Genomic DNA, 56,944 nt, shown 5'->3' with positions numbered 1-56,944 from the left:
CACGGTCGCGGCCGAGGAGCTGGACACCACCGCGCTCGACGCCGAGTACTGGTACTCGAATCTGCGCAATCCGGTGCTGTTCGAGGAGACCGTGCGCGCGATGGCCGGTCAGGGCTACGGGGTCTTCATCGAGGTGAGCCCGCACACCGTACTGACGACGGCGCTCACCCAGTCGCTGGAGCCGCTCGGCGGCGACCCGGTGATCGCCGGTTCGCTCACCCGGGACCACGGCCGGCTGGAGGACTTCCTGACCTCCGCGGGCGAGGCCTGGGAAGCCGGTGTGCCGGTCGACTGGTCGGCGTCGTCGGCCGGGCGCCCCACCCGGCGAGTCGAGCTGCCCGGCTACGCCTTCACCCGGCAGCGGTTCTGGGTGGGCAGCGGCGGTGACGGCGACGGCCCCCGGGCCGCCGGTATGAAGTCGGCACGCCATCCGCTGCTGGCCGGTCAGCTGCCGCTGGCCGGTGGAAAGGGCCGGCTGTTCACCGGCCGGGTCTCGCCGGAAGAACTGCCCTGGCTGGCCGACCACACGGTCTTCGAGGAGGTCGTCGTCCCGGGGACGGCGGTCGTGGAGCTCGTCGCGAGCGCGGGTGACCGGCTCGGCGGCGCCGCGGTCGAGGAACTCACCCTGGAGGCGCCGCTTCTGCTGCGCGACGAGGCGGTGGGGCTCCAGCTCCATGTGCAGGAGCCCGACGCCGAGGGGCGGGCGGCCTTCACCGTGCACGCCGAGGACGGTGCCGGTGGCTGGACCCAGCACGCCTCCGGAGTGCTGGGCCCACGGGCCGCCGTCCGGGGAGGCGATCCGACGACCGGACCCTCCCGGCCGCCGCAGGAAGCCGACCCGTCCGAGCCGCAGGACGGCCCGCCGGCAGGAGCCGTCCCGCTCGCGCTGGACGGCCTCTACGACCGGCTTGCCGAGCGGGGCATGGGATACGGCCGTACCTTCCGAGGGCTGCGCGCGGCATGGCGGCTCGGTGACGACATCCACGCGGACGTGCAGCTCGACGACGGCGGCAACGAGGTGGACCCCCGTCATCTGCTCCACCCGGCACTGCTGGACGCCGCTTTCCACGCCGCCTTCGCCGAGTGGCACGAGAAGGAGTCCGCCACGGCACTGCTGCCCTTCGCGTGGTCCGGCGTCCGGCTGCACCGGAGTGAACGGACGACTCGGGCCCTACGGGTGCGTCTCACCCCGCTCGGACCCGACACCCTGCGCATGACCGGCTGGGACCAGGACGGGCGGACCGTGGTCACCGTCGACTCGGTGACGGCCCGTCCCGTCTCACCCGCGAAGCTGGCAGGTGCCCGTCCCGCCGCTGCCGACTGTCTGTTCGCGGTGGACTGGACACCGGCGGCCCCGCCCGCCGACCCGGTGGCAACGGACCGGATGGCGATACTCGGTCCCACCGGGCCGACCGTCGGTGACACACCGATCCGCTCCTGCCCCGACCTCACCGCGCTGCCGACACCCGGGGAGGAGGCCGAAGGGGCGGACACCGAGCCGCCTGTGTGGCTCCTCGTACCCGTCGAAACGCCCGAGGGGCTGCCGGCCGCGGAGGCCGCACGTACGACGACGCACCGGGTGCTGTCCCTGCTGCGGGAGTGGCTGGCGGCCGACCGCTCGCCGCGCACCCGGCTGGCCCTGCTCACCCGAGGCGCGGTGGCCGCGCTGCCCGACGAGGAGCCGGACCCCGCCTCGGCGGCGGTGTGGGGGCTGGTACGCAGCGCCCAGGCGGAGCATCCGGACACCTTCGCCCTGGTCGACCTCGGTGCCGAAGCCGACATGGCGCGGCTGGGTGCGGCGCTGGCAGCGGACGAGCCCCAAGTGGCACTCCGCGACGGCGCGCTGCTGGTTCCCCGAGTCGCCCGTCGGCGTGCCCAGGGTGCGGAGGCCGTGTTCGACCCGCGGACCACGGTGCTGGTCACCGGCGGCACCGGCGGCCTGGGCGCGCTGGTCGCCCGACATCTGGCCACCGGGCACGGCGTACGGAATCTGCTGCTGGCCAGTCGTCGGGGCATGTCCGCTCAGGGAGCGCCGGCCCTTGTCGAGGAGCTGACCGGGCTCGGGGTGCACGTCCGGGTCGCCGAGTGCGACGTCTCCGACCGGGCAGCGGTGGCCACGCTGCTCGCCTCGGTACCCGACGAGCACCCGCTGGGCGCGGTCGTCCACGCGGCCGGCGTCCTCGAGGACAGCCTGATCACCTCGCTGACCGACGACGCACTCGACCGGGTGCTGCGGGCCAAGGCCGACTCCGCCTGGCATCTGCACGAGTTGACAGCCGAGAACCGGCTCGGGGCCTTCGTCCTGTTCTCCTCGCTGGCGGGCGTGCTCGGCGGCCCCGGACAGGGCAACTACGCCGCGGCCAACGCCTTCCTCGACGCGCTCGCCCAGGCCCGGCGAGCGGCGGGGCGGCCCGCGACATCGATCGCCTGGGGGCTGTGGGAGCAGCCCGGCGACATGACCGGGCACCTAGCCGAGAGCGACACCTCGCGCCTGGCCGACAGCGGAGTGATCGCCCTGTCCGCCGAGGAAGGGCTCCACCTGCTGGACGCGACCCTCGACTCTCCCGACCCCGTCGTGCTGGCCGCCCGCCTCGATCTGGCCGCGGTGCGCGCACAGGCCGCCGCCGGGATGGCCCCACCGGTGCTGCACGGCCTGGTCCGCACGGCGTCGACCCAGCAGGCCGCCACCTCGGCGGCCACCGTCGAGACGCTGGCCGGGCTGTCCCCGAGCGACCGGGAGAACGAGGTGCTGCGCCTGGTGCGGGGCGAGGTCGCCGCAGTGCTGCGGTACCCGGGCGCGGACGCGGTTCCCCCCGACCGGCCCCTCAAGGACATCGGTCTGGACTCACTCGGTGCGGTGCAGCTGCGCAACCGCCTCAACACGATGGCGGGCCTGCACCTGCCGGCGACGGTGATCTTCGACCACCCCACGCCACGGGCGGTGGCCTCGGTCGTACTGCGGGAGCTGTTCGGCTCCCTGACTCCCGCCGCGCAGGACGGTACCGATCCGGACGGCCCCGAGGACGCCTTCGATCCGGCCGCCGGAGTCGATGACCTGGACGCCGAAGATCTCGTCCGACTGGCGCTGAGCGACAACCGAGACGACTCGTGAGATTGGACCCTCGATGGCTGTTGACAACGACGACGTCCTGACCGCGCTGCGCTCGGCGATGAAGGAGAACGCCCGGCTACGTCACCGGGAGGAGCGGAGCCGGGAGCCGATCGCGGTGGTGGGGATGGCCTGCCGCCTTCCGGGCGGGGTGAACTCGCCGGAGGAGTTGTGGCAGTTGGTGGCCGAGGGCCGGGATGCGATATCCGGCTTCCCCACCGACCGGGGCTGGGACATCGACGCGGTCTACCACCCGGACCCGAGCCATCCGGGGACGAGTTACGTGCGCTCGGGCGGCTTCCTGTCGACCGCGACGGAGTTCGATCCGCGCTTCTTCGGGATCAGCCGACGGGACGCGCTGGCGATGGATCCGCAGCAGCGGTTGCTGCTGGAGGGTGTGTGGGAGGCGTTCGAGAACGCCCACATCGACCCCGAGAGCATGCGCGGCAGCCGGACAGGCGTCTTCGCGGGCACCATGTTCCAGGACTACTCCTATCTCACGCGCGCCAACTCCGAGCAGGTCGCAGGACGCTGGGGGCTGGGGACCCTCGGCAGCTTCGTATCGGGTCGGGTGGCGTATACGTTCGGGTTCCAGGGACCCGCGCTGACGGTGGACACCGCCTGCTCCTCCTCCCTGGTCGCCACCCACCTGGCCATCCAATCCCTACGCCAGGGCGAAAGCACCCTCGCCATCGCCGCAGGCGTCACCGTCATGGCCACCCCCACCGTCTTCATCGAATTCTCCCGCCAACGCGCCCTGTCCCCCGACGGACGCTGCCGCAGCTTCGACACCACCGCCGACGGCACCGGCTTCTCCGACGGCCTCGCCATCCTCCTCCTCGAACGCCTCAGCGACGCCCAACACAACGGCCACCACATCCACGCCCTCATCCCCGGCAGCGCCATCAACCAAGACGGCGCCAGCAACGGCATGACCGCCCCCAACGGCCCAGCACAACAACGCACCATCACCCAAGCCCTCAAAAACGCCCACCTCACCCCCCACGACATCGACGCCATCGAAGCCCACGGCACCGCCACCACCCTCGGCGACCCCATCGAAGCCCAAGCACTCCACAACACCTACGCCCCCCACCGCCCCACCCACCAACCCCTCCACCTCGGCTCCCTCAAATCCAACATCGGCCACACCCAAGCCGCCGCCGGCATCGCCGGCACCATCAAAATGATCACCGCCCTCCACCACCACACCCTCCCCACAACCCTCCACATCACCCAACCCACCCCCAAAATCAACTGGAACAACACCCCCCTCACCCTCCTCACCACACCCCAACCCTGGCACCCCACACCCCACCGACCCCGCCGCGCCGCCATCTCCAGCTTCGGCGCCAGCGGCACCAACGCCCACCTCATCCTCCAAGAACCACCCAACGACACCCACGACAACACCAACACCGCCGCAACGAGCAGCGCCACCCGCACCAGCACAACCCTCCGCGCCAGCACCAGCACCAGCACCGAGCCCGAGACCGAAACCGAGACCGAGACCGACACCCCCATCGTCTGGCCCCTCTCCGCCAAAACACCCACCGCCCTGACCGCACAAGCCCAACGCCTCCACCACTGGCTCACCCAAAACCCCCACCACCACCCCACCCACATCGCCCACACCCTCACCACCCGCACCCAACACCCCCACCGCACCACCCTCATCGGCCACAACCACACCCAACTCACCACCGCCCTCACCCACCTCACCACCAAACAACCGAGCCCCCATGTGGTGCCGCCGGCCCGGGTGCGGCCCGGCAGGATCGCGTTCGTGGTTCCCGCTCCTCGGGCGCAGTCCCTGGAGTCGGTGCGCGGCCTTCTGCGGTCGGCCGGTTCGGCACCGGCCTTCGTCGAACAGCTGGAGCGGTGTGCCGAAGCCCTGGCGCCGCACACCGACTGGAACCTCCTCGAAGCGGTGACCGACCCCGCCCAGGCCCCCGCACTCGACCGGCCGGAAGTCTTCGCGCCGGTCCTGTTCGCGGTCCAGGTGTCGCTGGCCGCACTGTGGCGGGCGTTCGGTGTGCAGCCGGAGGCCGTACTGGCGGAACCCGGCGGCGAGCCGGCGGCGTCGGTGATCGACGGAAGCCGCTCCCTGGCGGAGGCGGCCCGCGCGGTGACCGGCCGTGTTCCGGAGGGCGACGGCGGCGGTGACGAGCCGCTGAAGGCTGCCGTCGGCGAGCGGGTGGCGCAGGGGTTCCGGGCCTTTGTCGAGATCAGTCCGCAGCCGTCGCTCAGCGGTACGGTCACCGCGGCGCTCGCCTCGACCGACTGCGAGCCGGACGAGGTGCACGTCACCCCGCCCCTCGCCGAAGGGGTCGAGGAGGCCGACGGGTTCTGGCGGACGCTGGCCGAGGCCAACGTGGGCGGTGTCCGTGTCGAGTGGTCGGTCCTGTACGCGGGTCGGGACACGCCGCGCGTGGAGTTGCCCACGTACGCCTTCCAGCGGCAGCGGTACTGGTTCACGGAGACGGACTCGAAGCCCGCCGCGCCCGCACCCCGCTCCGAGGACGAGCCCGATCGCAGGTCGGGGGCCTTCACCACGCTGCTGCGCCGCGCGCACATCGAGGGCACCATCTCCGACGCCGTGCCGGTGATCACGGGAGCCTCCCGGTTCCGGCCGTCCTTCAGCACGGTCGCGGAGCTGGGTGAGGCGGCGGGTTCGGTGCTGGTCGCGGACGGGGCGGCGGACCCCGCGGTGGTGTGCGTACCGTCGTTCCTGGCCGGCTCCGGGCCGCACCAGTTCGCCCTGCTGGCCTCGGAGTTCACGCCACGGCTGCCGGTCTCCGCGCTGGTGCTGCCGGGGTTCGGGAAGTCGCAGCCGCTGCCGGCCTCGTGGCAGGTGGCGGTCGAGGCGATGGCGCGGTCGGCGCTGCAGGCGGCGGCCGGCCGGCCCTTGGCGCTGGTCGGCCACTCGGTCGGCGGACTGGTCGCCCAGGCGATCACCGAGCAGCTGGAGAGCACGGGTCACCGGGTCGAAGGCGTCGTCATGATCGACACCTACGACATCGACAAGGCCGAGGAACGTGAGGCGCTGTTCGTCTGGGCGATGAGCGAGATCCTGCACCGCGACCCAACGGGCCTGGTCGTCAACGACGACAACCTGATGGCGATGGGCGCCTATCTGCGGCTGTACGAGGAGTGGGCGCCACGCGGCATCGAGGCACCGACGCTGGCCGTACGCGCCACGGACCCGGACGCGGAACTCAACGCCCCCATCGATCCCACGTGGAAGGCGGCGGACTTCGCCGAGTCGTTGCCGGCCGACCACTTCTCGGTCCTGGAGAGCAAGGCACCGCTGGCCGCGCGGGTGCTCGGCGACTGGTTCGCACGCCTCTCGGACGACAACGACAGCACCCGGGCCGCGGGCCCGGAACACCGATGACGGGAAGGCCATGACGCAGACAGGAACGGCAACGGCACAGCGGCTCGGTCGACGGTGGGCGACGGAACCGCGGTGGAAGGACGTGGCACGGACCTACAGTGCCGAGGACGTGGTGCGACTCTCCGGGAGTGTGCGGGAGGAGCACACGCTCGCACGGCGCGGTGCCGAGCGACTGTGGCGGCAGCTCCACGAGCGCGACTACATCCACGCGCTGGGAGCTATGACCGGCGGGCAGGCCGTCCAGCAGGTCAAGGCGGGCCTGCAGGCCGTCTATCTGTCGGGGTGGCAGGTCGCGGCCGACGCCAATCTGGCCGGGCACACCTACCCCGACCAGAGCCTCTACCCCGCCAACTCGGTGCCGCAGGTGGTGCGCCGCATCAACAACGCGCTGCTGCGCGCCGATCAGATCGCCACCGCCGAGGGCACGGACGGGTCCACCGACTGGCTGGTGCCCATCGTCGCCGACGCCGAGGCGGGGTTCGGCGGACCCCTCAACGCGTTCGAACTCACCAAGGCGCTGATCGCCGCCGGGGCGGCCGGCATCCACTACGAGGACCAGCTCGCCTCCGAGAAGAAGTGCGGGCACCTGGGCGGAAAGGTCCTCGTGCCCACGTCCCAGCACATCCGCACCCTCAACGCGGCCCGGCTGGCCGCCGACATCGCCGACGTGCCCACCCTCGTCGTCGCCCGCACCGACGCGCTGGCCGCCACCTTGCTCACCAGCGACGTCGATGAACGCGACGCGCGTTTTTGCACCGGCGAGCGTACCGGCGAGGGCTTCTACCGGGTTCGCAACGGCATGGAGGCGGCCATTGCCCGCGGTCTCGCCTACGCGCCGTACGCGGACCTGCTGTGGATGGAGACCGGCACCCCCGATCTGGCACAGGCCCGCGAGTTCGCCGAGGCCGTCCAGGCCCACCACCCCGACCAGTTGCTCGCCTACAACTGCTCGCCCTCCTTCAACTGGAAGGCGGCACTGGACGACGACCAGATCGCCAAGTTCCAGCGCGAGCTGGCGGCCATGGGCTACCGCTTCCAGTTCATCACCCTGGCCGGATTCCACTCCCTCAACCACGGCATGTTCGACCTCGCCCGCGGCTACGCCGAACACGGCATGACGGCCTACGTCGACCTGCAGGAGAAGGAGTTCGCCGCCCAGCAGCAGGGCTTCACCGCCGTCAAGCACCAGCGCGAGGTGGGCACCGGCTACTTCGACGCCGTCGCCAGTGCCCTCAATCCGGCCTCCGCCACCACCGCTCTGACCGGCTCCACCGAGGAGGAGCAGTTCCACTAGAGGCGCTCCGGCCGGTACCGCTCGTCCGGCCGGAGCGCACGGCTCCAGGACGGACCAGGCGGGTTCCGCCACGAGCGGGGCGCAGTGCGGGACCCGCCGCTCCGGCCGTCGGCGCGCCCGCGCACACGGCCGGGGTCGGGAGCCCGGCCGGGCGCACCGGGCCGGCCGGGCACACCCACGCGTCAGCCGAGGGAGAGGGACCTGCCGGCACGCTTGAGCAGGGTGGGCACGGTGAGCTGGTGGACCGGCTGGGCCATACGCCACACCACGCGGCCGGCCGGCTTGCGGAAGTGCACCGCGGTGGCCCATACGACGGCGGCGCTCTTGACCATCACGATGTTGTAGGTGGCCACGAGCCCGGAGTGGCCTTCGAGTACGAGCGAGTCGAAGTCGTCGTCCTGCGTGGAGACCGGCCCGGACAGGTGCCAGCCCAGGATGTGCTCACGCGAGGACCTGGGCCCCAACCGCAGCCTGAGCACCTGGGTCCAGCCCATCCCCAGGAAGCCGCGGACCGGGGCGGGAGCGCCTTCGAAGGTCGCCCGGCCCCACTGTTCGGGTGTCACGGACCGGGCGTCGGGGGCCGGCACCTCGTAGGCCGACATGTAGTGCGCGTCCGTGAACTCCTTGCTGTCCAGAAGGACTTTCGGCACGTCGACCCGTCGTGCTTGCGGAACGGTCATGAACAGGGGCTCCTTCGACTTCGGCAGTGGACGGAACAGCGCAAGTCACCAAAAAGCAGGAGACTTCGGAGTTTGGGGAGTCTACCCGCACCCTCCCCCGCGACACCGGCTCCCGCGACCGCGACAGCCGAAGACTGCCCGACCCACACACCCACCGCTGCCGCCGGTCGCGGCAGCCCCACACATTTCAGCCGCCCGTCCCCGCGGCGTTTGGGAGAACCCATGGTGAAATCGGTGATGCACAACGTCTCGGACACCGCGCGCTGGGTGGCCGAGTATCGGGCGCGGGAGTCCGCCCGGCCCGACGCCCTCTTCCGTGACCCGTTCGCCGCCGGGCTGGCCGGTGAACGCGGCCGGATCATCGCGGAGGAGGCCAAGCGCTCCTTCGGCAACGGCTGGTTCTTCATCGCCCGGACGAAGCTGATCGACGAGCTGATCGCGGCGTGTCTCGACGAGGGCTGTACCCGGGTGGTCAACCTCGCCGCCGGGCTGGACGCCAGACCGTACCGGCTGGACCTTCCGCCGGACCTGGAATGGATCGAGGTGGATCTGCCCCCGCTCATCGAGGAGAAGGACAAGGCGCTCGCCTCGGAGACCCCGCGGTGCCGGCTGGAGCGCGTACCGGTCGACCTGGCCGACACCGACGCGCGCGGCGCGTTCCTCGCCCGAACGCTCGGGCTGCCCGGCCGGACGCTGGTCATCACGGAAGGGCTGCTGCTGTATCTGGAGCACGCCCAGGTCCGGGAGCTGACGTCGCAACTGCGCTCCCACGGGGCGCGCTGGTGGATCACGGATGTCGTCAGCCCGGCCGTGGTGAAGCTGTCGGACAAGGCGAGCCGCAAGAACAACGCCCCGGTCACCTTCGGTCCGTCCGACGGCGTCGCCTTCTTCGAACGGGGCGGCTGGAGGGTCGAGTCCGTCTCCACCCAGCTGTCCGCCGCGGCGCGCTGGAAGCGCCTCTCCCCACTCATGCGGCTGCTGGCCCTGCTGCCCGAGCCCGACCCGAGGCGGCCGGGCCGCGCGCCCTGGGGCGCTGTGCTCCGCCTCCGGAACTGATGTGCCTGCCGCTGCCCGCCCCTGCCGACCCCGCCCACCCCGCGCCCGACTCCGCCGGCCGCTTCCCACCTCTTCGGAACGTCGCCCGACCACACTCATGAGGGAGTAACACATGTCCGAGTTGCCACCCATCAGCTCCACCCACCGCCTGGTGGTCGTGGTCACCGACCGTGACGCGGTGGGCCCTGCGGCGAGCCGTGCCCTGACCGATCTGGCCGGGAGGCGGGAGGCCGATGTGGGCGCTACCCCGGCTCCCGCACCGTCGCAGCAGGACTACCAGGAGGTCGTCCAGCGCGGTCTGCGCTTCCTCGATCTGGTGGCTCCCGAGGACCGCCTCACCCTGCTGACGGTCTCCTCGCTGGACGAGGTCGACAAGGCGGCGCTGGAGGCGGCCGGGGACCACAAGGCCGTGCTCAGCCTGCTGGTGATCGACCACGCCGAGCACCGCTACCGGATGACATCACCCGACGACCTGAACAGGCGGCTGGCCGAACTGGCGCGCTCGCTCGGTGACACGGTGGCCTTCGAGCCCGGCCCGTGCTCCGTCCAGGTCTACACCGATCCGGACGTCGAGAGCTTCTACTCCGTCGAGCAGTTCACCCCGCGCTGGTATCCCGACGAGGAGTGGGTGGTCACCGCCGACATCGCCTGCGCCTTCGTGGACTCGGTCCAGCTGCACAGCACCAGCCGGCTGCGGCCGGGGATGAAAGCCAGCACCATCGCGAACGCCATCGCCGACTTCCTGACCGCACAGGCCGGCTCCTCCTGGGGGCTGCACTACTACACGGGCTCCGGAGTCGCCACGTTCATCGACGACATCGAGCGGCGCGCGGTCGCGGGCGGGAACCCGATCGTGCGCGGACCCAGCGAGCACAGCCTCGCCTGCTCCGCGCTGGCACGCTGGACCCTGGACGCGGCGCCGTTCGCCATCGTCGCCACGAGCGGTATGCACGAGGAGTTCCGCGGCACCCTGGCCAACCACGTCGCTGTGCGCACGAAGGGCTTCATCATCTGCTGCGACTCCCGAGAGGACCAGTGGCACCCCTTCCAGGGCACGATCCACCGCACCGAGGACAGCCGCCCCTCGCTGCTGGCCCGCGGCTTCCCGGTGGTGCACATCGGCAAGTCCGACGACATCGCCCGTGGGCTCGCCGAGGCGTTCGAGGCGTACTCGGCCGACCGGGGGCCGGTCATGGTGATCGCACCGCGCGACGTGCTCCAGACGACTCTTCCGGCCGAGGAGGTGCCGCCGGCCGTCGCCACCCCCGCCCCGCGCGTCGAGGCGGTGCACTCCCCCGGGATCGAGGAACTGGCCACCTTGCTCAACACCGGGCGCCGGCGGATCCTGTGCCAGGTCGGACCGCTGCGCGAGAGCGCGAAGGAGCTGATGTACTCGCTGGCTCGCGAGGCGGGCATCGCACTCGCCGACTCGGTCGCACAGCCGGGCACCGTCAGCCGCTACCGCGACGGGCGGACGGTGGAGGAGTTCATCGGCACGCTCAGCATGTACGGCTACTCCGCCCGCGTCCACGAATACCTCTACCGGGACGGGGCCATGCGGCCCTCGGACGAGCAGACGGTGATGTTCCTCGGCACGCAGATCCCGCAGATCGACACGCCGTTCTCGGAGTCGGCACTGCGGAAACTGGCGCCGGTGCAGATCACCGACCGGGAGATCGACCAGGCGCCGTTCACCGGTCTGGGCGTGGTCGGGGATCCGGAGGCGGTGCTGCGCGCCCTCCACGAACGGCTGGACGTCGACCCGGAGGTACTGGCGTACCGGCGCGCGGCCATCGCCTCCACCACCGACTCGGACGGCGACGTGATCGGCCTGCTGCCGGTTCTTCCCATGACGACCAACCACTTCTTCCGCCGGCTGCGCGGTGTGCTGGACGGCATCATCCGGGAGGACGGCTACGAGTACGTCGGGGTCTACGACATCGGGCGCGCCGGGCTGTCGGCGGTCAACAGTCTGCCCCGCACCGGCCCCTGCGTCTCCGGCTGGTACGGGCGGGGGCTGATGGGCGACGGGGTGATGGCACTGCCGGGAATCGTGACCCGGCGCGACCGCAACGTCATCTCCTTCACCGGGGACGGCACGGTGGCCATGGTCCCGGACGTGATCCCCAGTCTGGTGCAGCAGATCGCGGTGGACGGCTCGGCGTTCGAGCACAACCTCACCGTCTTCCGGTTCGTCAACGGGAGCCACTCCGTCATCCGGACCTACCGCGAGTCGCTGGACCCCTCCGGGGTCAGCGGCCAGACCGGCGTGCTGACCTTCACCCCGCCGGACTACGAGCACACCTACGGGCCGCTGACGACCCGTCACCGCCGCATCGCCCGGTTCGACGATGTACCGCTCGCCGAGCAGTTGCAGGAGCCGGGGACGGTCAATCTGTACTCGGTGCTGGTGGGGCACAACAACGAGGGCGACGGGCTCAGCAGGTTCTCGTCCCTGGGCTGGCAGCGCGACGAGCTGTCCCCGAAGGCACTGGCCATGGCAGGACTTCCCATCTCGTCACAGGGGGTGACGCTGTGAACCTGAGCGCCGAGGAGAAGGCGGAGCGTGCGCGGATCGAGGACCGGGTGCTGACGCTCCTCTCCCAGGCCGCGGTGGTACCGCGGGAGGACATCGCCGATCCACGTACCAACCTCCGCGAGGAGATCGGTCTGGACTCGATGGACTTCGTGGAACTGGTGACGGTGCTGGAGCGGGAACTGGGCCGACGCGTGGAACGCGAGCAGCTGTCCTACGTCCGGACGGTCGGCGACGTCGTCGACCTGGTGTACACGCTCAGCAAGAACACCGACCCCGCCGGCGCCTGAACCACGGCCCCCGCCCCCGTCCCCGCCGCATACGACGGCCGGTGCGCGGGCGGGGGCCCTCATTTGCGCGCCGGTGTCGGCGACCGGCCGTCTGCGCCGGCGCTCTTCCTGCGGACCGCCCGGGACCCGCACCGCTTCGGGCCTGTCGGAATTCATTGTGGATGGCGCGCGGAGTGGTTCTACGGTGGCGCGATGACGACTCAGGTGATCGTGTTGAACGGTGGCTCCAGCTCGGGCAAGTCCGGGATCTCCCGGTGTCTGCAGGCGGTGCTGCCTCAGCCGTGGCTCGCCGTCGGAGTTGACACGCTGGTCGACGCGATGCCGCCGGCCCTGCAGGAGTCGGACGCCGGAATCGGAATCGCCGCCGACGGCGAGGTGAGCGTCGGGCCCGAGTTCCGGACGCTCGAAGTGGCGTGGATGGAGGGCGTCGCCGCAATGGCCCGTGCGGGTGCCCGCGTCATCGTCGACGAGGTCTTCCTGGGCACAGCAGCGTCCCAGCAGCGGTGGCGGAAGGCCCTCGACGGACTCGACGTGCTGTGGGTCGGTGTGCGATGCCCTGCCGGGGTTGCCGCAGGCCGCGAGATCGCGCGGGGAGACCGCGTCCGGGGGATGGCCGCAGCGCAGGCCGAGTCGGTGCACCACGGCGTGTCGTACGACCTGGAAGTGGACACCACACACACCGAGTCCCTGGAGTGTGCGCGGATCATCGCCGCTCAGGTCGGGTGAGCGACGACTCCCCCACGTCTGCCCCACCTCCGGAATCCGGAGCCGTACCGGGGACGAGGTCAGGCGGCACCCGTGGGCTTGTTGTCCGTCCGGAACACACGGAAGATGCTGACCGCCGACCAAAAGTCCCAACCTGAGCTCCCACGCCGGTCCGCGCGGTGCGTCGGATGCGACCGATCGTGGCTGTGGAGGTGGCTCGTGTCGTACGCGGTTCTCCGATCGCCCCAGGCACTGCGGTTCGTCGGACGCAAGGACGAGCTCGGCGCCCTGTGCCAAGCGCTCGCCGCGACGCCGTCCGTGGCCTTCGTGGCGGGAGAGGCGGGTATCGGCAAGACGCGTCTGATCCACGAGGCGCTGCAACAGATCTCGGGGACGAAGCGGCGGGTGCTGGCCGGAAGCTGTCTGCCGCTGCGCGAACCGTTTCCCTACGGGCCGGTCGTGGACCTGTTCCGGGATCTGCGCGAGGAGCTCCCGCCCGGGCTGAACCCCATCTGCGGAGCCCTGCGGGTCCACCTCCCGGAGCTGGCCGCCGGCCTGCCGCCCGCCCCCGAGCCGGTGGTCGATCAACGGGCCGCGCAGCACCGGCTGTTCCGCGCCGTGCGGGCACTGCTGGAAGCGCTCGGCGACACCGTCGTCGTCGTGGAGGACGTGCACTGGGCGGACGACGGCACCCGCGATCTGCTGCGGTTCCTCGCGGACGCACCACCGCCCCGGCTGTCGGTCGTACTCAGCCACCGCAGTGAGGACCTGCCGGACGGTGGCCTGCCGCTGGGGCGGGCCTACCGGTGCCCGCAGGGCACCACCGAGATCCGCATTCCGCTACGGCCGCTGGACCAGGCCGCGGTGAGCGACATGACGGCGGCCATGACCGGCGGTGCGCCCGTCTCCGCCGAGCTGGCGGCCGAACTGCACCGCCGGACCGCGGGGATCCCGTTCGTGCTGGAGGAGACCGTTCGCACCCTGCTGGCCGGTACGGGCAAGCGGCAGCTTCCCGACCTGGACGCCCTCGCCACGATGCGGGTGCCCGCGCTGTTGCTGGAGGCGACCGCCGACCGCATGGCGCAGCTGTCCCCGACCGCCGCCGACGCGGTGCGCGCCGCCGCCACGCTGCGGGTGCCCGCCGAGGAGGAGTTGATCGCCCAGGTGATGGACGGGCCGGGCGAGTCCGGCGGGCCGCCGTCGGCCGCGCCCGGCTCCCGTCCGGCCGACCACCACCGGCGCACCGCCGCCGGCGCCCTCCGCGAGGCGCTGTCGGCCGGCTTGCTGTGCGAGGAGCCCGGCGGACGCTACGGGTTCCGGCACACCCTCGCCCAGCAGGCGGTCTACTCGATGCTGCCGGGGCCCGACCGGCACCGGCTGCACCGGCGCGCCCTGACCGCCCTGGCCCGCACCGACCCGCCGCCGCTGGTGCGGCTCGCCTACCACGCCCGGCTCTCCGGCGACTGGACGGCCTGGCACCGGCACTGCGAGCAGGCCGTCGACGCGGCACACGCCATGGGCGACACCGCTTTGGTGGTGGAGCTGCTGGAAGAGCTGCTGTCCGACGACCGGCTGCCGACCCGGGAGCGGGGCCGGCTGGCGGCGCGGCTCAGCAGGGAGGCGGCGGTCGGCCTGGCACACCGGCGGGCCACCGGGCTGCTCAGACGCGTCCTGCGGGACACCAGCCTGCCCGAGGGGCTGCGCGGCGAGATCCGGCTCAACCTCGGACTGCTGCTGAACAACCAGGCGGGCCGCTACCAGGAAGGGCGGGCCGACACCGCGACGGCCGTGGCGGAACTGCGCGAACGGCCCGCCCTGGCCGCTCGGGGCATGGCCGCGCTGGCGATGCCCGGTTGGGGCGACCAGCCCCTGCACGTACACCAGAAGTGGATCGAGCGGGCCGAGGAACTGGTCGCCACCCAGCCGGACGGCGCACTGCGGATCGCGGTACGCGGCAACCATCTCGCACTGCTGATGTCCACGGGGGCGCCGTCGGTGTGGGCCCAGGCCGAGGAACTCCTGGGCCAGGGCCGGTCCGTCGCCGAGCGCCGGGAGGTCGCCCGGGCCTGCGGCAACCTGGCCGACGCGGCGACCTGTCTCGGCCACTACGAGGAGGCCCGCCGCTACCGGCTGGAGGGCAGACGGCTCGCCGCCGAGTGCGGCGCTCCCTACCTGGAGAGCATCCTGGAGGGCACCGCGCTGCGGCTGGCCTGGTACACCGGCCGCTGGGACGGGTTGGCGGAGCGGGCCCGCTGCGCGTCGGAACTGGTCGGTGGCGTCTCGGGGATCGCCGCCGACGCCCATCTGGTCCGGGGCCTGCTGGCTTCGGCGCGCGGCGAGTGGGAGGAGGCGCAGGACCGGCTGCGGGACGCGGGACTGGCGGATCCCGCCAACGCGCCGGCCAACATCCGGGCCGCCGCTTCCGCCGCCATGGCGCGGGTGCGGATGGCGTGCGGCGAGGTCGATACGGGCTGCGCCGAAGCCCTCCGCGCGGTGGAGTGGATCAGGAAGAAGGAGATCTGGACCTGGGCGGCGGACCTGGCGCCGATGGCGGTGGTGGCTCTGGTGCGCTGCGGGCGGTACGGCGAAGCCGCCGAGTTGACCGCCGAGTTCCACGCGCGGCTCGCCGGGCGGGACGCGCCGCTGGCCGCGGCAGCACAGCAGGCGTGCGAGGGGATACTCGCCACCGCCGCCACCCGCCACCGGGAGGCCGTCACCGCTTTCGGCGCCGCCCGCGCCGCCTACGCCGTACTGCCCCAGCCCTATTCGGCGGCCCGCGCCCAAGAGGCCGCGGCCCGCAACCTGCTCGCGCTCCGGGACACCTCGGGCGCCGCCCGACTGGCCGAGGCGGCCGAGGAGTTCGCCGCGCTGGGCGCGATACGGGACGCCTCGCGCTGCCGCCGGGAACTGCGGCGGAGCGGTACGACGGTGTCCTCCCGCCGTGGGCGGCGCGGCTACGGAAGCCGGCTGTCCCCACGTGAGACCGAGGTGGCCCGGCTGGTCGCTCTCGGCCGCACCAACCGGGAGATCGCCCAGGTGCTGTTCCTGTCCCCGCGCACCGTCGAACAGCACGTGGCCCGGGTGCTGCGGAAACTGAACGTGGCCTCGCGGTCCGAGGTCGCCTCGAATACGTACCCCTACCTATAACGTTCCGGATTGTTTTGCTCCACTGCGGGCCGGAGGGTGAGTGCCATCTGGCCGGGCGCGATCCGCCCGGTACCACCCCCACCACGAGGAGCAGTATCCATGGGTACTCGTACGCGCGGCAGACGCTTCACCGCCCTGGGCATAGGCGTGCTGACCGCGGCGGTCACGGGACTGGGCGGAGCCGCCACCGCGGGAGCGTCCACCCCCGAAGCGGAGCAGAACACCATCCGCAACGCCTCCGCACCGGGCGCCCTCCCGGACCGGTACATCGTGACGCTGGACGGCGGGACCTCGGCTTCGCTCGCCGCCCGCTCCCAGGTGCGCACCACGGCCGAGCGGCTCACCGACTCCTACGGCGGCACCGTCCGCCAGGTCTACTCCACCGCCCTCCGCGGGTTCTCCGTCCGCGCGACCGAGGCGCAGGCCAAGAAGCTGGCGGCGGCGCCCGGCGTGAAGTACGTCGAGGCCGACGGCACCATGCGCGTCTCCGGAACGCAGCCCAACCCGCCCTCCTGGGGCATCGACCGGGTGGACGGCTCGCTCAACCGCTCCTACAGCTACCCCAACGAGGGCTCGGGGGTGACCGCGTACATCGTGGACACCGGCGTCGACATGACGCACCCGGACTTCACCGGGCGCGCCCGCAGCGGCTACGACTTCATCGACAACGACACCAACGCCAGCGACTGCCAGGGCCACGGCACCCATGTGGCGGGCACGGTCGGCAGCCGCAGCTACGGCGTCGCCAAGAACGTCGACCTGGTGGCGGTGCGGGTGCTCAACTGCCAGGGCTCGGGCCAGTGGTCCCAGGTCATCGGCGGTATCGACTGGGTGGCCCGGAACGCCGACGGCCCGTCCGTGGCGAACATGAGCCTGGGCGGCGGCGCCAGTTCCTCGGTGGACCAGGCCGTGCAGGGCGCCATCGACAGCGGCGTCACCTTCGCGGTGGCGGCGGGCAACGACTCACGCAACGCCTGCAACACCAGCCCGGCGCGGGTGCCGGCCGCCATCACGCTCGGCTCCACCGACCGCGGCGACGGCCGTTCGTACTTCTCCAACTACGGCCGCTGCCTGGACCTGTTCGCCCCCGGTGGCAGCATCACCTCCACCCGCAACGGTGGCGGGTCCACCACCATGAGCGGCACGTCCATGGCGACTCCGCACGCAGCCGGTGCGGCGGCGCTCTATCTGTCCGCCCACCGTGGCGCCTCCCCCGGCCAGGTCCGTGACGCCCTCGTCAACAACGCCCAGAGCGGCGTGGTCGGCAACCCCGGTTCCGGCTCCCCCAACCGCCTCCTGAACGTCAGCAACCTGGGCTGACCGGCTGACCTACTCGGAGCCGCCGGCAGCCCGTGGGGTCCGTCCTCGGACGGACCCCACGGGCCTGTCACGCAACAGCGGACCCCGCCGTATCGACGCGGCCGACCGGAACCCCGGAGCCGGACTTGAACCGGCACGGCTCGCCCCAACGTGAGCGTGGCCGGACCGTCCGCACTCCGCCCAGGTGCTCGACGTTCCGCCTGGCCTGTGACAACCCGTCAGTCGGTCGGAGCCGGGGGTCGGTATGGTCCTGCCATGTCCCGATCAGCTGGGAGTGCGTGCTCCCCATCCGCCGTCACCGCGGACGACCTCGACCTCGCCGTGCAGCTCGCGGTGGAAGTCCTGCGCCGGGCGCCCCGGACGGCCTGGGAGAACAAGGCCGGTTCGCTGGAATGGGACTGCTGGGAGACCGCCGAACACCTCAGTGACGATCTCTTCGCCTACGCCGTGCAGCTGGGCCCCAAAAGGCCGCCCATGGACGGCGAGGTGCCCTTCGTGTGGGAGAGCCGGCGGCCCGGCGGCCCGGCGAACGCCGTGCACGCGGACCGCGCGGCAGGGCCCGGCGGTCTGCTGCAGGTACTGGAAGCGAGCGGCGCGCTGCTGGTCGCCATGGTGCGTACGACACCGCCCCAGACCCGGGCCCATCATGTCTTCGGCGCCTCGGACCCCGAGGGTTTCGCCGCGATGGGCATCGTGGAGACCCTGGTGCACACCCACGATCTGACACAGGGACTCGGAGGCCGACTCGTCTGGGAACCGCCTGCCGATCTGTGCACGCGGGTGCTGGCCCGGCTGTTTCCCGGCGCGCCGGAGACCACTGATCCCTGGCAGACCCTCTTGTGGGCCACCGGACGCGCCGAGCTGCCGGGACACCCTCGTCTCACCACCTGGCGCTGGGACGGCACACCGCGGTCCTAGCGGGGGTCTGCTGCCCGCCCCGGCGATGTCCCACCGCGAACCGGACTCCGAACCCCGGCGCGGGAACGGGATCGCCGCTGTACGGACCTCGATGTCCCCTACTCGCCGCCGCCCAGTTCGAAGAGGAGGAAGAGGAACGCCGCCAGCAGGTGACCGGCCACCACGTAGACGAACAGCCGCAGCGCCAGGCCACGCGGGAAGCGCCCGTCACCCCGCTCCACGCCCGTCTCGTCCTTGCGCTTGCGTTGCGGCTGCGGTGGCTGGGTGGTGGTCATGGCTGGGGCCTTTCTGTACGGGCACGGGGCCGCGAGGGGAGGGAGGGGCGGAGATCAGTGCTGTGCGGCCGGACCGGGCGCGGGGTGCCCCGACAGACCGCTCACGCACAGATCGGCGGTGGGCGACTGGAGCAGCGTGTGGACGAAGAGCAGATCCGCGCCCTGGGCCGAGACGGCTTGGAGCCGGTGCGGGGTGAGCGAGTCGAAGTGCGCCGAGTCGCCGGGGCCCATCGTCTCGGTGATCTGATCGAGCGACAGCCGCAGCTCGCCGCGCTGCACATGGATCCACTCCTCGCCGGGGTGGACGCGTACGAGATCGCCCTGCGGACCGCGCGGCACATGGACGCGGAGCGCCTGCATGGCCCGCCCGGCCTGGCCCGCCTGTCGGTAGCGCCAGCCACCGGCGTCGACGGGCTCCATCTCGTCGCCGCGGACGATGGAGTCGGCAGCGGTCGTCGTCTCGCCCAGCAGTTCGCCGACGGTCGTGCCGTAGACACGGGCGAGGGTGAGGAGGAGCGGCAGCGACGGCTGCCGCTTGCCGGTCTCCAGGCGGGAGAGGTGGGCGGGCGAGAGCCCGGCCCTGCGTGCCGACGCCTCCAGGCTCAGCCCGCTGCGTCGTCGCAGCAGACGCATCCGGGGAGCGAACGCGGGGATGTCCCCCGCCTCCGGCCCCGTTGCCTCATCATGGGGAGGGTTCGGGCGCATGCCCTGATTAAGACACAGCCTTCCCTCCCGGGCAAAAGTTTTGCCTGTGGGGCAAAAAGCGGAGGCCGGCCCGGTCCCCATCGCGTCGGCGAGGGCTCACATCTCGGCCGACCGCCCGGTGAGGGGGCCTCAGGTGGCAGGGCGGGACCGGATGCGCATACCGGGGCGGCGGCAGTGGACGGTCAGATAGGACAGCCCGTCCTGGCCCGCGGTGAGACTGCGACTGCTCTCGCGCGGAAGCCAGGTCAGGCTGCCGGGGGTGAGCGGTTCCGGGCCCCGCGTCGTACCGAGGGTGCCGTGACCGGTGACCACGAGCAGGAGGACGTCCAGGTCGGGTTCGACGTGGGTGTCGACCCGGGTCCGCGGCGGGACACGGACGAGGTTGGCGTCGAGTTGCCTGCCGGATTCGGCCAGCCGCCACAGCGCCCCGGCTGGTGCGGCCTCGGCGGCGGCCAGTGCCGCCACATCGCACAGGACGTGCGGGATCGGCTCGTCGGCGGAGCCGGAGGCGCCGGTTTGTGCATCAGGCATGAAGTTCCCACCTGTTCGACAAGACGCCTGTCCTCCGCTTCGGCCGGCCGCCGATCTCACGCCGACCGCCGTCCGTACACCTGCACAAGAGGGCGGACGACCCGTGGCGGAAACCGCACAGCCCCAGGTCAGGCCATATAGGAATCTAACATGCGCATTTGCTAGCGTCCTCGCGTGCGGTTGACGAAGTTCACCGACCTGGCGCTGCGTGCGGTGATGCGCCTGGCGGTCTCCGAGCTCAGCGGTCCTTCGACCACCCGCGAGGTGGCAGCGGCCATGGACGTGCCCTACGCCCATATGGCGAAGGCGGTCACCCGCCTGCAGCATCTGGGCGTACTGGAGGCCCGGCGGGGCCGGAGCGGCGGGCTGGAGCTGACCGCTCCCGGCCGGCAGGCGTCGGTCGGCTGGCTGGTGAGGAAGCTGGAAGGCGCCGGAGAGGTCGTCGCCTGCGAAGGGGAGCCACCGTGCCCGCTGCGCGGAGCCTGCCGGCTCCGCCAGGCGCTGCGCGACGCGCAGGAGGCCTTCTACGCCAGCCTCGATCCGTTGACCGTGGCCGATCTGGTGGCCTCCCCCACCGGCCCGGTTCTCGTGGGGCTGGTCGGCCGCCCGCCCGAGTGACCCTCCCGCGGCAACCGGAAAGGAAACCCCACCATGGACAGCACCTCGGCCGCCGTCGCCACCGCGGTGACCTTCGTATGGCTCGGTATGGTCCTCGGGATCTCTTTCCTCGAGGCACCGTTGAAGTTCCGCGCGCCCGGCGTGACCGTGCCCCTCGGACTCGGCATCGGCCGCGTCGTCTTCCGGGCGCTCAACGGGGTCGAGACCGTGCTCGCCCTGGTCGTGATCACTGCGGTGGTCCTGGGCGAACCGTCCACCGCCGTGGTCGTGTCGACGGCGGTCGCCGTGCTGCTGCTGGCCGTGCAGCTGTTCGCCGTCCGCCCCGTCCTCAACCGTCGGTCCGACCGGGTGCTCGCCGGTGAGACCCTGCCGCGCTCTCGCGCCCACCTGTGCTACGTGGCGGCCGAGTCGCTCAAGGTCCTCGCCCTGCTCGCGCTCGGCATCAGCGTTCTCACCAACTGACCGCCACACGCGCCCCGTCGACGCGCGCGGCCGTCCACGCGCGGGGCGCTCGCGGTCACTCGATGACGAGCTCGACCGGGATGTTGCCGCGCGTCGCGTTGGAGTACGGGCAGACCTGGTGCGCCTGCTCGACGAGGGCGCGGCCCGTCTCGCCGTCGAGACCGTCGGGGAGCTCCACGCGCAGCGTCACGGCGAGAGCGAAGCCCTCCCCCTGCTTGCCGATGCCGACCTCGCCGGTGACGGCGGCCTCGGAGACATCCACCTTCGCCCGCCGGCCGACGACGCCGAGGGCGCTTGCGAAGCACGCGGCGTAACCGGCGGCGAAGAGCTGCTCCGGGTTGGTGCCCTGGCCGTCGCCGCCCATCTCCCGCGGGGGAGCGAGCTGGACGTCGAGTTTGCCGTCGGAGGCGACGGCGCGCCCCTCCCGGCCGTGCGTGGCGGTGGCGACAGCGGTGTAGAGCGCGTCCATGGAAAGACCATCCCTCTCGAAGGACATCCCGGATGACGCCCCAGGCGGCATCCGGGCGACATGTCAACGGTGCGGCCGGACCGGCCGCCTCACGGTGACAATAAGAGCACACAATTAAGTTGTGCACAACTAACATGTGCGACGCACGTTAGGCTGAAGCCATGAAGGACCCGTTGCCGCAGCCCGCGGACGCGTCGGAGGAGGACTTCCTCCGGCTGGACCGCCAGATCTGCTTCTCCCTCAACGCCGCGTCCCGTGCGTTCGGCAGCGTCTACCGCGTGCTGTTGAAGGACCTCGGCCTCACCTATCCGCAGTACCTGGTGATGCTGGTGCTGTGGGAACACCGCGAGGTGTCGGTCAAGGCTCTGAGCGCACATCTGCGGCTCGACTCCGGCACCCTTTCACCGCTCCTCAAACGGCTGGAGGCGGCGGGACTCGTCCGGCGGGAGCGCTCCGCCCACGACGAGCGCTCGGTCCAGGTCCACCTCACCGACCAGGGCGCGCACCTGCGCGAACGCGCCCTGCGGGTCCCGCGCAGAATCGCGGCGGCGACCGGCTTCGACGCGGCGGAGGCCGCCGAACTGCGGGCCCGCCTCGACAGGCTCACCCGGGCACTCGACGACGCCGTCGCCGAGGAGACCGCCCTGCTCGACGGCGCGGAGGAGAGCCGCCCGGCTGTCGGCTGACACCCGGACGTACCGCGACCCTCCCGCCCCGCTCCCCCATCTGAAAGGAACTCGTCCATGTCCGGGCCCCAGTCGGTGGACCGTGCGCTGGACCTGCTGGACGCGATCGCCGACGCACCCGGACCGGTGAGTGCGAAGGCCCTCGCACGGCAGGCGGGCTGCTCCCTTTCGACCGCCTACCACCTGCTCGCTCCCCTCGTCGAGCGCGGCCACGTCCTCCGCGGCCCCGACGGGTACAGTCCCGGGCCGCGGGTGCCCGCTCTGCACCGCTCCTTCCGCCGCCATCAGGGCATCGACGGTGTGGTGGCCGCCCTGCTGCCCCGGGTACGGCAGGCCACCGGCGCCGAGGCGTACTTCACCACCTACCGGGACGGGCTCATCACCGTCGTCGACAGCACCACACCCCTCGCCGCCACGGCCGACCCCTTCGCGCCCGGCCCCGAGACAAGGGCGCACGCCACGGCGCACGGCAAGGCCCTGCTGGCCCAGCTCCCCCGCGCGGCACGGCGCCGCTATCTCGCCGACCACGGCATGGCACGGCACACCGACCGCACCATCACCGACGAGGCGCGGTTCGAGGCCGAGCTCGCCCGTGTACGCGAGCGGGGCGTGGCGGTCTCCGTGGGTGAGGCCGACCCCGCCCACACCTGCCTCGCCGTGCCGCTCCCCGGCCGCCCCGACGCCGTCTGCGCGGCGCTGTCCGTCTCGCTGCCGCGCCGGATGTTCCGACTGCGGCACCCGGAGATCGGCGCCGCCCTGCTACGTGCCGCCGCCGCGTTTCCGGCAGCGTCGGAATGAGGCTGTGCCGCGCTGGCCGAAAGCCCTCACGCGCCGCATCCTGACGTCATGATCTTCATCGCCGTACGTTTCACCGTCCGCCCCGAGTACGCCGACGAGTGGCTCTCCCTCGTGGGCTCCTTCACCGAGGCGACGCGCGCCGAACCGGGCAATCTCTTCTTCGACTGGTCCCGCAGCGTGGACAACCCGCGCATGTTCACCCTGCTGGAAGCCTTCGCCGACGACGCCGCCGGAGCCGCACACGTCGAGTCCGCCCACTTCAAGGCAGGGCTGGAGGCCATGTCGGCAGCAATCGCCGAGACCCCGCAGATCATCAATGTGAACATCCCGGACCAGCAGGGCTGGGGAGCCATGGCGGAGCTGACGCCCAAGCCGTAGCGGGGCGGGGACGCGGAGCGGGGGAAGCGGGTGGGCGACCAGCTCCGGAAACGGGGGCGGGAACGGGGTCAGGGACGCGGTCGGCCGGGCCGGTCGTCCCGCCCCGCGCTCTTCTCCTTCTCCTGCTCCTGCTGCCGCTTTTCCTTCAGGCGTGCCGCTTCCTTGCGCACCTCGGCCTGGGTGGCGCGCTCCTTCTGCAGCCACTGAGGAGCCTCGCTCTTCAGTGCGTCGATCTGCTCCGTGGTGAGCGGCTCGGTGACACCGCCCCGTGCGAGACCCGAGATGGAGACGCCCAGCTTCGCCGCGACCACCGGCCGGGGGTGCGGGCCGTTGCGGCGCAGCTCCCGCAGCCACTCGGGCGGATCGCTCTGCAGCGCGTTCAGCTCGTCGCGCGAGACGACGCCCTCCCGGAACTCGGCGGGGGTGGCATCGAGGTACACACCCAGTTTCTTCGCCGCGGTCGCGGGCTTCATCGTCTGGGTGTTCTGGTGCGACGTCATGTGTCAAGCATATCGAGCGTGTGTGCCGGTCCCGACCACGCCCGGTAGCCTGGGCCGGGTGACAGGCTCCCCGGCATCCCCCTCGTTCCGCCTCGCCTACGTCCCGGGCGTGACCCCCACCAAGTGGGTGCGGATCTGGCAGGAGCGGCTGCCCGACATCCCGCTGGAACTCGTCGCGGTGTCCGCGGCCGAAGCCCACGGCGTACTGCGCGGCGGCGGCGCCGACGCGGGCTTTCTGCGGCTGCCGGTCGACCGGACCGAGCTGAGCGCCATCCCCCTCTACACCGAGACGACGGTGGTCGTGGTCCCGAAGGACCACCTCGTCGCGGCGGTCGACGAGGTGACCGCCGAGGAGCTGGCCGACGAGATCGTGTTCCACCCCCTCGACGACACCCTCGACTGGGAGCGCAGGCCGGGACGGCCCGCCCGTGAGCGCCCCGCCACGACGGCGGACGCCGTGCAACTGGTGGCGGCGGGCGTGGGGCTGCTCGTCGTACCGCAGTCACTCGCCCGCCTGCACCACCGCAGGGACCTGACCTACCGCCCGGTCACGGACGCTCCCCGGTCCCAGGTCGCGTTGTCGTGGCCCGAGGAGCGGACCACCGACATGGTGGAAGACTTCATCGGGATCGTCCGCGGGCGGACCGTCAACAGTTCCCGGGGCCGCCGCCCCGCTCCCGCACAGTCCGCGGACAACCGCACCGGGGCACAGGGCGCCCGGCGGAAGGCGGCGCCCCCCAAGCCGGCCGGCCAGGGCAAGGGCAGGCGGACCGGTTCCGGCGGCCCCAAGGGCGGCAGGCGCGGCAGGCCCCGTCGCCGGTCGTAGCGACGCTGCCCGGCGGACCCGGCGGGGGCCGACACGGTGGACTCAGCGGGTGCCGACACGGTGGGCGGTGCCCTCGGTGACGGCCCGGAGCTTGTCCGGGTTGGCCACGTTGTGGAGGGCGGTGATGCGGCCGTGGGTGTCGAAATCGAAGGTGACGGTGGCGATCACCCGGTCCGGGCCCCTGAAGACGAGGCCCGGCCCGCCGTTGAGCTCGACGAGCTCGGCGGTCATCTCGGCGGGCTCGACACCCTGATAGGTGACGGTGCCGAGGGCCGCGAACCAGGCGGCCACCGTTTCCGCGCCCACGACCGGGCGCAGGGCCTGACGGACCTTGCCGCCGCCGTCGGTCCACAGGGTGACGTCCGGGGAGAGCAGTTCCATCAGGGCGTTGAGGTCACCACCGGTCGCGGCGGCGAAGAACTGCTCGGTGACGCCGCGCTGTGTCGAGCGGTCCGCTGCGAACCGCGGCCGCCGCGCGCGCACATGCTCACGCGCCCGGTGCGCCGCCTGCCGCACCGCGGCCTCGGACCGCTCCACGGCTTCCGCGATCTCCGCGTGGCTGAAGTCGAAGACCTCTTTCAGTACGAAGACCGCGCGCTCCAGCGGGCTGAGCGTCTCCAGCACCACCAGCATCGCCATCGACACCGATTCGGCGTCCACCGCCGCTTCGGCCGCGTCTCCCCCGGTGAGGATGGGTTCCGGCAGCCACGGACCCACATAGGTCTCCCGCTTGTGCCGGGTCGAGCGCAGCCGTTCCAGGGCCAGGTTCGAGACGATCCGCGTCAGATACGCCTTGGGGTCGGCCACCTGGGAGCGGTCGGCGGCCGACCATTTGAGCCAGGCGTCCTGCACCGCGTCCTCGGCGTCGGCGGCCGTGCCCAGGACGCGGTACGCCACCGAGAACAGCAGATTGCGGTGCTGGTGGAAGACGTGCTCAGTGAGGTCGGCGGGCGGGCGGGTCACCGTGCCTGAACCTTCCGGGTGAAGCGCCCGCCGCGGGGCCAGATCGCGCCCGAGGCGGGCATCTTCTTCATGCGGCCCCAGGTGGGCCAGGGGGAAGCCGTCACCGTCTCCTTGTACCAGGCCGCCGGCCGACCGGTCATGTACACCCGTCGCGGGCTGTTGTCGGGGCGGGTGAACTGTACGACGGCGTCGCGGCGGCCCAGGCTCACCGGAGTGTGGTAGAAGCCGAACCGGAACGGCTTGGGCTGCTTGCCCTCGAGCGTGCGGACGATCGACACCGCGGCGTGCACACCGGTCGGCATACCGCCCTGGCAGGTGCCGTGCATCACTCCGTAGCCCTGGCGCACCGCGGCCGCGTCGCCCACGGCGTACACCTGCGGATGCGAAACGGAGCGCAGCACCTGGTCGGTGACGATCCTGCCCCGCTCGTCGACGGTCAGCCCGGCGGCGGCGGCCAGCGGTGACACCCGCGTCCCGCTCGTCCACACGACCACCTCGGCGGCGACGCTCTCCCCACTCGCGGGCCGAACCGCGTCGGGCAGCACCTTCGCCACCTCGACACCGCTGCGTACCTCGACGCCCAGGCGGCGCAGCCCGGAGTGCAGATGAGCCCTCACCTTCGGGTGCATATCCGTGCCGGGCTCGTGCCGGCCGAGGAGGACGACGTGCAGCTCCGGGTGCCTCTCGGCGATCTCGGCAGCCGTCTCGACGCCGGTCAACCCGCTGCCCACGACCGCCACCGTGCCGCTTCCCAGCCGGGCCAGCCGGTCGGCGAGCAGTTGGGCATCCTGCACGCTGTTCAGGGTGTACGCGTGCTCCTCGGCGCCCGGCACCGCGGGGGTGTCGGCCACGCCGCCCAGCCCGTACACCAGTGTGTCGTAGTGCAGCACCCGGTCGTCGTCGATCCGTACGGTCCTGGCCTCGGCGTCGACCGCCGTCACCCAGCCGCGTACGAACCGGGCGCCGGTCCCCGCCAGCAGTTGCGGGATGCTCAACTCCGCCGGCTGCTGTCCGGATGCCGTCATGTGCAGTCGCAGTCGCTCGGTGAACCGCTCCTGCGCGTTCACCACGGTGACCTGAACGTCCTTCTGTCCCCGTACCCGGGCGGCGAGTTGGATCGCCGCGGACATGCCCGCGTATCCCGCCCCCAGGATCACGACGCGGTGCGGGGTGGCCGTGTCTTCGACTCGCTGCGGTGCGCTCATCGTTCCGCCTTCCTCCGTCTGGTGCCGGCGGCCTGTTGCCGACGACCACGAGATGGAAGCTGACCGCCCGTTCGTGACATGCGGCGAACGTGACCTGCATCACGCGCTTCAGGGCCGGCGCGAGGCGGGGGCCGTTGCGTAGTCTCCGAGGGCCGGCTCCAGCAGGGCGAAGACACGCCGGGCATCCTCGGCCACCGCTCGGGCGATGGCGTCGTCGGTGGCTCCGGCCAGGGTGAGGTCCTGGATACGGCGGAAGAGCAGCCGGTGGGCGGCGCCGAGTTGGGCCGCGACGGCAGCGGGGGTGATGTCGTCGGGGCCCGCGCCGGTGGCCTCGGCCAGAGCGCGGGCAAGGGCGTCCTCCCGCTGGTCGTGCAGGTCGCGCAGGCGGGCCGTGAGCGTGGGACTGTCGGCGATCATGCGGGTGAAGCGGGGTCCGGCGAATCCAGCGACAGGGCTGCGCCGCTCCAGGTCGGCGTCGAAGGCACGGCGCAGCGCCGCCAGGGCGGACTCACCGGGGCGGCGGTCGGCGACGGCACGGGCCGGCGCCGTGACGAAGGCGTCCTGGTGGTCGAGCGCCATGTCCTCCTTGCGCGCGAAGTAGTTGGTCACCGTCTTCTTCGCCACGCGGGCGGCCGCGGCGATCTCGGCGATGGTCGTGTCCTCGAAACCCCGCGCCATGAAGAGCCTGGTGGCGTGGTCGGAGATGAGCTGCCGCGTCTCCTGCTTCTTGGCCTCGCGAAGGCCTGTCGTCTCAGCACCCATGACAGAAAATTACCACGAGCGTAAATCTACCCTTGACGCATCGAGGTGGATCGACGTAACTTTATGTCCGACGTAAGGATAGGGCCCGCCATGCGGGCCCCGATCCCGCCGCCTCCTCCCGTCGAGCCCCAGGTCCACGGCATCCGCCCAGCGAAGGAGTCCCGTACTCGTGCAGCTCTCCACCACCACCCTCTCCCTCACGGTCGACGACGTAGCCGCCTCTCGCGACTTCTTCGTGAGGCACTTCGGCTACAAGACCACCGTGGAAGCCGACGGCTTCGCCTCCCTCAGCCATGAGGGGCCGGCGGTCGACCTGGTGTTCCTCGCCCGCGGCATCGAGGTGCTGCCGCCCGACCAGCGCGACCAGCACGCCGCCGGCCTGATCCTCGCCTTCACCGTCACCGGCCTCGAAGCCGAGCAGGAGCGACTGCGGGCCGAAGGCGCCCCCATCACGATGCCGCTTCGTGAAGACCCGTGGGGCGAGCGGCTCTTCCAGACGAAGGACCCCAACGGCGTGGTGGTGCAACTCGTGGAGTGGGTGACTCCGGCCGGTGACGCCCCGGAGTCCGCCGACTGAGCCATCTGTGGCCGGTGCCGTCGCGATGAACCACCGACTTTGCGGGACGGGGCGGCTCCGCGTTCGAAGGCCGAGCGCGGAGCCGCCCCGTGTCCGTCCGTTCCGGTGCCTACACCACGGCACCCGAGGCGTTCTCGCCCTGTTGCCGACTGGGCAGTTCGCGGCGCGGCGCCGGCCGCCACTGTTCCAGTACGACGGCCACAGGTGTCGCCGTCAGCACCGTGGAGGCCATCCCGAAGACCACGCCGGCCAGCAGGGCCACCGAGAAGTCGGTCAGCGAGTCGCCGCCCAGGAGGGCCAGGGCCAGCAGGATGAACAGCGCGCCCATGCCGGTGTTCACGGTGCGCGGCAAGGTGCGTGACACGGCGGCGTCGGCCAGCTGAGGCAGTGGCGTCGCGCGGTCCGCCCGGCGCATGCCGCGCAGCCGGTCGAGGACGACCACGGTGTCGTTGACCGAGTAGCCGACGACGGTGAGCAGCGCGGCGAGGAAGACGCTGTCGACCGGCTTGCCGAGCCAGGCGAACATCCCCACCACCAGCAGGACGTCCTGTGCCATGGCCGCGACGGCCGCCGTCGCCAGTGTCCAGCGGAACCGGATGCTCAGATAGAGCAGTTGGGCTCCCACGGCGATGGCCAACGCGATCAGCGCCTTGTCCCGCAGTTCGCTGCCGAAGCTGGGCCCGACCGACTCGTCCCGTTCGACCGAGACATCACCCGCGACCGACTCCAGCCCCTCCCGGATGCGTTCCTGCTCGGCGTCGGTGAGCTTCTCGGTGCGCACCGAGATGCCGTCGTCACCCGCCTCCTGCACCACCGCACGGGGGAAGCCCGCATCCGCCACGGTCCGGCGTGCCGTGTCGGCGTCGACCGGTCGGCTCGTGCCGTACTCCACCAGCCGGCCGCCGGTGAACTCCACACCGAGCTCCAGTCCGCGCAGCCCGATCCCGGCGAGGGCCACCAGCACCAGCCCCGTCATGACGCCCAGCCACAGCCGGGGCCGACGTGCGAAGCGCGGCCTGCGGGAGGCCAGCCGGTCGCGCAGCCGGGAGGTGCCGGCGATGCCGGTGACCCGGGGTCGCCGCAGCACCCAGCGGCGGCGCACGGCCCACTCGGCGAGCACCCGCGTGATCACCATCGCGGAGACCATCGAGGCGAGGACACCGAGCGAGAGGGTCACGCCGAAGCCCTTGACCGGTCCCGTCGCGAAGAAGAACAGCAGCCCGGCGGCCAGCAGCGTGGTGACGTTCGAGTCGATGACTGCGCTGTACGCCTGTTGGAACCCGGTGCGCAGGGCCCGTCGCAGGTCCCCTTCGCGCCGCGTCGTCCTGTCCTGCCGCAGGCTCGGCCGGTTGTAGTCCTCGCGGGCCCGTTCGAAGACGAGGACGTTGGCGTCCACCGCCATTCCGATGGCGAGGACGAAACCGGCGAGCCCCGGCAGCGTCAGCGTGGCCCCCAGAGCGACGAGCGCCGCGTACGAGATGAGTCCGTACAAGCCGAGGGCGAGGGTGGCCAGTGCGCCCAGCATCCGGTAGACGACGGTGATGAACACTCCGGTGCACACCAGCCCGATGACTGCCGCCTGCGCACTGGCCCGGATGGCGTCCTCGCCCAGCGAGGGCCCGACCGTCTGCTGCTCGATCACCTCGACAGGTACCGGCAGCGCGCCGCCCTTGATCAGGGCCGCCAGGTCCTTGGCCTCCTTGTCGCTGAAGTCGCCGGTGATCTGGGTGGAGCCGCCCGTGATGCCCGTACGGCAGGCCACGCTCTCCTGGATGCGGGGCGCGGAGACGACCTGGTCGTCCAGGACGATCGCCACCCGCCGCTGCGGGGCTTCCGGAGGTTGGCAGGCGGCTCGGCCGGTGAGTTCGGCCCACCGGTCGGCGGCCCCGCTGCGGAAGTCGACGGTCACGCTCCAGCCGTTGCCCTGCGCGGTGTCGAGTTGCGACTCGGCGTCCTTGACCCCCTCGCCGGTCAGGGCGGTGGGTCCCAGCCGCAGGAAGGCGCCCTTGGCATCGGGGTCGGGCAGGACTCTGCTGCCGTCCTTGCCCTGCCCGCTCCGGGCCTCGGGTGCGGGCCGCCGCTCGGTCACCTCCTCCACCGGGTGGAAGGTCAGCTGGGCGGTACGGCCGATCACCTCGGCGGCCTTCCGGGGGTCCTGCACCCCGGGCAGTTCGACGACGATCCGGTTCTCCCCCGCGCGGGACAGGGACGGCTCGGCGACGCCCAGGGCGTCCACGCGTTGGCGGAGGACTTCCAGCGCACGGTCGGTGGCGGCTCCGTCGGCCCGCACGCCGGGGCCGTCCCGGGTCTCCAGGACGATGTGAGTTCCGCCCTTGAGGTCCAGCCCCAGCCGGGCCGGGGTCGTCAGGGCGAAGAAGAGGGAGACTCCCACGACGGCGAGAGCGAGCAGGGCGCGCCACATCGGCGCGCGGGAGTTGCGGGGACGGTGCGGCGCACCGGGGTTGCGAGTACGGCGAGGCGTACGGGACAAGACCACTCCAGGCTGAAGAGGCACCACGCGAGACACGCGGCGCACACGGCAGCCGACCACTCACCTCCGCCCCGCGGCACGCCCGTGCTGTGGGTGGGGGCATTGCGGCAGGCGTGACCGCCCTCCGGAAGGCGGCACACCGGCCTGCCGTTCCGGACGAAGGGGCGCGAGCGAGTGCTGTGGCCCGGGGCGCGGAGGGAGTCGGCCGACTCGGTCAGACGTCGAGCGGCGGACGGGGCGGGCCCCGGCTGGTGCGCGGGTCGTGGGTGGAGTGCGGCGGTGCACGTTCCTGGGAGGGGCTGCCGGCGATCCGGCCGACGAGCGGCACGGCGGCGGTGGCCGGGGCGGCCGTCGGCACGGCCGGAGGATGGGCCGGGTGGCCGGGAAGCCGTGCCTCGTGGGGGGCCGTCGCCATGGCTCCGTGGGCCACGGCCTTCGGCCGGGTGTCGGAGCGGAGAGCGGACGACCGTGTCCCGGCGCCCTGGTACGGCGCCCGGTCCGTCGCCACGGTCACGGTGGGCGAGACGCCCTCGTGTGTGGGGACCGACGGCACCGTGCCCACCAGGAGCAGCAGCGCGCCCCAGACGAGAGCGAGCACCGCGAACGCGGAACGACGCGGGGACAGGCCCGCCGAGCCCGGCTGCATGGTCCCTCCCCGACGAACTCCCGTGGCCGATGCCGGTCAGTGTACGCGGGCCCGCCTCGGCGGCAGGGCGGGCGCACCGGGTGCCCGGCTGCCGTACCGGGGTCTCACCGGGTGCGCCTGCGGTGCCCCTGCGGGGGAGGTTCCCGGTGCGGTCCCGGTGCGGTCATGGGGCCGCTGTTACGCAAGATTCACACCGATGTATTGACGGCCATTCATCCGGACCCCAGCATGAATACACCCATGCAGAGATGCGGAACCGGGTGTGCGCGAAAGAAGGTGCAGCGGAATGGCCGGAGTGGTGGAACGTCGCTCGATCGACGTGGTCCCGGACTCGGAGCGACACGGCAGAGCGTTCAGCCAGTTCACTCTCTGGTTGGGCGCCAATCTCCAGATCACGGCCGTGGTGACAGGCGCTCTCGCCGTCGTCTTCGGCGCCCCCGCCTTCTGGGCGGTGCTGGGCCTGCTGCTCGGCAATCTGCTCGGCGGAGCGGTGATGGCGCTGCACTCCGCGCAGGGCCCGCGGCTGGGCCTGCCGCAGATGATCTCCAGCCGGGCCCAGTTCGGAGTGCGGGGCGCCGTGGTGCCGCTGGCGCTCGTCATCGTGATGTACATCGGCTTCTTCGCCAGCGGCAGCGTGCTGGCGGGCCAGGCGGTCGGAGAACTGACCCACCTCGGCGAGACCCCCGGCATCGTGCTGTTCGCGCTCATCACGGCCGTGGCCGCCGCCGTCGGCTACCGGGTGATCCACGCGCTCGGCAGGGTGGCGAGCGTGGTGTGCGCACTCGCCTTCGTCTACCTCGGCTTCCGACTGCTGGAGCGCGCGGACCTGGCCGACCTGCTCGCCGAGCGCTCCTTCTCCTTCCCGATCTTCCTGCTGGCCGTCTCGCTGTCCGCCTCCTGGCAGCTGGCCTTCGGCCCGTACGTCGCCGACTACTCGCGCTACCTGCCGCGCTCCACCTCGGCCCGTGCCACGTTCTGGTGGACGCTCGGCGGCTCGGTGCTGGGCTCGCAGTGGTCCATGACCTTCGGAGCGCTGGCAGCGGCGGCGGCCGGCCCGGCGTTCGTGGGCCATGAGGTGAGCTATGTCGTCGGGCTCGGCGGGGCCGGGCTGATGGCCTCGTTCCTCTACTTCGTCATCGCCCTGGGCAAGCTGACCATCAATGTGCTCAACACCTACGGCGGCTTCATGTCGATGGTGACCGGCGTCAGCGGCTTCCGGGGCCGGCGCGAGCTGGGGCCGCGGGCCCGGGCCGGTTACATCGCAGCCATCATGGTCCTCGGCACAGCTGTGGCGCTGGCCGGGAAGGACAGCTTCCTGACCTCCTTCAAGGACTTCCTGCTCTTCCTGCTCACCGCTTTCACCCCGTGGTCGGCCATCAACCTCGTCGACTACTACCTCATCGCCAAGGAGCGCTACGACCTGCCGGCCCTCAGCGATCCGCAGGGACGGTACGGCGCCTGGCGGTGGAAGGCACTCATCGTCTACGCGGTCGGCCTCGCCGCCCAGTTCCCCTTCCTCGCGACCCACTTCTACACCGGCCCGCTGGTCGATCCGCTCGGCGGGGCCGACATCTCCTGGCTCGTCGGACTGGCCGTCCCCGCCGCCGCGTACTGGCTGCTGGCCCGCGGCGACACGGCCCACATACCGGAGCGCACCATCCTGACCACCGCCCCGGCCACGCCCCCGCAAGCCGCTCCGGAGGCCACAGCCGCGTCCTCCTGAGCCGGTGCCCCACCGGGAGCGTGGCCCCGGTGAGGGTCGACGGCGCGCGGCGCCCCCACGTCGCGCGCCTGGAGGTCCGGGCCGCACGCCACAGCGACGCCGCCGCCCGTACGTGACCGGGAACGGACGGTCAGTCCCGCGAGCGGCGTACGGCGCCGGCGACGGACGCGATCCCGTGGCGGCGGTCGCCGAGCACGCGCGCACAGTTGGCGGCTTCCACGGCCGGGCTGAACGCCTGCCGGGAGGGTGGTGCCGTACGCCGGGCCACCGCCGCCGCGGTATCGGCGGCCACCAGGTCGGCGTTGATCGCCGCTGCGGCCTGCATCCCGGAGGCCACGGCCACCGCGACCCCGGCCGTGGGGTCGGTGACATTGCCCGCGGCCCACACTCCCGCGAGGCCGGTGAAGCCGCTCGCGTCGGTCTCCACGAAGCTCGCCACGCCCTGGGGATGCTCCTGGTTGGCCAGGCCGAGATCCGTGAGCACGGCGCTGCGCGCCTCGAACCGGGGTACCACCGCCAGAGCCCGCACCGGAACCCGCGTGCCCGAGGCGAGGCGGACACCGGCGAGGCGGTCGTCCGCCACGTCGAGCCCCACCACCTCTCCGTCGACCACGGCGATACCGCGTGCGGCCAACTGCTCCCACTGCTCCTCGGTCGGGTCGCCCGCGGTGTGCAGGAAGAAGGTCACCTCGGGCGACCACTGCCGGAACAGCAGCGCCTGGTGCACCGACCACGGACCGGTCGCCAGCACGCCGATCGGCGCGTCGCGCACCTCCCAGCCGTGGCAGTACGGGCAGTGCAGCACATCGCGGCCCCATCGCTCGCGCAGCCGGGGGACGTCGGGCAGCTCGTCGACCAGTCCGGTGGTCACCAGCAGCCTCCGCGCGCCGAAGCTTCGGCCGCTGTCGGTGTCCACGACGAAGCGTTCACCGGTACGCCGGGCGCCGGTGACCCGGTCGGTCACGATGCGTCCGCCGTAACCGGCGACCTCCTCCCTCCCCGCCCGCAGCAGCTCTCCGGGCGGCAGGCCGTCCCGGGACAGATAGCCGTGCACCCCGGCGGCAGGGGCGTTGCGGGGCTCTCCGGAATCGATCACCACCACCGACCGCCTGGCTCGGGCCAGGGTCGACGCGGCCGAGAGGCCTGCCGCACCTCCCCCGACCACCACCACATCCATCTCGGCGACGTCTCGTTCGTTGATCTCAGTCATGTCGCCACTGTGCGACCCATCGAGACGAACTGGCAAAGTTCTTTGCTGTTCCAGCAAGCAGGAGCGTCCGGCGGCCCCGGGGGGCGTCCGCGGACACACCACCGGTCGTGCTAGGCGTCGAGGCCGTCGACATCCGCGACATCGGGAACGCCTGCCAGGTCCTTCGCCTCGCCGAGCGCGAGACCGGAGGGCCCTTGCCACTCCGCCAGCAGGACGGTCGCGTCGTCGTTCAACCGCCCCTCGTGGTATTCGAGATGGTGCCGGATCAGGCGGCGCAGGGTCTCGGGAACCGGTAGCTCGTCGGCCTGGTGGCGGACGAGGAAGTCGACGAAGCGCCCCAGGCCGAACTCCTCCCCCGAGGGGCTGCGGGCCTCGGTGATGCCGTCGGTGTACAGCAGCAGGCGGTCGCCGGGCTCCAGCTCCTTCCGGCACAGCTTCGCGGGAATGCCCAGTCCCGCCCCCATCGGCGGAGCCGGTGCGCACTCCAGATGGACGATGCCGTGCCCGCGCACGACCGCGGGTGGCGGGTGCCCGCAGCACAGCCACTGCAGCATTCCGGTGGTCACATCCAGATCCGCCAGTACGCCGGTGACGAAGCGGTCCCCGGAGAACTCCTCCGACAGGACCTGCTCGACGGCCACCGCGGTCCGGGGAAGGTCGGCCCCCTCCCGCCGCGCGTTGCGCGCGGTCGAGAGCGCGAGATTGGCGGTCAGACCGGCCGCGGTGTCGTGCCCCATCGCGTCGAAGATGGACAGGTGGGCGATCCGGCCGTCGAAGGCGTAGTCGTAGACGTCTCCGCAGACCTCGTAGGCGGGCTCCATCAGCGCACTGATCATCAGGCTGTCGGTCGCGAACGTGCGGGCAGGCATGAGGCGCCATTCCATCTCGGTCGCCACATCCATCCGCCGACGGCGTACCAGCCGACTGTAGGAATCGCTCAGCCCCCGCTTGCTGACCACCAGCAAGGCCACCAGACCGGCCAGCCGACGCATATCCACCTGAGCGGCCGCGTCGGCGTCGGGCGCGGTGATGTAGAGGACCCCCAGCCGGTCGGTGCCGTCCACCAGGGGAACCCACCAGTGGTCGTGGTCGGCGGGCGAGGCGGGAAGGACCTCGCCGTGCTGGAACGCCCGCCCCGCGACGGTTCCCTCGACCCTGATCTCCCCCGGCCGCAGACCTTCGCCACCGGCCGGCGGCGGATGGGGGGTCAGCGGCGCCAGCAGGTCCTGCTGCAGATCGACCAGGTAGATCACCACATCGGTCAGTCCGACGCGGGCGGCCTGTTCGCTCAGCTGCCGCGGAAGATCCTCCAGGGTCGAGAGGTGGCTCGCGCTGATGAGCGCGCCCAGCATCGCGGACCGCTCGACGGCACTCTCCGGAAGGTGCTGCTCCGGTTCCACGCCGTCACCGAGATTCGAGCCGTTTTCGGAGCTCATGTGCTCTCCCAGGGGAGCAGGCCGACCTTTCCTGCGGTTCTGCTGTGGCGCATTCGCCCTTCCCCTCACATCCCCTCGCACCGACCGGCGCTCCAGCGTCCCTGGACCGCGGGCGAGGCGAGGATCAGAGCATCCGGGTGGAGCGTCCAGGCGTTGCTCGCCCCACGCGGTCCCCCCGGAACCCCCCGGATAAACGCCGGACCCGCACCGGTCCCCCCGGGAGCGCCCGTCGCGCACCTTCCGTGACGGCGGGTGGCCGAGGGCAGCCGCCCGCTGGACGGCGCGGCGTGCCGACGCACTACCCTGCGTCAGGTCCAAGAGGCATCGACGACCAACCCAAGGAGTCCGCATGTCCATCCACGATGTGGAGATCGACGCCCTCGGCGGCGGCCCGGCGAACCTCGCCCAGTACCGCGGCAAGGCCGTCCTCGTCGTCAACGTCGCCTCCCGGTGCGGACTGACCCCGCAGTACGCGGCGCTGGAGAAGCTCCACGAGCAGTACGCCCCGCGCGGCTTCACCGTCCTGGGCGTCCCCTGCAACCAGTTCATGGGGCAGGAGCCGGGCACCGCAGCGGAGATCGCTGCCTTCTGCTCGGCGACCTACGGCGTCACCTTCCCCCTGACCGAGAAGATCGACGTCAACGGCGAGCACCGGCACCCCCTCTATGCCGCCCTGGTCGCCACCTCGGACGCCGAGGGCCACTCCGGCGACGTCCGCTGGAACTTCGAGAAGTTCCTCGTCGCTCCCGACGGGAGCGTCGCCGCCCGTTTCGACCCCCGCACCGAGCCCGACGCGCCCGAAGTGACGGCCGCCGTAGAAGCCGTTCTGCCTGACTGACGAGTCCCACCCGGCGCGTACCGTCTCTCAGCCCGTGGGCCCGGAGCCGGTGCGGCCCCGGCGCAGGGCGCGGGCGCACCAGCCGATGAGTACGGCGTTCACCAGGGCACCGAGACCCACGGCGACGAAGACCATGGACAGATGGTCCGGCAGGACGAGCAGGATCAGGCTCGCCGGTGCGGTGGCGAACACGGGCACCACCCCGGCGAAGGACGCGTCGGGTTGGTCGGCCTGGCTCACCACCACGGCCCAGACGAGCAGAACCGCGCACCCGGCGAGGTAGATGCGGGCCGCGAGGCTGCCGAGTGCTTCGCGGACGGTACGCAGGACGGCGGGGGTGGAGGGGGTGGAGTGGGAGTCGGTCATGGCAGTGGGCTCCTTGGGTGAGTCGCGGGGCAGAGCGGGGCAGGGCCACGGCGCGGAGCGCGGCTGATCAGCCGTGTACAGCGCGTCGACGGCCACGGGGCGGGGCCGGGGCGTCAGCCGGGCGCCCCCGGAGGGTTGGCACGGGCCAGGCCCAGGTCGTACGCGAGGATGGTCGCCTGCACCCGGTCGCGCAGTTCGAGCTTGCGCAGCAGGGCGTTCACATGGGACTTGACGGTGCCGACGGTGATGCCGAGTTCACCGGCGATCTCCGCGTTGTTCAGCCCCGAGGCGACCAGAGTGAGGACGGAACGCTCCCGCTCGGTCAGCAGGTCCAGAATCCCCGCGTCCCGGCCCGCCCGGGGCACCTGCCCGGCTGCGGCGTAGTGGCCGATCAGCCGCCGGGTCGCGGACGGGGCGAGGACGCTCTCCCCGGCGGCCACGACCCGGATGCCGTTGAGCAGTTCGGCGGCCTGGACGTCCTTGAGCAGGAAGCCGGACGCACCGGCGCGCAGCGCGTCGAAGACGTAGGCGTCGAGGTCGAAGGTGGTCAGCACCAGCACGCGGGGCGGATCCTGGCGTCCGGTCAGGATGCGGGTGGCGGCGATACCGTCGAGTCCCGGCATCCGTACGTCCATGACGACCACATCGGGCGCGAGCCGTTCCGCGAGGGCCACAGCGGCGGCGCCGTCACCGGCCTCCCCGACGACCGTCAAGTCCGGCTCGTCGTCGATGACGGCGGCGAAACCCGCCCGGACCACGCTCTGATCGTCGACGACCAGCACCCTCAGGCTCATCGGGTTCCCTCCTCGTGCGCTTCGCCACGGGCCGGGGCGGCAGCCCTGCCGCCACTCGGGACGAGGGCTTCCTGGCTCGGAACGGCGGTCAGGGGCAGCCGTACCAGGACGGTGTCCGGCCGTTCGACGGCCAGGGTGCCGCCGAGCAGCGCGGCCCGTGCCGCCAGCCGCTCGGCCGCAGCGCGGCGGGTGGCGCGCGGTACGCCGGTGGCGGTGAGGGTCAGGTCGCCGTCCGCGGTGTCGAGCACGAGCAGGGCGGGCTCGTCACCGCCGGCCGCCAGCACGGTCTCCGCTGCGCGGTAGGCGGCCAGGTCCAGCTCGGCCGACAGCCGCCGAGGTACCCGGTCGGTGAGCCGCACCTCGACCTGCCGGCCGGTGGCCTGCCACTGGTGGACGAGCAGATCGAGGGCCTGCAGCGTGGGCTGCGGCCGCAGTTCGGTGCGCTGTTCCCCGTCCCGGACGGTCTCCAGCAGGGCCCGCATGGCGGCCAGGGCTTCCCGGGCCCGCTCGGCCGTCTGCGCGAGCCGTCCGGCCTCCGCCTCCTCGACCACCTCCGCCGTACGTGCGAGCACGGTGCTCTCCAGCCCGGCGGTGATGCGGCGGCGTTCTGCCCACGCGTCCCGTACGGCTTCCTGCGTCCAGGCCGCCAGTCGGCCCTCCTCCACCTCCCGGGCGCTGCGCTTGCGCCTTCCGTACCAGCTGCCGGCACACCAGGCCGCGGCAGCCGCGAGCGCCGCCGTGGCCGTCGCGGTCCCGACGAGCGCCCAGGCCGGTACGGTGGCGCCGCGGTCGAGCACGGCGACGGTCGCCGCTGCCGCGTGCACGACGGCGGCCGGCACGGGAACGACGGAACGCGGAACGGCGACCCGTACGGCCTTCGACGGCCGGGCAGGAGCGGGCGGCCGGCTGCGGGCACGAAGGACGCCCAGGTCGGCCTCCGGATCGCGGGCCGCCACGGTGGCGAGAGCCACGCAGGTGGCGAGCGTGCTCAGCGCGAGCGGCAGCAGGACCGGGCCCGCGTATCCGCTCGCGGCCATCGCGGCCGGCCAGAGCGCGGCGAGCACGAGCAGCGTGCCCAGCGCGGTCCGCGGAGTCCGTCGCAGCCACAGCAGTGCGAGCCCCTGCGCGGCGGCGAGCAGCGCGAAGAGCGCACCGGCGGAGACGCCGGGCCCGGCAGGCGTCGTACCGTCCCGGACGATCAGAACGGGCAGCAGCGGCTGGAAGCACAGCCCCACGGCCGCGGCGAACTGTGCGAGGCGGTAGGTGCGCGGTACGGACACCGGCGTCGGTGCCGCGGTCCGTCCCGGCAGCACGGCGCGTACCTCCCAGCCGCCCTCCGGCGTCGGGCCGCTGGTGAGCGTGCCGCCCGCCTCCCGTGCCCGGCCGCGCAGCAGGTTCTGGCCGCGTCCGCCGCCCAGTCCGCCGCCGCGCGGCCCGGCGGAGGCGGAGGCGTCCGGCGGCGCGTTGCGCACCACGACCTCGGTGTGCGCTTCCCCGTAGCCGCATCGCACGGTGGTGGGAGCCCCGGAGGCGTGGCGTACGGCGTTGGTCAGCGCCTCGCGCACGATGCCGTACGCGGCGTCGCCGACACCGCCTTCGGGCAGGGCGTCGATCTCGCAGGTCACGGGCTGCCCCAGGGAGCGGAAGCCGGCCACCAGCTCGCGCAGCCGCTCCTCGGGGGCCGGAAGATCCTCCGAGGAGGGCACCGGCGCCCGTACCGCGCTCAGCGCCCGGGTCACCTCGCGGCCGGTCCCGGCGGCGAACCGCACTGCCTGGTCGGCCAGTTCGGGCCGACGTTCGCGCAGCCCGAGCGCAGCCTCCACGGTGACGACCACGGCCGTCAGATGGTGGGCGCTGACGTCGTGCAACTCCCTTTCCATCCGGCGGCGTTCGGCCGCGGGGAGCCGGTGCCGCTCGGCCTGCGCCCGGTGCAGCCGTCCCTCGGCGGTCCGCCGTGCGGCCCGCAGCCGCTGCAGCCGCAGGCCGGTACCGGTGGCGGCCGCGTACAGCAGGGCGGTCAGGACGAGATCGAGCCCCTGCCGGTCGCCCAGTCCGTGCAGGCTCACACCGTGCAGGGCCTGCCATGTCGCGAGCGTCACCACGCACAGCAGCGCGGTGGTGGTGTCCCGTTCGGCAGCCACCGTGAACAGGGCCAGGGCGACGCCCGCGGTCCCCAGCACGGCCACCGCTCCGGTGGGCAGCGGCCCGGCACCGACCGCGCAGGCGGCGACGACCACGATGAGCACAGGCACCGGGCGGGCACGGCGGGCGGTGAGGGCAGCGGCCACCAGGCCGTCCGCGAGGAGGGCCGCGAGCAGTTCGGCGGCGCTCGGTACGGCGCCGCTCAGCAGCGCGGCGCCGGGCCAGAGCACCGCCTGGACCCCCAGCAGCAGGACCGGGATGAACCGGTCGTCAGTTCGTTCCATGATGTGCTTCAGGCTATGGCTGCCGAAACGCCGGGAGCATCCGGCCGCAGGGCGATCGTCGCCTCTAACCAGAGATGGAGACGCGCGCCGACAGCCCCCGCACCGGCAGGTATGGCGGAGTGTGGTTCGGGGCAGGCGCCGATCATGACTCGGAGACAAGCCGTCGCCACGGACGGGGCCGGCAGCGCAGCCACTCTGTCGTGGCGACGGCGGACGGCAGCGGTGGGCGCGGCGGTGCTGCTCGCGGCGACCGCCGCGTGCAGCAGCGGCGACGACGGTTCGGACGACGGCTCGGGCGCGCAGGCGTCGGGCGCCCGTGAAGCGTCCCCGTCCGCTTCGCCGGACGGCAAGAAGAACGCCGACGGTGGCGGCACACCGCGGTGTGCCGCCGCGGATCTGACCCTGGCCGTCGAACGCAGCCCGGGAGCGGCGGACGGCCGGGACTACGACTTGACGTTGAAGAACAAGACGGACAGCGCATGCCTGATCAAGGGCCGTCCCCGGGTGTTCTTGCTCGGCGAGGACGGCGACACCATCGGCGAGGCCGCCGCCCCTGACGGCCGCGCCGGCGAAACGGTCACCCTGCAGCCCCTCACCCGGGCGCATGCGACGCTCCACACCGCCGACGAGGGCGGTGACGACGGCACCGGCGACGGCTCCTGCTGGGCGAGGCCGCACTCCCTCAAGGTCTATCCGCCGGGCACCGGGAAGGCCCTGGTCGCCCAGAGCGACCAGCCGCGGGTGTGCGGCGGCCTGTTCACGGTGACCGCCCTGAAGTGGTGACAGCCGGCCGCCCAGCGGTCCAGGAGGGGACGCGGGAGCATCGGGGAACGCCTCAAGGCGTCCGGAGGTTCCAGCGGTCGGAGTCCTCTCGCGTCCCCTGGACGAGGGTGTCCACCCGGTCGAGGACCTCGTCGAGGATGCGCAGGCCCTCGCGGGCCTCGGACTCGGTGATGGTGCACGGCGGCACGAGATGGATGCGGTTGGAGTTGGTGAAGGGCAGCAGGCCCAGCTTCTTCGCCGTACGGACGGCCTCGGCCATCACCGGGCTGCTGCCCCCGCTCGGCGCCACGGGCTGCCGGGTGTTACGGTCGGTGACCAGTTCGACGGCCCAGAAGACGCCGCGCCCGCGGACCTCTCCCACACTGGGGTGCTCCCGTGCGAGCCGGGCGAGTTCGGGGCCGATCACCTCGGTGCCGATGCGCCGGGCGTTGTCGATGATGCCGTCGCGTTCCATGACGGTGATGGCCGCGGCGGCTGCCGCGCACGCCAGGGGGTGCCCCGAGTAGGTGAGCCCGCCCGGATAGGGGCGGTGCGCGAAGTGGTCGGCGATCCGGTCGCCCAGGACGACGCCGCCGAGCGGTACATAGCCGGAGTTGACGCCCTTGGCGAAGGTCAGCAGGTCGGGGACGACGCCCTCGTCGTCGCAGACGAACCAGGCGCCGGTGCGGCCGAACCCGGTCATCACCTCGTCGACGATGAACACGATGCCGTACTTGTCGCACAGCTCCCGCACGCCCGCGAGGTAGCCCGGCGGGGGCAGCATGATCCCGGCGGTGCCGGGGACGGCCTCCAGCAGGATCGCCGCGACGGTCTGCGGGCCCTCCAGCTCGATGACCTGCTCCAGATGTGCCAGCGCACGCCGGCACTCCTCCGCCTCGGTCTCGGCGTCGAAGTGGCTGCGGTACAGATACGGGCCGAAGAAGTGGACGACGCCGGAGTCCCCGTTGTCGTTGGGCCAGCGGCGCGGGTCTCCGGTCAGATTGATCGCGGTCTGGGTTCCGCCGTGGTAGGAGCGGTAGCGGGACAGGACCTTGGGGCGGCCGGTGGTCAGCCGGGCCATCCGCACGGCATGCTCGTTGGCGTCCGCGCCGCCGTTGGTGAAGAAGACCCGGTCGAGATCGCCCGGAGCGCGTTCGCAGATCAGCCGGGCGGCTTGGGAGCGCTGGTCGTTGGCGTGCTGCGGGGCGACGGTGGCCAGGGTGCGGGCCTGGTGGGCGATGGCTTCCACGACGTAGGGGTGCTGGTGGCCGATGTTGGTGTTGACCAGTTGGGAGGAGAAGTCGAGCAGCCGGTTGCCCTCGCCGTCCCACACGTAGCAGCCCTCGGCGCGGGTGATGACCATCGGGTCCAGTTCGGCCTGGGCCGACCAGGAGTGGAAGACGTGGCGGCGGTCGAGCTCGTAGGTCCGGGCGGTGGCCCGGGCGTCGGGTGCGCTCGGCGGGAGTGTCATGCCGTGCCTCCGTTCAGGCCGTCTGCGGGAAGCCGAGGTTGAGGCCGCCCTGGCTGGGGGCCCGCCAGCGGGAGGTGACGACCTTGCCGCGGGTGAAGAAGTGCACGCCCTCGGTGCCGTGTGCGTGGGTGTCGCCGAACAGCGAGCTCTTCCAGCCGCCGAAGCTGTAGTAGGCCATCGGTACGGGGATCGGCACATTGATGCCGACCATGCCGACCTCGACCTCGTTCTGGAAGCGCCGGGCGGCGCCGCCGTCGTTGGTGAAGATCGCGGTTCCGTTGCCGTAGGGGTTCGTGTTGATCAGTTCGAGCGCCTCGTCGTAGGAGTCCGCCCGCAGGACGGACAGGACCGGCCCGAAGATCTCGTCCCGGTAGCAGCTCATATCGGTGGTGACGTGGTCGATCAGCGTGGGGCCGAGCCAGAAACCGTCCGGGCCGCCGTCGGCGCCGACCCGGCGGCCGTCCACGACCAGACTCGCGCCGTCCTGCTCGGCCCGGTCGATGTAGGAGGCGACCCGGTCGCGGTGCGCGGCGGTCACCAGCGGCCCCATGTCGCAACCCCGGGTGCCGTCGCCGGTGCGGATGCCCCGGGCCCGCTCGGCGATCTTCTCGACGAGTTCGTCGGCGACGGCGCCGACCGCCACCACGGCCGAGATGGCCATGCAGCGCTCGCCCGCGGACCCGAATCCGGCGTTGACCATGGCGTCCGCCGCCAGGTCCAGGTCGGCGTCGGGCAGGACGACGGCGTGGTTCTTCGCCCCGCCGAGGGCCTGGACCCGCTTGCCGTTGGCGGTCCCCGTCGCGTACACGTACTGGGCGATCGGGGTGGAGCCGACAAAGCTGACGGCCTTGACGGAGCGGTGGGACAGCAGCTCGTCGACCGCGACCTTGTCGCCCTGCAGCACATTGAAGACACCGGCGGGCAGCCCCGCCTCGGCCCACAGCTCGGCCAGCCACAGCGCGGCCGACGGGTCCTTCTCGCTCGGCTTGAGCACCACGGTGTTGCCCGCCGCGATGGCTATGGGGAAGAACCACATGGGCACCATCGCGGGGAAGTTGAACGGTGCGATGATGCCCACCACTCCCAGCGGCTGCCGGGCCGAGTGCACATCCACCTCGGTCGAGGCGTTCTCGCTGAAGCCGCCCTTGAGCAGGTGCGGGATGCCGCAGGCGAACTCCACGACCTCCTGGCCGCGGGTGACCTCGCCCAACGCGTCCGACAGAACCTTGCCGTGCTCGTTCGTGATGATCTCGGCGAGCTCGTCCTTGCGCTGGTTGAGCAGTTCGCGGAAACGGAAGACGATCGCGACGCGCTTGGCCAGCGAGGTGTCACGCCAGGCCGGAAAGGCGGTCGCGGCCGCCTCGATCACCGTGCGGGAGTCCGCCGCGTCGGCAAGCGCCACCTCGCGCGTCACCGCACCGGTCGCCGGGTTGGTCACCTCGGCAACCCGTCCGCCGTTGCCCGGGAACGCCTTGTTGTCGACCCAATGGCCGACACGTGTCAGATCGCTGGTTGCCACGGCTTCCTCACCCTCGCTCGATCGCTCACAGCAGGCAGACCGCGGCCCGGTGCGGACCCGCTGCCTGTTCAGAGGCTGCCAGAACCCTCCCCGACGTTCTGTACAGCTGAGCCAGGGATTGTTTACGATGCGTAAATGCAGCCGACCATTCGGGAGATCCTCCAGCTGTCCGCCATGGACGCGGGCCGGCCGCAGATCGTCGGTGGCCACGCGCACCTGGACCGGCCGGTCCGCTGGGTGCACATCAGCGACCTCACCGACCTCACCGACCTGCTGGAGGGCGGGGAGCTGGTCCTGACCACCGGGCTCCCCCTGGCCGACGGTGCACAGCAGGCCAGGACCTATCTGACCAGGCTGGCCGCGCAGGGTGTGGCGGGTCTCGTCGTCGAGCTGGGCACCCACCTCGACACCGTGCCCGAGCAGTTGGGGGCCCTCGCCGACTCCCTCTCCCTGCCGGTGGTGGCATTGGCCCGAAGGACCCGGTTCATCGAGGTCACCCAGCAGGTGCACCGGCTGATCGTGGCCGACCAGTACGAAGAGGTCGAGTTCGCCCGCACCACCCACGAAGTGTTCACCTCGCTCAACCTCGCCCGGGCCTCCACCACGGACATCGTCACGCGGGCGGCACAGACCCTGGGCGCCCCCCTCGTTCTGGAGGACGTCAGCAGGCATGTGCTGGCGTTCTGCGCGCTGGACACCCCGACCGCGGTCCTGCTGCACCAGTGGGCCGAGCGCTCCCGCCTCCACGACACGGCGGGCGCCTCCACCGCCGGCCCCACCTGGTCCTCCGTCCCGGTGGGCGTCGGCTCCGAGCGGTGGGGCCGCCTCGTGCTGCCCGCCGGGACGGCGGACACCTCCCGCGCCCGCATGGTGCTGGAACGGGCCGCACAGTCGCTGCAACTGCACCGGATGATCCAGCAGGAGCGCGACGCCCTCGTGGTCCAGGCACTCGGCGGTCTGCTCGACGATCTGCTGAGCGGCCGGGTCGGCGAGGAGACCGAGGCCATGGCCCGGGCGACCGCGCTGGGGCTCACCCCCAGCAGCCGTTACGCGCCGCTGTCCGTCCGTGTGCCGCAACGTCCCGGCACCGACGCACTGACCCAGGGCGAGGCCGACCGGCGGCTGCTGGCCGCCGTCCGCCAGGCGGTGGCCGCCGCCGGAGAGAGCGCGCTCGCCTCCATCCGCCGTGCGGGAACGGTCTCAGCGGTCGTCTCATGCGCGGCGAAGGGCCCCGAGCAGACACTCGGCGCCGTCAGCACCGGGCTGCGCGAGCGGTTGACCGGCCGGCGCGGTACCGACGGCTGGGCCGCCGGTACCGCGCCCGCCTCCTCCAGCCTCGTCGGAGCCGCCCAGGGCCTCGCCGAGGCGGAGCACGTCGCCGAGGTCGGCCTGACCATGCCGGAGACCGACCGCCTCTACCGCTCGACCGATGTGCGGCTGCGCGGACTGGTCGCCCTGCTCCGCGACGACCACCGCCTCCAGGCGTTCGCCGAGACGGAGCTGGGTCGCCTGCTCGACCACGACGCGCGCACCGGCGAGGACCTGCTGGGCCTCCTGCGCACCCATCTCGACTGCTCCGGCTCCAAGACACACACCGCCCGCCTCACCGGGCTGAGCCGGCCCACCCTCTACAGCCGGCTGCGCAGCATCGAGAAGATCCTGGGCGTCTCCCTCGACAGCGCCGAGTCACGCACCTCGCTGCACACCGCGCTGATGGTCGTCGACGCACGCTGATGGCCCCCGACGCATGCTCAGGGCTCCGGCCGCCAGCGCCTTCTCGACCAAGGGAGGACCAATCGCGCGCGGGCTGCCGGGAGTCGGGTTGACACCGGTACAGGCAGCCGCTCATCCGCTTGCCACCGGGCGGCGCAGGGATACGGTCGCGGTCCTCCCGGAGGCCGGGAGGACGGCCCGGTCGACGGGTACGGCCGGACTGCCGTGCCGCGTCGACCGGGCGCCCTGGGTGGGGCGTACCGAGTCGGTCTGCCGGGGCTACTCGGCGACGACTCCGGTGATCTCGTTCGGCTTCTCCTCGAAGGTGCCGGTGGCCTTCTTCTTCCCGGAGTCCAGATCGACCGCGTAGAGCTTCTTGTGCTCGGGGTCGGTGACGAAGGCCGTCTTGTCGCGCACGAAGATCTCCGGGCGGGCCTGCTGCCAGTCCAGCGGCTCGCGCCACTCCTCGACGACGGGAATGGTCCTGCTCACCTTCCCCTTCTCGGGGTCGATGACGTGGATCTTCCCGTCCGTGCCCAGCACCAGCGCCTCCCCCTCGGGGCCGCGGGCCAGGGACCTGAAGCTGTAGCTGGTGCCCAGGTCGACCAGCTTCAGTTTGCCCGTCTCGGTGTTGATCAGGGAGACCTTCTCGGGGCGTTCGAGTTCGGCCTCCCGGTCCTGCTTGTAGTCGCCGAGCACGACGGGGGACTTCTCGGAGCCCTTCTGGTTTCCGATCCTTCCGTACTCGGTGGGGCTGTCGATCTTGGTGATCTTCCCGTCCTTGTAGAGGAGGACGCCGTCCTCGCAGCCGATGACCACCGCCTCGTCCTTGGCGGTCGCCTCGCCGTGCACCTCGGGGCACTTCTCGTTGCGGGTGATCTCCTTGCGCTTCTCGTCGAGGACGACGATGCCCTTGCGCTTCTTCGCGGTGCCCAGCGTGGTGACGAGTTCGCCGTTCTCCAACTCGACGGCGACACCGTGGTGCGGGGAGGGCGAGGTGTAGGTGTCGACCTTCGGCTTCTTCTTTCCGAGTTCGGCCGGGTCGAATATTCGCACCTCGCCGGTGCCGTCGGTGAACAGCACCGTCTTCCCGGCGTGCTGCACCACGTGGCCGGGCTCGGCGCCCTTGAACTCGGTCTCCGTCAACTGCTGCCGGGTCGCGTCCAGCACCCGGAAGCCCTCCGAGGTGGACACCATCACGTGCTTGTCGTCCCCGGCGGGATTCACCCGGTTGTATCCCTTGAGCGGTACGTCCTTGACCACCTTGAGGGACTTCCCGTCGAGCACGTAGAGCCCGCCGTCGTGCGTGACGACGAGAGGGTCCTCGACCGCCGCGGCGGACTGCTTGTCCCCACTCTTCGCGGACGACTTGGTGTCCGTGTCCTCCGCGCCGCACGCCGTCATGACGACGGAGGTGAAAAGGAGCGCGGAGAAGGTCGCCGCTCTGCGGACGCGCGCACTGCTGCTCATGGTTGTTCTTCCTTTCCTCGTCCACCGCCGCTCACGAGCGGCGGACAGACATATCGGTGTGCTCGTGGGACTAGGACTTCGCGAGTCCGCGCACTATCGACTTCGTGTTGGCGCGCATCATCTGCAGATAGGTGGCGGCGCCCTTCCCCTTTTCCGTGAGGGACTCGGAGAACAGCGGGATCACGGCCACCTCGACATCGCTCTCCTTCTTGAGCGCCCGCGCCAGCCGGTCGGGTTGCGAGGAGTCGGCGAAGATCGCCTTGACTCCGGCCTTCTCGATGGTCGTGGTGAGCGCTTCCATGTCCGCAGCGCTGGGAGAGGCGAGAGTGGTGCCGCTGGGTATCACGGTGCCGACGACCTGGAAGTCGAACCGGCGGGCCAGATATCCGAACACATGGTGGTTGGTCACCAACTTGCGGCGGCTCTTCGGGATCGTCTCGAAGCGCTGCTCCATCCATGTGTCGAGCTGCCCGATCTGCTTCCCGTACACGGTGGCCTGCTCCTTGACGGCGCTCTTGTCGACCCCGTCGACATGTTCGGCCACCGCGTCACCGATGAGCCGGACCGCGGTGCGTACGCGGGAGGGGTCGGTCCAGAAGTGCGGGTCGGGCTGCCCGGCCGTCTTGTCGGTCCGATAGCTGAGGGGGTGCACCTCGCGGGCGACACCGAGCGTGGGTACGTCGGCTTCCTTGGCCGCCTCCACATGGCGCAGCACGTTCTCCTCCAGGCCCAGGCCGTTGTAGACCACCAGGTCGGCGCTCTCGATCTGTGCTGCCTCGGCGGCTGAGACACCGAAGGAGTGCGGGTCGGCGTTGGGTTTCATCAGCACCTTCACCTCGGCCTCGTCGCCGACGACCTCGCGCGTGATGTCGCCCAGGATGTTGGTGGTGACCACCACGGTGGGCCGCCCGTCCTCGGTGGCGAAGCACCCCGTCAAACCGGCGAGCATCGCGCAGACGAGCAGGAGGACACCGGCTGCCGTACCGCGTCTGTTGGAGCGCCCGGCTCCTGTGGCGGCCTTCAACGTCCCGTCTCCACCATCTCGGCGGGCGCGAAGTCCAGGGAGAAGGAACGGGCCTTGCGCAGATCGTCGTTGTAGTCGATCTCGTAGACCTTCTTGGCCGCCACGTCATTGATGTAGGCACGGGCGGCGTCGACCTCGATGACCGAGCGGGAGGCGTCCTTCGCATCCGGCGACCCGGCGAGGATCTTCTTACGGGCGATCTCCTTGCCGTCGGAGATCTCGTACCCCCTCAGCGTCCCCGAGCGGTCCAGCACCAGGAGCGGGGTGCCCTCTCCCGCGCTGTTGACGGCTGCCACCGGTGCGGTCTCGATCTTCTTCCATTCACGCTCGGCCACATCCAGGACCCATACGGCGTCGTCTCCCGCCCTCGCGGTCAGCGTGGTGCCGAGGGAGCGGCTGCGGAAGGAGTCGGGGCGCTCGTCGTCCGCCACCTTCCGGCCGAAGGGGATCTTCTCGGCATGGGGCTCCCCCTTCTTCTCCGTCACGAACAGCGCGCCGTCGGCGCACCCGAAGACGACACCGGTCCGCGTCACTGCGGCACCGCGCAGCTCGGGGCATTTCTCGCCGAGGGCGGCTTTCTTCTTGCCCTTCCGGTCGCGCACTTCGACGACGGTGTTCCCACCGGGGCCGGCCGCGGGAACGAGTACGTCCTCCTCGAAGGGGACCGCGGGGCCCGGTCCGACGTCGTCGAGGGTCGCGGTCGGCTTGATGCGGCCTTTCTCCATCCGGCCGTGGTCGACCAGTCGCGCCGTACCGTCGGCGAAGGTGAAGGCCGTCAGCCACTTGCTGCTGTAGACGTCTTCGACCTTCTTTCCCCGCACCGTGCCCAGGCCGCGCGCCTCGGCACGGTAGTAGTGCAGATGGTCTCCGTGGTCGACCATCCATGCCCCGCTGTCGAAGACCTCGGAGCCGCTGGCCGAGTTGGCGTAGGCGAACCTGCCGTCGGTGACCAGTTCCGCGCCCTTGTGGGCCCGGCCCAGCGGTTCGGTCTTCCCCTTGATGAGGTCGAGCAGCGTGAGAGTGCCGCTTCCGCGGTCCGCCAGCACGAGGCGGGACTGCTGCTCGGCGGCCTCTTCGGCGCCGGCTATGTACCCGTGGGGTTTCGACGACGCGGGGTTCTTCGCGCTGTCTCTCCGCTCCTTCCCTTTGTCGTCGCCGCTGCCGCCGCAGCCCGCCAGCAGCAGTCCGAGACAGAGGACCGCGGCGGAGGCCGGCAGGGCCTTCTTCCGGTTCCAGATCATGATGAGTACTCGTGTTCCCTTCGTTCTTCGTCTGTGGGGGTGGGCTGCGCGTACTCCACTCGGCGGTTCCGGACCCGGGAGACGAACACGGAGAGGAAGAACAGCAGGACGGCGACCGCGGCGATCGTCGCTCCGGCAGCCGTACCGAGGTGCCAGGAGACCAGGAGCCCGGCGAAGGTCGCGGCCACTCCGAACAGCGCGGCACCGCCCATCACCGTCGGGATGCGTCGCGACCACGGCAGCGCGGCGGCCGGTGGGGCGATCAGCAGTCCGAAGACCAGCAGCGTGCCGACGACGTGGAACGACGTGACGATGGCCAGCGTGACGAGCCCGAGCAGGGCCGCGTGTGCCAGCCGGGGGCGCAGTCCGAGGGTGTGCGCCTTCCGCTCGTCGAAGACGAGGGCCAGGAAGGAGCGGTACCCCAGCGCGGACACGAGTACGGCCACGCACAGCGCCACGGCGAGGTTGACCAGATCCTGGTCCCGTACCGCGAGCACATCGCCGAACAGGAATCCGGTGAGGTCCACCGCGAAGGACTGCGACCGGGAGACGATGATCACGCCCAGCGACAGCATGCCCACGAACAGCAGACCGATCCCGGTGTCCTGGGAGAGCCGGGGGGAACGCCCCAGGGCCGTCACCCCGCAGGCCATCACCCCGGCGCTCACCGCGGCACCGACCAGCAGATTGCCACCGTAGAGCGAGGCGACGGCGACGCCGGGAAGCATGCCGTGCGCCATGGCGTCACCGAGAAAGGTCATACCGCGCAGCACGACCCACGTGCCGGCGGTGGCGCAGATCAGGGACACCAGGATCCCGCTCCACAGGGCCCGCTGGACAAAGGCCACTTCGAACGGGCCGGTCAACCACTCCATGACCGGGAGCCTATAATGAAAATGATTGTCATACCAACAAGGGGAGGACATGCCACAGCCCAGGCCGTACGAGGTCACGCTGCACGACGCCGCCGCCGGATACCCCCGGCGTCCGGTGCTGCGCCAACTCACCGCGTCCATCCCCGGCTCCGCGACGACCGCCGTCGTCGGACCGAACGGCTCGGGGAAATCCACGCTCCTGAGCGTCCTGGCGGGGGTACGCCCACTCACCTCCGGCTCCCTCGACAGGAGCCGCACCTCCCGCCCCTGCTTCGTCGTCCAGCGCAGCGCGGTCTCCGACACCCTTCCGCTCACCGTCCGGGAAACCGTGACGATGGGACGCTGGGCGCATCGCGGCGCCTGGCGGCGGCTCACCGCCCGGGACCGCTCCGTCGTGCGCGACAGCATGGACCGGCTCGGCATCCTCGACCTGGCCGAGCGGCAGCTGGGTGAACTGTCGGGCGGCCAGCGGCAACGCGCACTCGTCGCCCAGGGGCTCGCCCAGGAGGCCGACCTCTTCCTGCTGGACGAACCGACGACCGGCCTGGACATGGCGGCGCGGGAGAGCATCTCCACCGTGCTCGGCGCCGCCGCGGCCGAGGGGGTGACCGTCGTTCAGGCCACGCACGACCTCAACGCCGCCCGGGAGTCCGACCACTGCCTGCTGCTCCAGGACGGACGGCTCGTCGAGGAGGGAAAGCCCCGGGACGTCCTCACCGACAGCGCGCTGCGCCGCGTCTGGGACTTCCCGGAAGCACAGTGACCCGCCCTCCCGGCAGGATCCTGCTGAGCGTGGTGTCGGGCAACTGCCCTCAAGCGCGCGGCTTGCTGGTGGACCAGGTGCTGGACGCCTCACCGAACGCCCTGGTCCTCTCCGTCTCGCTGCACAACGGGCCCGACACGTATCCGGTCGTCCAGCGCCTCTCGCGGAGCGCCGACCCGCGTATGCCGCACGCCGCTCACCACGGTGTGACCGGCGCCCCGGCCGTGGTCGTACGTCAGGATCTGCTCTCCATCGGGCGCGCCACGCACCGCCCGTCCGTCGTCGTACTGGCGCTGCCCGAGGAACTCGACACGCTGCCGTTCCTGCTGGAGCTGTGGCGCGACCAGCTCGGGGCCGGGTCGCTCGGCGACCACTACACCCCGGGCCCCGTGCTGGCCGGCGTCGATCCGAGCTCCTTCCTGGCGGACATCGGCTGCGTTCACCGTGCGGTACACCGGTGGAACGGCTGGAGGGCCGACGCCCCCGTGACACGGGCCGAGGCCGCGGCAGCGCAGGTGGAGACGGCGGACACCGTCGTGCTGCACTCCCCGGCCGGCACCCGGACCGGGCTCGCGTCGGGAGTGGCCTCATTGGTCCAGCTGCTCAACAGCCGCGCCCAGGTTGTGACCCACGACGGTGAAGCACCGGCTCGGCTCACCGCTGCCGCACTGCGGCCGATCTCCTACGACCCCCAGGAGGCGTGGCGGGCCCGGCTGGACCCGGTGACGGTGCCGCACATGCCGCACGACTCCACTCACGGTGTGGGTTCCGTGCTGTGGCGGGCCCGGCACCCGCTGCACCCCGGACGGCTGGCCGACGCCCTGGCCGTCGTACTGCTCGGTGTCGTACGCGGTCATGGGCACCTGTGGCTGGCCAACCAGCCCGATTCCGTGGTGACCTGGCGTTCGGCCGGGGCGCATCTTCAGCTGCGGGAGTCGGGCCCGTGGCTGGAGGCGGACGCCCCGCAACTGTGGGAAGCCGCCTCCGCGCAGCGGCGCACGCTCGCCTCCTGGTACTGGGACGACTACTTCGGCGAGCGCCGGAACGAGATCACCTTGACAGGGGTCGACCTGGACGCCGCCCGGATCCTCGAGGCCCTGGACGCGGCCCTGCTGAGCGACGAGGAGCTGGCACAGGGGCGGGATCGGTGGCTCGGCCTCGCGGATCCGTTCTTCGCCGGCGACGACTCGTAGGGGGCCCGACGCCGATGGCCCCCTGGCCGCCCGCCGCTCAGTGGGCTTCGGGCCGCTCCAGTGCCGCCTTCGGCAGCCGTTCGGCGAGCGGCGCCGGGAGCCACCAGGCGCGTCGGCCGAGCAGCTGCATCACGGCGGGCACGATCAGGCAGCGGATGACCAGGGCGTCCAACAAGATCGCCACCGCGAGGCCCAGCCCGAACTGCTGCAGCATGCGGTTGGGGCTGAGGATGAACGCGGCGAACACCACGATCATGATGGCCGCCGCCGCCGTGATCACCTTGCCGGTGGCGGCCAGGCCCTCGCGGACCGCGTGGCCGTGGTCCCGGGTACGTTCCCATTCCTCATGGATGCGGGAGATCAGGAAGACCTCGTAGTCCATGGAGAGTCCGAAGACGATGGCGAAGATCATCACCGGGATGAACGCCTCGACCGGCCCCGGCTGCACCCCGAACCAGTCCTCCTGGAAGACCGGTGTGATCACGCCCAGTGCCGCGGAGATGCTCAGCAGATTCAGCACGGCTGCCTTGAGCGGGATCAGGATCGAGCGGAAGACCACCATCAGCAGCAGCACCGACATCCCCACGACGATGGCGACGAAGAGCGGCATCCGTTCCGCGACGCTGTCGGCGAAGTCCTGCGTGGCGGCGGTGGATCCCCCGACCAGGAGGTCCGCACCGGTTTCCCGCTCCAGCGGGGGCAGCACCTCCTCCCGCAGCCGGTGCACCAGATCGGTGGTGCCCTCGTCCTGCGGCGCAGTCCGTGGGAAGACCAGGACCGTGGCCACCTCGCCGTCCTCGGAGGGCAGCGCGGGACTGGTCGCGGCGACGCCGTCGGCCTTGCCCAGGGCGGCGCGCACGGATTCGCCCGCGGCCCGGTCACCCTTCGCCACGACGATCAGCGGCCCGTTGAAGCCTGGACCGAAACCCTCCGCGAGCAGGTCGTAGGCCTGCCGACTCGTGGTGCTCGGCGCGTCGTTGCCGGCGTCCGCGAAGCCGAGGCGCATCCCCAGCGCCGGAGCCGACAGCGCCAGCAGGGCGATGAGCGCGGCGAGCAGGGCGGGCAGCGGGCGCCCTTGCACCGCGAGGGCCAGCTGCCGCCAGCGGGCCCCTTCCTCCTTGCCCTTGGCCGCGGCCTGCTCGGCGCGCTCGAGCACACTGCGCCGGATACGCCCGCCGAACAGCGCGAGCAGGGCGGGCAGCAGGATCAGCGAGGCCGCCATGGTGACCAGGACCGTCAGCGCCACGGCCAGGGCGACGCCCTGCAGCGAGCCGAGACCGAGCGCCACCAGACCGAGCAGCGCGATGATCACGGTGCAGCCGGCGAAGAAGACCGTCCGGCCCGCCGCGTCCAGGGCGAGCCGGGCCGCCGCGGCGGAGCCCGCTCCGTGGGTGAGTTCGTGCCGATAGCGGTAGAAGATCAGCAGCGCGTAGTCGACCCCGACCCCGAGCCCGACCAGCATCATGATCGGCGGGGTGAAGTCGGCGACGGTGAACACATGGGAGGCCAGGGAGATCAGCCCGATCGCCCCGCCCACCGCGAACAGCGCGGTGACCAGTGGCAGGGCCGCCGCCACCAGCGAACCGAAGAGCAGCACGAGGACGACGAGGGCGGCGAGCATGCCCGCGCCCTCCGCGGAGCCGCCCCCTTCCTCCTCGGCGCCGCGCACGGCCTCGCCGCCGAGTTCGACGCGCAGGCCGCCCCCGGCGGCCTGCTGCGCGGTGTCGATGATCCTGGTGACGTCGGCCTCGGGCACGCGCTGCGCCTTGTCGTCGAGCGTCACGGTGGCGTAGCCGATCGTGCCGTCCTCGGAGACGGCCGAGGCGTCGGCGTAGGGGCTGCGCACCTCGGCGACGCTGGGCAGCTCGCGCACCTGGCCGAGCATGCGGGTGACGGCCGGCTCGCGCTCCTCGATCCCCCGCGGGTCCTTGAGAACGATCTGGACGCTGTCGCCCGCCTGCAGCGAACCGTGCTGCTTCATCAGATCGGTCGCGGCCTGTGATTCGGTGCCCGGCAGCGAGAAGTCGTTGCGGTAGCTGCTGCCCGCCGCCTGGGAGCCGGCCGTGATCGCCGCCACCACGAGCACCCACAGCAGTACGGCGCCCCAGCGGTGGCGCTGGGACCAGGCGGCCAGCCGGCCGAAGAAGCCCGGGGGAGCGTCCGGACGGGGCTCGGGGGAAGCGGTCGCGGACGCGGCGGAGTCTCCGCTCGCGGTCCTGCGTCGGGGATCGGACACGGTCAGCGGCCCCCGTTCCCGCGCGGCGTACGGCCGGCGGCCCGGCGCATGCCGATCGCCGCTCCCCCGAGCGCGCACAGCACCGGGACGGCGATGAAAGCGGCCAGCAGTGCCCCGGTGCCCTCCACATCGAGGGTGCGGTCGAGGACGAAGGTGCAGAAGGCGCCCGCGGTCTCGGTCAGCAGAAAGCCCGTGGCTCCGCCGACCAGGAGACCCAGCAGGGCGGGTGCGGCCTTGGCTGGTATGGACGGTGTACTCATGCCGGGAGCGTGCCGGGCCCATCGGGTCGCCCGCGTCGGCCTCCGGCTGACACCCGCGCTACCCCGATGGTCGCGGCTCGGTCGGGCCCGCGTACCCCGGTGGTTGCCGGATGGCGGGCCCGGTCCGCCGGGTGCGGCGGGTCATTCCGTCAGCCAGCCGGGGCTGACCATTCCGGTCTCGTACGCCAGGACGACCAGTTGGGAACGGTCGCGTACGTCCAGCTTCGACATGATGCGGCTGACATGGGTCTTGGCGGTGGCCGGGCTCAGCACCAGCCGGCCGGCTATCTCGTCGTTGGTCAGCCCGGCCGCGACCAGTTCCATCACCTCGCGCTCCCGGTCCGTCAGCGCGTTCAGGCGCGGGCCGGGTTCGGGGGCCTTGACCCGGCCGGCGAACTCGGCGATGAGCCGCCGGGTGACGGAGGGGCTGATCAGCGCGTCGCCACGCGCGGCCACGCGTACCGCCTGCAGCAGTTCCTCCGGTTCGGTGTCCTTCACCAGGAAGCCGGTGGCGCCCGCCCGCAGCGCCCCGTAGATGTGGTCGTCCAGGTCGAAGGTGGTCAGGACGACCACCCGCACCTCGGTGAGGCGCGGATCGGCGGTGATCCGGCGGGTTGCCTCGATGCCGTCGGTGCCCGGCATCCGGATGTCCATCAATACGACGTCGGGCCGCAGTTCCCGGCAGCCGGCCACGGCCTCGTCACCGTCGCTCACCTCGCCGACGACATGGAGATCGTCCTCGTCGTCGAGGATCGAGCGGAAACCGGCCCGCACCAGGCGCTGGTCGTCGGCCAGCAGAATCGTGATCATAAGAGGCGGGCTCCGATCGTGACATGCGGTGACGTGGTGGGCTCGGGAGCTGGATACCCGGGGACCCATGGTTCGGGGACTCGGGGGCTCGGGGGCTCGGGGGTCAATTCTCGTACGGAATACGGGCGGTGACGGTGAATCCGCCGCGGGGCCCCGGACCGGCCGACAGTTCGCCGCCGAGCACGGCCACCCGCTCCCGCATCCCCTGGATGCCACTGCCCCCGCTGCCGTGGCCTCCGCCCCTGGGGCCGATACCGCCCGGCTCGCTCCCGTCGTCCTCGATCGCGAGTGCCAGCGCCCGCTGGCCGTACCCGAGCCGTATCTCCACCGCTGTGGCCCCGCGCGCATGCCGGGCGACGTTGGTCAGCGATTCCTGCACGATCCGGAACGCGGCGAGATCGGCCGCGGCGTGCAGCGGCCGTGCCCGCCCGCTGCTGTGCACCCGCACATCGAGCCCCGCCGGCCTGGCGGCGGTCACCAGGTCATCGAGGCGGGCGAGCCCCGGTGCGGGCTGGGTCGGTGACGCCTCGTCGACCTGACGCAGCACCCCGAGCGTGGCGCGCAGCTCCCGCAGTGCTTCCCGGCTGGTCTCCTTGATGGTGGCCAGGGCTTCCTCGGCCTGCCCCGGGTCCTTCTTCAGCCGGTGCAGGGCGGCGCCGGCCTGCACATTGATCAGCGAGATGTTGTGCCCGATGACGTCGTGCAGCTCTCGTGCGATCCGCAGCCGCTCCTCGCCGGCCCGCCGCCGTGCCTCCTCCTGCGCGTAGGCGTGCCGCCGGTGCCGCATCGTGCCGAGCGCCACCACCGCGACCAGCCAGCCGGTGAGCATGAAGACGACGACGGTGTTGGTGTCTTCGTTGCCGGCCTGCTTCCCCACCCCCACCCCGAGGACGGCAGCGGCGGCGAGGGCGACGGCCGCCTGCAGTCGGCCCTCTGCGGCCACGGAGTAGAGCGCGACGATCACGGCGACCAGCAGCGGGCCGTCCTGCTCGCTGGTGAGGTAGTAGGCGGCGGTGGCGATCAGCACACACACTGCGACAGCCACCGGGTACCGCCGCCGGAAGTACAGCAACACGCAGGCGGCCACGCTCAGCACCGCGTCGAGTACGACGACGGGGACGGGCCCGGGTTCCGCCGGGTCGCGGAGCAGGGACGCCAGGCTCCAGACGGCCACCAGCAGCAGCACCCCGCACGCCGACGCCAGGTCCGCCGTGCGGCCGCGGGGCAACCACGGCCGCAGCCGCTGCGGGGTGTCAGGTGCCATGCGACCAGCCTAGGCAGCCGCGGTGGCCTGCGCAGCGGCCGGGACGGCGACTTGTGGGCGTCCCGGCCGCAACCCCGGTCGTACGCCTCGGCTGAGCGGCGCCAACTGGTGGGGTACGGGCTGTCTGCCGGCAACGGCACACCGGCTCGGCTCCTGTCTCCGCTGTCCCGCCGTGCCCGCTGTACCGGCCACCCCCGCCACGACGA

Annotated in this window: 49 protein-coding genes (1 of these 49 cut by a window edge); 23 read left to right on the top strand and 26 right to left on the bottom strand. The window is 71.9% G+C overall.

The annotated features are described in order from the left end of the window. The 3 genes in view from JW613_RS08315 to aceA are tightly spaced (at most 13 nt apart) and all read left to right on the top strand, a layout consistent with a single transcriptional unit that may run on beyond the window. On the top strand, nt 1-3,112 hold the 3' portion of the coding sequence (locus JW613_RS08315) for a type I polyketide synthase (protein WP_209210063.1). It extends 2,762 nt beyond the left edge of the window; 3,112 of the gene's 5,874 nt are visible here — the last part of the coding sequence; its start codon lies beyond the left edge, outside the window; the stop codon is at nt 3,110-3,112. Between the two features lie 13 nt (nt 3,113-3,125). Next, a complete protein-coding gene (locus JW613_RS08310; protein WP_209210062.1) occupies nt 3,126-6,506 on the top strand; it encodes a type I polyketide synthase in 3,381 nt (1,126 codons plus the stop codon). Nucleotides 6,507-6,516: 10 nt separating this feature from the next. Continuing rightward, complete coding sequence (aceA, locus tag JW613_RS08305) at nt 6,517-7,800, top strand: isocitrate lyase (protein WP_209210061.1); 1,284 nt, start codon at nt 6,517-6,519, stop codon at nt 7,798-7,800. Between the two features lie 182 nt (nt 7,801-7,982). Here aceA and JW613_RS08300 read toward each other — a convergent pair whose 3' ends face one another. Beyond that, nucleotides 7,983-8,480 (bottom strand): DUF2867 domain-containing protein, encoded by a 498-nt coding sequence (locus tag JW613_RS08300; RefSeq protein WP_209210060.1) that lies wholly within the window; start codon nt 8,478-8,480, stop codon nt 7,983-7,985. Between the two features lie 222 nt (nt 8,481-8,702). Between JW613_RS08300 and JW613_RS08295 the strand changes: the two genes are divergently transcribed. The 7 genes from JW613_RS08295 (at nt 8,703) to JW613_RS08265 (ending at nt 18,452) form a co-directional block, all read left to right on the top strand. Further along, complete coding sequence (locus JW613_RS08295) at nt 8,703-9,536, top strand: class I SAM-dependent methyltransferase (RefSeq protein ID WP_209210059.1); 834 nt, start codon at nt 8,703-8,705, stop codon at nt 9,534-9,536. 112 nt (nt 9,537-9,648) lie between these two features. Next, a complete protein-coding gene (locus JW613_RS08290; RefSeq protein ID WP_209210058.1) occupies nt 9,649-12,075 on the top strand; it encodes a hypothetical protein in 2,427 nt (808 codons plus the stop codon). Beyond that, a complete protein-coding gene (locus JW613_RS08285) occupies nt 12,072-12,362 on the top strand; it encodes an acyl carrier protein (RefSeq protein ID WP_307865832.1) in 291 nt (96 codons plus the stop codon). The genes JW613_RS08290 and JW613_RS08285 overlap by 4 nt, the downstream gene beginning before the upstream one ends. Before the next feature lie 192 nt (nt 12,363-12,554). Further along, nucleotides 12,555-13,088, top strand: a complete 534-nt coding sequence (gene cpt, locus JW613_RS08280; protein WP_209210057.1) for a chloramphenicol phosphotransferase CPT — start codon at nt 12,555-12,557, stop codon at nt 13,086-13,088. A gap of 198 nt (nt 13,089-13,286) precedes the next feature. Further along, a complete protein-coding gene (locus tag JW613_RS08275) occupies nt 13,287-16,214 on the top strand; it encodes an ATP-binding protein (protein WP_209210056.1) in 2,928 nt (975 codons plus the stop codon). Between the two features lie 99 nt (nt 16,215-16,313). Then, nucleotides 16,314-17,534: a S8 family peptidase gene (locus tag JW613_RS08270; RefSeq protein WP_209210055.1), complete on the top strand. Its 1,221-nt coding sequence runs from the start codon at nt 16,314-16,316 to the stop codon at nt 17,532-17,534. Between the two features lie 255 nt (nt 17,535-17,789). Continuing rightward, entirely contained in the window at nt 17,790-18,452 is a 663-nt protein-coding gene (locus JW613_RS08265) for a hypothetical protein (RefSeq protein WP_209210054.1), read from the top strand. A gap of 98 nt (nt 18,453-18,550) precedes the next feature. Here JW613_RS08265 and JW613_RS08260 read toward each other — a convergent pair whose 3' ends face one another. From JW613_RS08260 to JW613_RS08250, 3 genes are all read right to left on the bottom strand, one after another. Continuing rightward, nucleotides 18,551-18,727, bottom strand: a complete 177-nt coding sequence (locus tag JW613_RS08260; RefSeq protein WP_209210053.1) for a DUF6126 family protein — start codon at nt 18,725-18,727, stop codon at nt 18,551-18,553. Between the two features lie 54 nt (nt 18,728-18,781). Then, complete coding sequence (locus JW613_RS08255) at nt 18,782-19,432, bottom strand: helix-turn-helix domain-containing protein (protein ID WP_209210052.1); 651 nt, start codon at nt 19,430-19,432, stop codon at nt 18,782-18,784. A 129-nt stretch (nt 19,433-19,561) separates the two neighbouring features. Beyond that, nucleotides 19,562-19,963: a hypothetical protein gene (locus tag JW613_RS08250; protein ID WP_209210051.1), complete on the bottom strand. Its 402-nt coding sequence runs from the start codon at nt 19,961-19,963 to the stop codon at nt 19,562-19,564. Nucleotides 19,964-20,137: 174 nt separating this feature from the next. On the opposite strand from JW613_RS08250, the gene JW613_RS08245 reads away from it, so the two are divergent. Together JW613_RS08245 and JW613_RS08240 are read left to right on the top strand one after the other, a co-directional pair. Further along, nucleotides 20,138-20,581, top strand: a complete 444-nt coding sequence (locus JW613_RS08245) for an RrF2 family transcriptional regulator (RefSeq protein WP_209210050.1) — start codon at nt 20,138-20,140, stop codon at nt 20,579-20,581. Nucleotides 20,582-20,614: 33 nt separating this feature from the next. Then, on the top strand, nt 20,615-21,043 hold the full coding sequence (locus JW613_RS08240) for a hypothetical protein (RefSeq protein ID WP_209210049.1): 429 nt from the start codon (nt 20,615-20,617) through the stop codon (nt 21,041-21,043). Nucleotides 21,044-21,098: 55 nt separating this feature from the next. Here JW613_RS08240 and JW613_RS08235 read toward each other — a convergent pair whose 3' ends face one another. Continuing rightward, nucleotides 21,099-21,512, bottom strand: coding sequence for an organic hydroperoxide resistance protein (locus tag JW613_RS08235; RefSeq protein WP_209210048.1), 414 nt, complete (start codon nt 21,510-21,512; stop codon nt 21,099-21,101). A 161-nt stretch (nt 21,513-21,673) separates the two neighbouring features. Here JW613_RS08235 and JW613_RS08230 point away from each other — a divergent pair, with 161 nt between their 5' ends. From JW613_RS08230 to JW613_RS08220, 3 genes are read left to right on the top strand one after another with little or no spacing between them, the layout of a single operon-like run. Beyond that, nucleotides 21,674-22,198 (top strand): MarR family winged helix-turn-helix transcriptional regulator, encoded by a 525-nt coding sequence (locus JW613_RS08230; RefSeq protein ID WP_209210047.1) that lies wholly within the window; start codon nt 21,674-21,676, stop codon nt 22,196-22,198. Between the two features lie 57 nt (nt 22,199-22,255). Continuing rightward, nucleotides 22,256-22,996 (top strand): IclR family transcriptional regulator, encoded by a 741-nt coding sequence (locus JW613_RS08225; protein WP_209210046.1) that lies wholly within the window; start codon nt 22,256-22,258, stop codon nt 22,994-22,996. Nucleotides 22,997-23,044: 48 nt separating this feature from the next. After that, complete coding sequence (locus JW613_RS08220) at nt 23,045-23,374, top strand: putative quinol monooxygenase (RefSeq protein ID WP_209210045.1); 330 nt, start codon at nt 23,045-23,047, stop codon at nt 23,372-23,374. Nucleotides 23,375-23,442: 68 nt separating this feature from the next. Here JW613_RS08220 and JW613_RS08215 read toward each other — a convergent pair whose 3' ends face one another. After that, entirely contained in the window at nt 23,443-23,874 is a 432-nt protein-coding gene (locus JW613_RS08215) for a DUF5997 family protein (protein ID WP_209210044.1), read from the bottom strand. Nucleotides 23,875-23,932: 58 nt separating this feature from the next. Here JW613_RS08215 and JW613_RS08210 point away from each other — a divergent pair, with 58 nt between their 5' ends. After that, nucleotides 23,933-24,700 carry a LysR family substrate-binding domain-containing protein gene (locus JW613_RS08210; protein WP_209210043.1) on the top strand — a complete coding sequence of 256 codons (768 nt, stop codon included), beginning with the start codon at nt 23,933-23,935 and terminating at the stop codon, nt 24,698-24,700. Nucleotides 24,701-24,742: 42 nt separating this feature from the next. Here JW613_RS08210 and JW613_RS08205 read toward each other — a convergent pair whose 3' ends face one another. The 3 genes from JW613_RS08205 to JW613_RS08195 all read right to left on the bottom strand — a co-directional run bounded on the left by JW613_RS08205 (nt 24,743) and on the right by JW613_RS08195 (nt 27,630). Beyond that, entirely contained in the window at nt 24,743-25,663 is a 921-nt protein-coding gene (locus JW613_RS08205; protein WP_209210042.1) for an RNA polymerase sigma-70 factor, read from the bottom strand. Beyond that, a complete protein-coding gene (locus tag JW613_RS08200; protein WP_209210041.1) occupies nt 25,660-26,868 on the bottom strand; it encodes an NAD(P)/FAD-dependent oxidoreductase in 1,209 nt (402 codons plus the stop codon). The genes JW613_RS08205 and JW613_RS08200 overlap by 4 nt, the downstream gene beginning before the upstream one ends. 108 nt (nt 26,869-26,976) lie before the next feature. After that, a complete protein-coding gene (locus tag JW613_RS08195) occupies nt 26,977-27,630 on the bottom strand; it encodes a TetR/AcrR family transcriptional regulator (RefSeq protein ID WP_209210040.1) in 654 nt (217 codons plus the stop codon). Nucleotides 27,631-27,799: 169 nt separating this feature from the next. On the opposite strand from JW613_RS08195, the gene JW613_RS08190 reads away from it, so the two are divergent. Then, nucleotides 27,800-28,207, top strand: a complete 408-nt coding sequence (locus tag JW613_RS08190) for a VOC family protein (protein ID WP_209210039.1) — start codon at nt 27,800-27,802, stop codon at nt 28,205-28,207. A 109-nt stretch (nt 28,208-28,316) separates the two neighbouring features. Here JW613_RS08190 and secD read toward each other — a convergent pair whose 3' ends face one another. Continuing rightward, nucleotides 28,317-30,629: a protein translocase subunit SecD gene (secD, locus tag JW613_RS08185; RefSeq protein ID WP_209210304.1), complete on the bottom strand. Its 2,313-nt coding sequence runs from the start codon at nt 30,627-30,629 to the stop codon at nt 28,317-28,319. Between the two features lie 283 nt (nt 30,630-30,912). Next, a complete protein-coding gene (locus JW613_RS08180; RefSeq protein WP_209210038.1) occupies nt 30,913-31,344 on the bottom strand; it encodes a hypothetical protein in 432 nt (143 codons plus the stop codon). A 286-nt stretch (nt 31,345-31,630) separates the two neighbouring features. Between JW613_RS08180 and JW613_RS08175 the strand changes: the two genes are divergently transcribed. After that, nucleotides 31,631-33,067, top strand: coding sequence for a purine-cytosine permease family protein (locus JW613_RS08175; protein WP_209210037.1), 1,437 nt, complete (start codon nt 31,631-31,633; stop codon nt 33,065-33,067). A 130-nt stretch (nt 33,068-33,197) separates the two neighbouring features. Here the strand turns inward: JW613_RS08175 and JW613_RS08170 are convergent, their stop codons facing one another. Continuing rightward, a complete protein-coding gene (locus JW613_RS08170; RefSeq protein ID WP_209210036.1) occupies nt 33,198-34,277 on the bottom strand; it encodes an NAD(P)/FAD-dependent oxidoreductase in 1,080 nt (359 codons plus the stop codon). 110 nt (nt 34,278-34,387) lie between these two features. Next, on the bottom strand, nt 34,388-35,713 hold the full coding sequence (locus tag JW613_RS08165; RefSeq protein ID WP_307865831.1) for a PP2C family protein-serine/threonine phosphatase: 1,326 nt from the start codon (nt 35,711-35,713) through the stop codon (nt 34,388-34,390). 349 nt (nt 35,714-36,062) lie between these two features. Here JW613_RS08165 and JW613_RS08160 point away from each other — a divergent pair, with 349 nt between their 5' ends. After that, nucleotides 36,063-36,551 carry a glutathione peroxidase gene (locus tag JW613_RS08160; protein WP_209210035.1) on the top strand — a complete coding sequence of 163 codons (489 nt, stop codon included), beginning with the start codon at nt 36,063-36,065 and terminating at the stop codon, nt 36,549-36,551. A 27-nt stretch (nt 36,552-36,578) separates the two neighbouring features. Here JW613_RS08160 and JW613_RS08155 read toward each other — a convergent pair whose 3' ends face one another. The 3 genes from JW613_RS08155 to JW613_RS08145 form a co-directional block, all read right to left on the bottom strand. Further along, nucleotides 36,579-36,917 (bottom strand): SCO4225 family membrane protein, encoded by a 339-nt coding sequence (locus JW613_RS08155; protein ID WP_209210034.1) that lies wholly within the window; start codon nt 36,915-36,917, stop codon nt 36,579-36,581. Nucleotides 36,918-37,030: 113 nt separating this feature from the next. Then, nucleotides 37,031-37,711: a response regulator gene (locus JW613_RS08150; protein ID WP_209210033.1), complete on the bottom strand. Its 681-nt coding sequence runs from the start codon at nt 37,709-37,711 to the stop codon at nt 37,031-37,033. Then, nucleotides 37,708-40,137, bottom strand: a complete 2,430-nt coding sequence (locus tag JW613_RS08145; protein WP_209210032.1) for a sensor histidine kinase — start codon at nt 40,135-40,137, stop codon at nt 37,708-37,710. Before JW613_RS08145 ends, JW613_RS08150 begins: the two co-directional genes overlap by 4 nt. A 144-nt stretch (nt 40,138-40,281) precedes the next feature. Between JW613_RS08145 and JW613_RS08140 the strand changes: the two genes are divergently transcribed. Then, the gene (locus JW613_RS08140; RefSeq protein ID WP_209210031.1) at nt 40,282-40,920 is read left to right on the top strand and encodes a DUF4232 domain-containing protein; all 639 of its coding nucleotides are present in this window, start codon (nt 40,282-40,284) and stop codon (nt 40,918-40,920) included. Between the two features lie 52 nt (nt 40,921-40,972). Here JW613_RS08140 and JW613_RS08135 read toward each other — a convergent pair whose 3' ends face one another. Beyond that, nucleotides 40,973-42,370, bottom strand: a complete 1,398-nt coding sequence (locus JW613_RS08135) for an aspartate aminotransferase family protein (protein ID WP_209210030.1) — start codon at nt 42,368-42,370, stop codon at nt 40,973-40,975. A gap of 13 nt (nt 42,371-42,383) precedes the next feature. After that, nucleotides 42,384-43,889 carry a CoA-acylating methylmalonate-semialdehyde dehydrogenase gene (locus JW613_RS08130; RefSeq protein ID WP_307865830.1) on the bottom strand — a complete coding sequence of 502 codons (1,506 nt, stop codon included), beginning with the start codon at nt 43,887-43,889 and terminating at the stop codon, nt 42,384-42,386. Nucleotides 43,890-44,024: 135 nt separating this feature from the next. Between JW613_RS08130 and JW613_RS08125 the strand changes: the two genes are divergently transcribed. After that, a complete protein-coding gene (locus tag JW613_RS08125) occupies nt 44,025-45,623 on the top strand; it encodes a PucR family transcriptional regulator (RefSeq protein ID WP_209210029.1) in 1,599 nt (532 codons plus the stop codon). A 258-nt stretch (nt 45,624-45,881) separates the two neighbouring features. On the opposite strand, the gene aztD is transcribed toward JW613_RS08125, so the two are convergent. The 4 genes from aztD to aztB form a co-directional block, all read right to left on the bottom strand. Continuing rightward, nucleotides 45,882-47,072: a zinc metallochaperone AztD gene (gene aztD, locus JW613_RS08120; protein ID WP_209210028.1), complete on the bottom strand. Its 1,191-nt coding sequence runs from the start codon at nt 47,070-47,072 to the stop codon at nt 45,882-45,884. Between the two features lie 70 nt (nt 47,073-47,142). Beyond that, entirely contained in the window at nt 47,143-48,021 is an 879-nt protein-coding gene (gene aztC / locus JW613_RS08115) for a zinc ABC transporter substrate-binding protein AztC (RefSeq protein WP_209210301.1), read from the bottom strand. Between the two features lie 71 nt (nt 48,022-48,092). Continuing rightward, nucleotides 48,093-49,337 (bottom strand): hypothetical protein, encoded by a 1,245-nt coding sequence (locus tag JW613_RS08110; protein ID WP_209210027.1) that lies wholly within the window; start codon nt 49,335-49,337, stop codon nt 48,093-48,095. Beyond that, entirely contained in the window at nt 49,334-50,212 is an 879-nt protein-coding gene (gene aztB, locus JW613_RS08105) for a zinc ABC transporter permease AztB (protein ID WP_209210026.1), read from the bottom strand. The genes JW613_RS08110 and aztB overlap by 4 nt, the downstream gene beginning before the upstream one ends. Before the next feature lie 49 nt (nt 50,213-50,261). Between aztB and aztA the strand changes: the two genes are divergently transcribed. Beyond that, nucleotides 50,262-50,975 (top strand): zinc ABC transporter ATP-binding protein AztA, encoded by a 714-nt coding sequence (gene aztA / locus JW613_RS08100; RefSeq protein WP_209210025.1) that lies wholly within the window; start codon nt 50,262-50,264, stop codon nt 50,973-50,975. Then, nucleotides 50,972-52,168 carry a GTP-binding protein gene (locus JW613_RS36555; protein WP_209210024.1) on the top strand — a complete coding sequence of 399 codons (1,197 nt, stop codon included), beginning with the start codon at nt 50,972-50,974 and terminating at the stop codon, nt 52,166-52,168. The genes aztA and JW613_RS36555 overlap by 4 nt, the downstream gene beginning before the upstream one ends. Before the next feature lie 37 nt (nt 52,169-52,205). Here JW613_RS36555 and JW613_RS08090 read toward each other — a convergent pair whose 3' ends face one another. The 4 genes from JW613_RS08090 to JW613_RS08080 form a co-directional block, all read right to left on the bottom strand. After that, nucleotides 52,206-54,404, bottom strand: a complete 2,199-nt coding sequence (locus JW613_RS08090; RefSeq protein ID WP_372447924.1) for an MMPL family transporter — start codon at nt 54,402-54,404, stop codon at nt 52,206-52,208. 2 nt (nt 54,405-54,406) lie between these two features. Continuing rightward, the gene (locus JW613_RS35640) at nt 54,407-54,664 is read right to left on the bottom strand and encodes a hypothetical protein (protein ID WP_245225231.1); all 258 of its coding nucleotides are present in this window, start codon (nt 54,662-54,664) and stop codon (nt 54,407-54,409) included. A gap of 141 nt (nt 54,665-54,805) precedes the next feature. Next, complete coding sequence (locus JW613_RS08085; protein WP_209210022.1) at nt 54,806-55,474, bottom strand: response regulator; 669 nt, start codon at nt 55,472-55,474, stop codon at nt 54,806-54,808. A 103-nt stretch (nt 55,475-55,577) separates the two neighbouring features. Beyond that, nucleotides 55,578-56,738, bottom strand: a complete 1,161-nt coding sequence (locus JW613_RS08080; protein ID WP_209210021.1) for a sensor histidine kinase — start codon at nt 56,736-56,738, stop codon at nt 55,578-55,580. Nucleotides 56,739-56,944 lie beyond the last annotated feature (206 nt).

Source organism: Streptomyces smyrnaeus (assembly GCF_017676345.1).
Classification (GTDB): domain Bacteria; phylum Actinomycetota; class Actinomycetes; order Streptomycetales; family Streptomycetaceae; genus Streptomyces; species Streptomyces smyrnaeus.
The sequence above is the reverse complement of the archived record's forward strand: the minus strand, read 5'-3'. Positions and strand labels throughout refer to the sequence as shown.

Bases quoted from the DNA above. Each gene is read 5' to 3' on its own strand.
- JW613_RS08310 (WP_209210062.1), top strand. From the start codon at position 3,126: ATGGCTGTTGACAACGACGACGTCCTGACCGCGCTGCGCTCGGCGATG.
- aceA (WP_209210061.1), top strand. From the start codon at position 6,517: ATGACGCAGACAGGAACGGCAACGGCACAGCGGCTCGGTCGACGGTGG.
- JW613_RS08300 (WP_209210060.1), bottom strand. From the start codon at position 8,480: ATGACCGTTCCGCAAGCACGACGGGTCGACGTGCCGAAAGTCCTTCTG.
- JW613_RS08295 (WP_209210059.1), top strand. From the start codon at position 8,703: ATGGTGAAATCGGTGATGCACAACGTCTCGGACACCGCGCGCTGGGTG.
- JW613_RS08290 (WP_209210058.1), top strand. From the start codon at position 9,649: ATGTCCGAGTTGCCACCCATCAGCTCCACCCACCGCCTGGTGGTCGTG.
- cpt (WP_209210057.1), top strand. From the start codon at position 12,555: ATGACGACTCAGGTGATCGTGTTGAACGGTGGCTCCAGCTCGGGCAAG.
- JW613_RS08270 (WP_209210055.1), top strand. From the start codon at position 16,314: ATGGGTACTCGTACGCGCGGCAGACGCTTCACCGCCCTGGGCATAGGC.
- JW613_RS08265 (WP_209210054.1), top strand. From the start codon at position 17,790: ATGTCCCGATCAGCTGGGAGTGCGTGCTCCCCATCCGCCGTCACCGCG.
- JW613_RS08260 (WP_209210053.1), bottom strand. From the start codon at position 18,727: ATGACCACCACCCAGCCACCGCAGCCGCAACGCAAGCGCAAGGACGAG.
- JW613_RS08255 (WP_209210052.1), bottom strand. From the start codon at position 19,432: ATGCGCCCGAACCCTCCCCATGATGAGGCAACGGGGCCGGAGGCGGGG.
- JW613_RS08250 (WP_209210051.1), bottom strand. From the start codon at position 19,963: ATGCCTGATGCACAAACCGGCGCCTCCGGCTCCGCCGACGAGCCGATC.
- JW613_RS08240 (WP_209210049.1), top strand. From the start codon at position 20,615: ATGGACAGCACCTCGGCCGCCGTCGCCACCGCGGTGACCTTCGTATGG.
- JW613_RS08235 (WP_209210048.1), bottom strand. From the start codon at position 21,512: ATGGACGCGCTCTACACCGCTGTCGCCACCGCCACGCACGGCCGGGAG.
- JW613_RS08230 (WP_209210047.1), top strand. From the start codon at position 21,674: ATGAAGGACCCGTTGCCGCAGCCCGCGGACGCGTCGGAGGAGGACTTC.
- JW613_RS08225 (WP_209210046.1), top strand. From the start codon at position 22,256: ATGTCCGGGCCCCAGTCGGTGGACCGTGCGCTGGACCTGCTGGACGCG.
- JW613_RS08220 (WP_209210045.1), top strand. From the start codon at position 23,045: ATGATCTTCATCGCCGTACGTTTCACCGTCCGCCCCGAGTACGCCGAC.
- JW613_RS08215 (WP_209210044.1), bottom strand. From the start codon at position 23,874: ATGACGTCGCACCAGAACACCCAGACGATGAAGCCCGCGACCGCGGCG.
- JW613_RS08200 (WP_209210041.1), bottom strand. From the start codon at position 26,868: ATGAGCGCACCGCAGCGAGTCGAAGACACGGCCACCCCGCACCGCGTC.
- JW613_RS08195 (WP_209210040.1), bottom strand. From the start codon at position 27,630: ATGGGTGCTGAGACGACAGGCCTTCGCGAGGCCAAGAAGCAGGAGACG.
- secD (WP_209210304.1), bottom strand. From the start codon at position 30,629: ATGTGGCGCGCCCTGCTCGCTCTCGCCGTCGTGGGAGTCTCCCTCTTC.
- JW613_RS08180 (WP_209210038.1), bottom strand. From the start codon at position 31,344: ATGCAGCCGGGCTCGGCGGGCCTGTCCCCGCGTCGTTCCGCGTTCGCG.
- JW613_RS08175 (WP_209210037.1), top strand. From the start codon at position 31,631: ATGGCCGGAGTGGTGGAACGTCGCTCGATCGACGTGGTCCCGGACTCG.
- JW613_RS08170 (WP_209210036.1), bottom strand. From the start codon at position 34,277: ATGACTGAGATCAACGAACGAGACGTCGCCGAGATGGATGTGGTGGTG.
- JW613_RS08165 (WP_307865831.1), bottom strand. From the start codon at position 35,713: ATGAGCTCCGAAAACGGCTCGAATCTCGGTGACGGCGTGGAACCGGAG.
- JW613_RS08160 (WP_209210035.1), top strand. From the start codon at position 36,063: ATGTCCATCCACGATGTGGAGATCGACGCCCTCGGCGGCGGCCCGGCG.
- JW613_RS08155 (WP_209210034.1), bottom strand. From the start codon at position 36,917: ATGACCGACTCCCACTCCACCCCCTCCACCCCCGCCGTCCTGCGTACC.
- JW613_RS08150 (WP_209210033.1), bottom strand. From the start codon at position 37,711: ATGAGCCTGAGGGTGCTGGTCGTCGACGATCAGAGCGTGGTCCGGGCG.
- JW613_RS08145 (WP_209210032.1), bottom strand. From the start codon at position 40,137: ATGGAACGAACTGACGACCGGTTCATCCCGGTCCTGCTGCTGGGGGTC.
- JW613_RS08140 (WP_209210031.1), top strand. From the start codon at position 40,282: ATGACTCGGAGACAAGCCGTCGCCACGGACGGGGCCGGCAGCGCAGCC.
- JW613_RS08135 (WP_209210030.1), bottom strand. From the start codon at position 42,370: ATGACACTCCCGCCGAGCGCACCCGACGCCCGGGCCACCGCCCGGACC.
- JW613_RS08125 (WP_209210029.1), top strand. From the start codon at position 44,025: ATGCAGCCGACCATTCGGGAGATCCTCCAGCTGTCCGCCATGGACGCG.
- aztD (WP_209210028.1), bottom strand. From the start codon at position 47,072: ATGAGCAGCAGTGCGCGCGTCCGCAGAGCGGCGACCTTCTCCGCGCTC.
- aztC (WP_209210301.1), bottom strand. From the start codon at position 48,021: ATGCTCGCCGGTTTGACGGGGTGCTTCGCCACCGAGGACGGGCGGCCC.
- JW613_RS08110 (WP_209210027.1), bottom strand. From the start codon at position 49,337: ATGATCTGGAACCGGAAGAAGGCCCTGCCGGCCTCCGCCGCGGTCCTC.
- aztB (WP_209210026.1), bottom strand. From the start codon at position 50,212: ATGGAGTGGTTGACCGGCCCGTTCGAAGTGGCCTTTGTCCAGCGGGCC.
- aztA (WP_209210025.1), top strand. From the start codon at position 50,262: ATGCCACAGCCCAGGCCGTACGAGGTCACGCTGCACGACGCCGCCGCC.
- JW613_RS35640 (WP_245225231.1), bottom strand. From the start codon at position 54,664: ATGAGTACACCGTCCATACCAGCCAAGGCCGCACCCGCCCTGCTGGGT.
- JW613_RS08085 (WP_209210022.1), bottom strand. From the start codon at position 55,474: ATGATCACGATTCTGCTGGCCGACGACCAGCGCCTGGTGCGGGCCGGT.
- JW613_RS08080 (WP_209210021.1), bottom strand. From the start codon at position 56,738: ATGGCACCTGACACCCCGCAGCGGCTGCGGCCGTGGTTGCCCCGCGGC.